The organism is Campylobacter sp. US33a (assembly GCF_004378855.1).
Lineage (GTDB): Bacteria > Campylobacterota > Campylobacteria > Campylobacterales > Campylobacteraceae > Campylobacter_D.
Window position 1 is genome coordinate 1 of sequence record NZ_RYYL01000012.1, and the last position, 43,162, is coordinate 43,162.

The 43,162-nt window shown below is 30.5% G+C and carries 49 protein-coding genes and 7 tRNA genes; 34 read left to right on the forward strand and 22 right to left on the reverse strand.

Annotated elements, in window-relative coordinates; genetic code table 11:
- Positions 1 to 469: 469 nt before the first annotated feature.
- The 4 genes from ELQ16_RS10210 to ELQ16_RS08335 all read left to right on the forward strand — a co-directional run bounded on the left by ELQ16_RS10210 (position 470) and on the right by ELQ16_RS08335 (position 1,962).
- On the forward strand, positions 470 to 730 hold the full coding sequence (locus ELQ16_RS10210; RefSeq protein WP_208335089.1) for a hypothetical protein: 261 nt from the start codon (positions 470 to 472) through the stop codon (positions 728 to 730).
- Positions 731 to 1,111: 381 nt separating this feature from the next.
- The gene (locus tag ELQ16_RS08330; protein WP_134239092.1) at positions 1,112 to 1,510 is read left to right on the forward strand and encodes a hypothetical protein; all 399 of its coding nucleotides are present in this window, start codon (positions 1,112 to 1,114) and stop codon (positions 1,508 to 1,510) included.
- Positions 1,510 to 1,650 carry a hypothetical protein gene (locus ELQ16_RS10045; protein WP_166739676.1) on the forward strand — a complete coding sequence of 47 codons (141 nt, stop codon included), beginning with the start codon at positions 1,510 to 1,512 and terminating at the stop codon, positions 1,648 to 1,650. The genes ELQ16_RS08330 and ELQ16_RS10045 overlap by 1 nt, the downstream gene beginning before the upstream one ends.
- Positions 1,651 to 1,728: 78 nt before the next feature.
- Positions 1,729 to 1,962 carry a hypothetical protein gene (locus ELQ16_RS08335; RefSeq protein ID WP_134239093.1) on the forward strand — a complete coding sequence of 78 codons (234 nt, stop codon included), beginning with the start codon at positions 1,729 to 1,731 and terminating at the stop codon, positions 1,960 to 1,962.
- Positions 1,963 to 2,945: 983 nt separating this feature from the next.
- Here the strand turns inward: ELQ16_RS08335 and ELQ16_RS08345 are convergent.
- The 9 genes from ELQ16_RS08345 to ELQ16_RS08385 all read right to left on the reverse strand — a co-directional run bounded on the left by ELQ16_RS08345 (position 2,946) and on the right by ELQ16_RS08385 (position 5,830).
- Positions 2,946 to 3,022 (reverse strand) — tRNA-Asp (locus tag ELQ16_RS08345).
- 20 nt (positions 3,023 to 3,042) lie between these two features.
- Positions 3,043 to 3,118 (reverse strand) — tRNA-Val (locus ELQ16_RS08350).
- 6 nt (positions 3,119 to 3,124) lie between these two features.
- Positions 3,125 to 3,200 (reverse strand) — tRNA-Arg (locus tag ELQ16_RS08355).
- 27 nt (positions 3,201 to 3,227) lie between these two features.
- Positions 3,228 to 3,303: transfer RNA gene (locus ELQ16_RS08360), tRNA-Lys, on the reverse strand.
- 4 nt (positions 3,304 to 3,307) lie between these two features.
- Positions 3,308 to 3,384 (reverse strand) — tRNA-Asp (locus ELQ16_RS08365).
- Between the two features lie 20 nt (positions 3,385 to 3,404).
- Positions 3,405 to 3,480 (reverse strand) — tRNA-Val (locus tag ELQ16_RS08370).
- 2 nt (positions 3,481 to 3,482) lie between these two features.
- Positions 3,483 to 3,558: transfer RNA gene (locus ELQ16_RS08375), tRNA-Lys, on the reverse strand.
- A gap of 60 nt (positions 3,559 to 3,618) precedes the next feature.
- Positions 3,619 to 4,404 carry an amino acid ABC transporter permease gene (locus tag ELQ16_RS08380; RefSeq protein WP_134239094.1) on the reverse strand — a complete coding sequence of 262 codons (786 nt, stop codon included), beginning with the start codon at positions 4,402 to 4,404 and terminating at the stop codon, positions 3,619 to 3,621.
- An 88-nt stretch (positions 4,405 to 4,492) separates the two neighbouring features.
- Entirely contained in the window at positions 4,493 to 5,830 is a 1,338-nt protein-coding gene (locus ELQ16_RS08385) for a sodium:alanine symporter family protein (protein WP_134239095.1), read from the reverse strand.
- A gap of 115 nt (positions 5,831 to 5,945) precedes the next feature.
- Here ELQ16_RS08385 and ELQ16_RS08390 point away from each other — a divergent pair, with 115 nt between their 5' ends.
- Positions 5,946 to 6,683: a transporter substrate-binding domain-containing protein gene (locus tag ELQ16_RS08390; protein ID WP_134239096.1), complete on the forward strand. Its 738-nt coding sequence runs from the start codon at positions 5,946 to 5,948 to the stop codon at positions 6,681 to 6,683.
- A gap of 37 nt (positions 6,684 to 6,720) precedes the next feature.
- Here the strand turns inward: ELQ16_RS08390 and ELQ16_RS08395 are convergent, their stop codons facing one another.
- Positions 6,721 to 7,992 carry an aminotransferase class V-fold PLP-dependent enzyme gene (locus tag ELQ16_RS08395; RefSeq protein WP_134239097.1) on the reverse strand — a complete coding sequence of 424 codons (1,272 nt, stop codon included), beginning with the start codon at positions 7,990 to 7,992 and terminating at the stop codon, positions 6,721 to 6,723.
- A gap of 114 nt (positions 7,993 to 8,106) precedes the next feature.
- Between ELQ16_RS08395 and ELQ16_RS08400 the strand changes: the two genes are divergently transcribed.
- From ELQ16_RS08400 to ilvA, 6 genes are all read left to right on the forward strand, one after another.
- The gene (locus ELQ16_RS08400) at positions 8,107 to 8,904 is read left to right on the forward strand and encodes a DUF234 domain-containing protein (RefSeq protein WP_243832620.1); all 798 of its coding nucleotides are present in this window, start codon (positions 8,107 to 8,109) and stop codon (positions 8,902 to 8,904) included.
- Between the two features lie 2 nt (positions 8,905 to 8,906).
- Complete coding sequence (locus ELQ16_RS08405) at positions 8,907 to 9,926, forward strand: PAS domain-containing sensor histidine kinase (RefSeq protein ID WP_134239098.1); 1,020 nt, start codon at positions 8,907 to 8,909, stop codon at positions 9,924 to 9,926.
- A gap of 50 nt (positions 9,927 to 9,976) precedes the next feature.
- A complete protein-coding gene (locus tag ELQ16_RS08410; RefSeq protein ID WP_134239099.1) occupies positions 9,977 to 11,164 on the forward strand; it encodes a M48 family metallopeptidase in 1,188 nt (395 codons plus the stop codon).
- Positions 11,161 to 11,952, forward strand: coding sequence for a HemK/PrmC family methyltransferase (locus ELQ16_RS08415; protein WP_134239100.1), 792 nt, complete (start codon positions 11,161 to 11,163; stop codon positions 11,950 to 11,952). The genes ELQ16_RS08410 and ELQ16_RS08415 overlap by 4 nt, the downstream gene beginning before the upstream one ends.
- A gap of 71 nt (positions 11,953 to 12,023) precedes the next feature.
- Positions 12,024 to 12,467 carry a CoA-binding protein gene (locus ELQ16_RS08420; RefSeq protein WP_134239101.1) on the forward strand — a complete coding sequence of 148 codons (444 nt, stop codon included), beginning with the start codon at positions 12,024 to 12,026 and terminating at the stop codon, positions 12,465 to 12,467.
- On the forward strand, positions 12,464 to 13,675 hold the full coding sequence (gene ilvA, locus ELQ16_RS08425; protein WP_134239102.1) for a threonine ammonia-lyase: 1,212 nt from the start codon (positions 12,464 to 12,466) through the stop codon (positions 13,673 to 13,675). The genes ELQ16_RS08420 and ilvA overlap by 4 nt, the downstream gene beginning before the upstream one ends.
- A gap of 27 nt (positions 13,676 to 13,702) precedes the next feature.
- On the opposite strand, the gene ELQ16_RS08430 is transcribed toward ilvA, so the two are convergent.
- From ELQ16_RS08430 to ELQ16_RS08440, 3 genes are read right to left on the reverse strand one after another with little or no spacing between them, the layout of a single operon-like run.
- Positions 13,703 to 13,960, reverse strand: coding sequence for an AtpZ/AtpI family protein (locus tag ELQ16_RS08430; protein WP_134239103.1), 258 nt, complete (start codon positions 13,958 to 13,960; stop codon positions 13,703 to 13,705).
- Positions 13,957 to 15,237 (reverse strand): glutamate-1-semialdehyde 2,1-aminomutase, encoded by a 1,281-nt coding sequence (hemL, locus tag ELQ16_RS08435; RefSeq protein ID WP_134239104.1) that lies wholly within the window; start codon positions 15,235 to 15,237, stop codon positions 13,957 to 13,959. Before hemL ends, ELQ16_RS08430 begins: the two co-directional genes overlap by 4 nt.
- Complete coding sequence (locus tag ELQ16_RS08440) at positions 15,234 to 15,584, reverse strand: c-type cytochrome (RefSeq protein WP_134239105.1); 351 nt, start codon at positions 15,582 to 15,584, stop codon at positions 15,234 to 15,236. Before ELQ16_RS08440 ends, hemL begins: the two co-directional genes overlap by 4 nt.
- A gap of 79 nt (positions 15,585 to 15,663) precedes the next feature.
- Here ELQ16_RS08440 and folD point away from each other — a divergent pair, with 79 nt between their 5' ends.
- From folD to ELQ16_RS08450, 3 genes are read left to right on the forward strand one after another with little or no spacing between them, the layout of a single operon-like run.
- Positions 15,664 to 16,518: a bifunctional methylenetetrahydrofolate dehydrogenase/methenyltetrahydrofolate cyclohydrolase FolD gene (gene folD / locus ELQ16_RS08445; protein ID WP_134239106.1), complete on the forward strand. Its 855-nt coding sequence runs from the start codon at positions 15,664 to 15,666 to the stop codon at positions 16,516 to 16,518.
- Positions 16,518 to 16,664 (forward strand): hypothetical protein, encoded by a 147-nt coding sequence (locus tag ELQ16_RS10050; RefSeq protein WP_166739677.1) that lies wholly within the window; start codon positions 16,518 to 16,520, stop codon positions 16,662 to 16,664. The genes folD and ELQ16_RS10050 overlap by 1 nt, the downstream gene beginning before the upstream one ends.
- The gene (locus tag ELQ16_RS08450; protein WP_134239107.1) at positions 16,661 to 17,230 is read left to right on the forward strand and encodes a DJ-1 family glyoxalase III; all 570 of its coding nucleotides are present in this window, start codon (positions 16,661 to 16,663) and stop codon (positions 17,228 to 17,230) included. The genes ELQ16_RS10050 and ELQ16_RS08450 overlap by 4 nt, the downstream gene beginning before the upstream one ends.
- Before the next feature lie 16 nt (positions 17,231 to 17,246).
- Here ELQ16_RS08450 and ELQ16_RS10430 read toward each other — a convergent pair whose 3' ends face one another.
- The gene (locus ELQ16_RS10430) at positions 17,247 to 17,489 is read right to left on the reverse strand and encodes a SelT/SelW/SelH family (seleno)protein (protein WP_279586265.1); all 243 of its coding nucleotides are present in this window, start codon (positions 17,487 to 17,489) and stop codon (positions 17,247 to 17,249) included.
- A gap of 135 nt (positions 17,490 to 17,624) precedes the next feature.
- Between ELQ16_RS10430 and dnaE the strand changes: the two genes are divergently transcribed.
- Complete coding sequence (gene dnaE, locus ELQ16_RS08460; protein ID WP_134239109.1) at positions 17,625 to 21,224, forward strand: DNA polymerase III subunit alpha; 3,600 nt, start codon at positions 17,625 to 17,627, stop codon at positions 21,222 to 21,224.
- A gap of 84 nt (positions 21,225 to 21,308) precedes the next feature.
- Complete coding sequence (locus ELQ16_RS08465) at positions 21,309 to 22,220, forward strand: AEC family transporter (RefSeq protein ID WP_134239110.1); 912 nt, start codon at positions 21,309 to 21,311, stop codon at positions 22,218 to 22,220.
- On the opposite strand, the gene ELQ16_RS08470 is transcribed toward ELQ16_RS08465, so the two are convergent.
- Positions 22,212 to 23,162, reverse strand: a complete 951-nt coding sequence (locus tag ELQ16_RS08470) for an SLAC1 anion channel family protein (RefSeq protein ID WP_134239111.1) — start codon at positions 23,160 to 23,162, stop codon at positions 22,212 to 22,214. The two genes, ELQ16_RS08465 and ELQ16_RS08470, sit on opposite strands and share 9 nt — an antisense overlap.
- 72 nt (positions 23,163 to 23,234) lie before the next feature.
- On the opposite strand from ELQ16_RS08470, the gene ELQ16_RS08475 reads away from it, so the two are divergent.
- Positions 23,235 to 23,861, forward strand: coding sequence for a Crp/Fnr family transcriptional regulator (locus ELQ16_RS08475; protein WP_134239112.1), 627 nt, complete (start codon positions 23,235 to 23,237; stop codon positions 23,859 to 23,861).
- A gap of 1 nt (position 23,862) precedes the next feature.
- Here ELQ16_RS08475 and ychF read toward each other — a convergent pair whose 3' ends face one another.
- The 6 genes from ychF to rpiB are packed head-to-tail and all read right to left on the reverse strand — an operon-like array spanning position 23,863 to position 28,322.
- Positions 23,863 to 24,966 (reverse strand): redox-regulated ATPase YchF, encoded by a 1,104-nt coding sequence (ychF, locus tag ELQ16_RS08480; protein ID WP_134239113.1) that lies wholly within the window; start codon positions 24,964 to 24,966, stop codon positions 23,863 to 23,865.
- Positions 24,963 to 26,417: a leucyl aminopeptidase gene (locus ELQ16_RS08485; RefSeq protein WP_134239114.1), complete on the reverse strand. Its 1,455-nt coding sequence runs from the start codon at positions 26,415 to 26,417 to the stop codon at positions 24,963 to 24,965. The genes ychF and ELQ16_RS08485 overlap by 4 nt, the downstream gene beginning before the upstream one ends.
- Positions 26,407 to 27,006 (reverse strand): DedA family protein, encoded by a 600-nt coding sequence (locus tag ELQ16_RS08490; RefSeq protein ID WP_134239134.1) that lies wholly within the window; start codon positions 27,004 to 27,006, stop codon positions 26,407 to 26,409. Before ELQ16_RS08490 ends, ELQ16_RS08485 begins: the two co-directional genes overlap by 11 nt.
- Positions 27,007 to 27,010: 4 nt before the next feature.
- On the reverse strand, positions 27,011 to 27,559 hold the full coding sequence (gene apt, locus ELQ16_RS08495) for an adenine phosphoribosyltransferase (protein ID WP_134239115.1): 549 nt from the start codon (positions 27,557 to 27,559) through the stop codon (positions 27,011 to 27,013).
- Positions 27,556 to 27,888: a hypothetical protein gene (locus ELQ16_RS08500; protein ID WP_134239116.1), complete on the reverse strand. Its 333-nt coding sequence runs from the start codon at positions 27,886 to 27,888 to the stop codon at positions 27,556 to 27,558. Before ELQ16_RS08500 ends, apt begins: the two co-directional genes overlap by 4 nt.
- Positions 27,888 to 28,322 (reverse strand): ribose 5-phosphate isomerase B, encoded by a 435-nt coding sequence (gene rpiB / locus ELQ16_RS08505; RefSeq protein WP_134239117.1) that lies wholly within the window; start codon positions 28,320 to 28,322, stop codon positions 27,888 to 27,890. Before rpiB ends, ELQ16_RS08500 begins: the two co-directional genes overlap by 1 nt.
- A gap of 141 nt (positions 28,323 to 28,463) precedes the next feature.
- On the opposite strand from rpiB, the gene ELQ16_RS08510 reads away from it, so the two are divergent.
- The 5 genes from ELQ16_RS08510 to rseP all read left to right on the forward strand — a co-directional run bounded on the left by ELQ16_RS08510 (position 28,464) and on the right by rseP (position 32,536).
- On the forward strand, positions 28,464 to 29,018 hold the full coding sequence (locus ELQ16_RS08510; RefSeq protein ID WP_134239118.1) for a CheB methylesterase domain-containing protein: 555 nt from the start codon (positions 28,464 to 28,466) through the stop codon (positions 29,016 to 29,018).
- Between the two features lie 3 nt (positions 29,019 to 29,021).
- Entirely contained in the window at positions 29,022 to 29,804 is a 783-nt protein-coding gene (locus ELQ16_RS08515) for a CheR family methyltransferase (RefSeq protein ID WP_134239119.1), read from the forward strand.
- Between the two features lie 72 nt (positions 29,805 to 29,876).
- The gene (locus ELQ16_RS08520; protein WP_134239120.1) at positions 29,877 to 30,806 is read left to right on the forward strand and encodes a ribose-phosphate pyrophosphokinase; all 930 of its coding nucleotides are present in this window, start codon (positions 29,877 to 29,879) and stop codon (positions 30,804 to 30,806) included.
- A 93-nt stretch (positions 30,807 to 30,899) separates the two neighbouring features.
- Positions 30,900 to 31,433: a CDP-diacylglycerol--glycerol-3-phosphate 3-phosphatidyltransferase gene (gene pgsA, locus ELQ16_RS08525; protein WP_134239121.1), complete on the forward strand. Its 534-nt coding sequence runs from the start codon at positions 30,900 to 30,902 to the stop codon at positions 31,431 to 31,433.
- Complete coding sequence (rseP, locus tag ELQ16_RS08530) at positions 31,430 to 32,536, forward strand: RIP metalloprotease RseP (protein WP_134239122.1); 1,107 nt, start codon at positions 31,430 to 31,432, stop codon at positions 32,534 to 32,536. The genes pgsA and rseP overlap by 4 nt, the downstream gene beginning before the upstream one ends.
- A 62-nt stretch (positions 32,537 to 32,598) precedes the next feature.
- Here rseP and rpsO read toward each other — a convergent pair whose 3' ends face one another.
- Complete coding sequence (gene rpsO, locus ELQ16_RS08535; RefSeq protein WP_134239123.1) at positions 32,599 to 32,871, reverse strand: 30S ribosomal protein S15; 273 nt, start codon at positions 32,869 to 32,871, stop codon at positions 32,599 to 32,601.
- 167 nt (positions 32,872 to 33,038) lie between these two features.
- Here rpsO and ELQ16_RS08540 point away from each other — a divergent pair, with 167 nt between their 5' ends.
- From ELQ16_RS08540 to ELQ16_RS08590, 12 genes are all read left to right on the forward strand, one after another.
- Positions 33,039 to 33,446, forward strand: a complete 408-nt coding sequence (locus ELQ16_RS08540) for an RrF2 family transcriptional regulator (RefSeq protein ID WP_134239124.1) — start codon at positions 33,039 to 33,041, stop codon at positions 33,444 to 33,446.
- Positions 33,433 to 35,592 (forward strand): flagellar biosynthesis protein FlhA, encoded by a 2,160-nt coding sequence (flhA, locus tag ELQ16_RS08545; RefSeq protein WP_134239125.1) that lies wholly within the window; start codon positions 33,433 to 33,435, stop codon positions 35,590 to 35,592. The genes ELQ16_RS08540 and flhA overlap by 14 nt, the downstream gene beginning before the upstream one ends.
- 14 nt (positions 35,593 to 35,606) lie before the next feature.
- A complete protein-coding gene (locus ELQ16_RS08550; RefSeq protein ID WP_134239126.1) occupies positions 35,607 to 36,650 on the forward strand; it encodes a DHH family phosphoesterase in 1,044 nt (347 codons plus the stop codon).
- Positions 36,647 to 36,871 (forward strand): hypothetical protein, encoded by a 225-nt coding sequence (locus ELQ16_RS08555; RefSeq protein WP_134239127.1) that lies wholly within the window; start codon positions 36,647 to 36,649, stop codon positions 36,869 to 36,871. The genes ELQ16_RS08550 and ELQ16_RS08555 overlap by 4 nt, the downstream gene beginning before the upstream one ends.
- Entirely contained in the window at positions 36,859 to 37,491 is a 633-nt protein-coding gene (locus ELQ16_RS08560) for a hypothetical protein (RefSeq protein WP_134239128.1), read from the forward strand. Before ELQ16_RS08555 ends, ELQ16_RS08560 begins: the two co-directional genes overlap by 13 nt.
- A gap of 358 nt (positions 37,492 to 37,849) precedes the next feature.
- The gene (locus ELQ16_RS08565; protein ID WP_134239129.1) at positions 37,850 to 38,641 is read left to right on the forward strand and encodes an HrcA family transcriptional regulator; all 792 of its coding nucleotides are present in this window, start codon (positions 37,850 to 37,852) and stop codon (positions 38,639 to 38,641) included.
- Positions 38,638 to 39,153, forward strand: coding sequence for a nucleotide exchange factor GrpE (grpE, locus tag ELQ16_RS08570; protein WP_134239130.1), 516 nt, complete (start codon positions 38,638 to 38,640; stop codon positions 39,151 to 39,153). Before ELQ16_RS08565 ends, grpE begins: the two co-directional genes overlap by 4 nt.
- A gap of 22 nt (positions 39,154 to 39,175) precedes the next feature.
- Complete coding sequence (dnaK, locus tag ELQ16_RS08575) at positions 39,176 to 41,047, forward strand: molecular chaperone DnaK (protein ID WP_134239131.1); 1,872 nt, start codon at positions 39,176 to 39,178, stop codon at positions 41,045 to 41,047.
- A 451-nt stretch (positions 41,048 to 41,498) separates the two neighbouring features.
- Positions 41,499 to 41,837, forward strand: a complete 339-nt coding sequence (locus ELQ16_RS08580) for a hypothetical protein (protein ID WP_134239132.1) — start codon at positions 41,499 to 41,501, stop codon at positions 41,835 to 41,837.
- Positions 41,838 to 42,010: 173 nt separating this feature from the next.
- Positions 42,011 to 42,154, forward strand: a complete 144-nt coding sequence (locus ELQ16_RS10055; protein WP_166739678.1) for a hypothetical protein — start codon at positions 42,011 to 42,013, stop codon at positions 42,152 to 42,154.
- A 98-nt stretch (positions 42,155 to 42,252) separates the two neighbouring features.
- On the forward strand, positions 42,253 to 42,822 hold the full coding sequence (locus ELQ16_RS08585) for a hypothetical protein (RefSeq protein WP_347876284.1): 570 nt from the start codon (positions 42,253 to 42,255) through the stop codon (positions 42,820 to 42,822).
- Positions 42,815 to 43,162: hypothetical protein (locus ELQ16_RS08590; RefSeq protein ID WP_134239136.1), on the forward strand; the 348-nt coding region annotated here is incomplete at its 3' end. The genes ELQ16_RS08585 and ELQ16_RS08590, both read left to right, overlap by 8 nt.

The following is a 43,162-nucleotide window of genomic DNA, read 5'->3' on the forward strand; positions in this document are numbered from 1 at the left end:
CAACAACTTAAGAGTGTGGATAAGTGATCTTATAAATTAAGATAAGCCATACACAAGAATAATTTAAGTGTGAATTTTGGTAAGAGAAAATAAAAAATTTAATTTTTATTTAAAAATTATATAAATTATTATAAAACAACACACTTTCAATAAAGAATGATTAATGAAAGTCATCTGTTTTTTAAAAGAATAATAATGCTAGAATTCTTTATTAATCTTTTAATATTTATTCTTATATTTTTCTTTTTTGTTTTTATATTTTCTATCATTTTATATTTTAGCACTAAAATCTTTTATAAATTAAAAAATAAAACAAAAACTATAAATTTTAAAACAATATTTAAAAAATTTACTTTATTTCTTTTGCCTGTATATCTTTTATTATTCTTAAGCAGGAGGCTGTTCTTATAAATATATGGATCCACAATATTATGAGTTTAAGAGGTTGTGTTATCTTAATGCGGGAAAAATGTTGATTGAGGATGAATCTATAAAAAATAAAACGAATATAATAGTGACCCCTAAAAGTAAGCAAATAAAAGATAGGATAGTGGAAACTAGATTTGAAAGAAAGAATGAAAACCAAGTAGTGTATTATCGTATTAATACATATTTTTATGATAGTTATGGTATATTCTTGAAAGGTGATGAGGGTGTTGGATTATATTTTAGATATATGGAAGTATTAAGTTGTAAGAATATTGACAAAAAATTTAAGAAAGATGATTGACAAGTTGAAACTTTGGAATAATAAATGAGTAAAAATATTAAAACGTAAGAAGCCAAATTAGACTTAATCACTAAATTTTTAGACTATGCTAATATAACAGATGCTAGTTATGCAATGCTACATTTAATCAATGAGAATAATAAGAATTCAACCCTTACACCCTTTATGGCTTTATGCAGATAGGATAACTAATCTAAAAAATCATAATAAAAGGCAATAAAGTATGAAATATATTACATTGCCTTTTATTGCAGGTTTAATTGTATTTGTTTCGGTAAAAGGTTGTTTTTATCCTACAAGCTATCGTGCTTTTATACCAAAAGTTTAGATTCTGAGTATAAAGAGTTTGAAAGATTATGCAAAGAGGAAGTAGGAAAGGTAGTGTATGCAAGACCTATAAAACATGGTATAAAGTTAGAAGATTTGTTTAACTTACCTTCTACGAGTGCTAGGCGTGTTGCTTTAAGCAGACATATGTATATGTTGATAGAAAATGTTACAACAAGAGAAGACGAAATTTTTTACTTACATATAGCTGGTTTTGAATATTATACAAGAAAAAGTTTTTCTATGCATGATGATTCTAAAAAATATATAAGATGCGAGCCTTTGCTTTATGGTAAAACTTGGAAAGAAAATGCTAAGATAATGGAACAAAAGGCATTTGATAATAAAGAATATATAGGCACAGAAAAATATTTACGATATTCACCTTATCATTATGAGTACAATACACTTTATCGCCAAATAGTTAATTTCAAACAAAAGAAAGAGAATTAATGATATATAATTACAAATACTCTCTTGGAATCTATGTTAATGATTGGGGCTTTATGATGGGCAGTGAGGGAAACCCTCATGTGTTCTTAGGACTTAGCAAAGGCAAAAGTCTTGATGAGCTTGATAAAATAGGGAGGTAAAAATTTTTTAAGAGAATTTAGAATAGAGATTTCATGTTAAAATAAAGTTATTACAAATTTAAAAATCAAGGAATTGAAATGGCGTTTACTCAAAAATGTGAAGAATGTGGCGAAGAGATAGATAAAACTGAAAGTTTGTCGATATTTCAGTCTTTTTTAGAAGGTGGGGTTGTTGAGTGTAAAAAATGCAAAATGCGTTATAAGTCTAAATACAAAACTGCAGTTTTGGATGGAATGATACCTATATTCGCCGTTGTTGTTATTATGATTGTGGTGGTAGATCTTTTACTTTTTTTGTTGGGGTTACATTAGGGAGTATGATAATACCGACTTTGGTACTTTTAGTGCTTTATAAGATTTTGGGGACTTATTTTATGCCATTAAAGAAAATTGATAAAAAAGACGAGCAGTTTTTTGACATTAAAGATAAATTTTAGCATTTTGATAATTTATAATCAGATTTTTTATATGTTTTAGAGCGATAGACATTTTACTATATTTATAGTCACTTATGGTTATGGTTTTTAGGTGGAAAAATATTATAAATTTAAATTTTATAAAGTAAAGATTTTTGTGAAATACTATGTAAGAATTTATATCTATCTAGTGGATTGGAAAGTATCTTTGGATTTTCTTAGAATTTATTAAAAATAAAAGTCCTGATGAATTAGACAAAATAGATGAAGAATCAAAACAAGAATATCTTAAAAACAAAAATTTAAATGAATCAAAAATATTAAGCAAATCAGTTATAATAAAACAATTTATCTGTATTAGGAGTAAATTTGCAAATTCCTATTTATTCTAAACTCAAAACAAAGCTAGAAAATAAAGGAATAGACAATATATCAAGTGGGCAAATTGCTTGGTTTGTGTGTAGTGTAGGGATTTTTATCATTCCTATGATATATCTCTATATTAGTAACAATTACAATCAATTTATTATTTTGTTTTTTATGCTATTTATTTTTATATTGAATATGCTTTATGCTAAAAATTTTTTTGCATTATTGTTGCTTGTGATATTAATATTTATATATATGAAATATCATGAGTTTATCTATAATTTTAAAATTTTATTTTTTATTTTTGTACCTATAATTTTTATCTTTTTAAGAGCTTGGAGAATTTTAATAACTTTTTTATGCGGATATATTTTTTTAGTGGCTATGGTATATATATGAGTTATTAGGAGGATTTTATAAATGAAATATTATGTTACGATTTATATTTGATTTTAAGATTCCTATCTATTAAACAGTTTTACTACAAAAATTCAATTTTAATTTAAGAAGTGGCGCAGCGGACGGGGCTCGAACCCGCGACCTCCGCCGTGACAGGGCGGCATTCTAACCAGCTGAACTACCGCTGCATCCAAAGAAAGATTAAAAATGGTGGTCGCTATAAGACTCGAACTTATGACATCCACCTTGTAAGGGTAGCGCTCTACCAACTGAGCTAAGCGACCAAGTTTTGGCGACCCCTAGAGGATTTGAACCTCTGTTTCCACACAGAGAGAGTGTTGTCCTGGGCCACTAGACGAAAGGGTCTTTACCCTATAATAATATACGAAAAAATGGTGTCCCGTGTTGGATTCGAACCAACGGCCCCCTCCTTAAAAGGGAGATGCTCTACCGGCTGAGCTAACGAGACAAAGTGGCGCAGCGGACGGGGCTCGAACCCGCGACCTCCGCCGTGACAGGGCGGCATTCTAACCAGCTGAACTACCGCTGCATCCAAAGAAAGATTAAAAATGGTGGTCGCTATAAGACTCGAACTTATGACATCCACCTTGTAAGGGTGGCGCTCTACCAACTGAGCTAAGCGACCAATGGTGTCCCGTGTTGGATTCGAACCAACGGCCCCCTCCTTAAAAGGGAGATGCTCTACCGGCTGAGCTAACGAGACAATTTTTAAAATAAAAATGTGATTATGCCAAAATACCACCGCTTTGTCAAGAGTTAAAAGTTATTTTTGACAAAAAGATTCTAAATATCTAGAAAAAATAGCAATTGGTAAAGTTAAAAGCAAATAACAAAAAGCCAAAGGAATATAAGCCTCTAAAGTCGAAAAGGTATATGAGTTAATCTCTTGCGCGCTTTGCGTAAGCTCATTTAGGGCAATAATGCTTAGTAAAGAACTATCTTTGATCAAATTTGCAAACTGCCCACTTAAAGGCGGCAAAACATTTTTAAAGGCTTGAGGAAAGATAACATATAAATAAATTTGGTATTCTTTTAAGCCCAAAGCCTTAGCATTTTCATAAGCCACATTACTTACACTTAAAATTCCAGCTCTAAAAATTTCACTAATATAGGCACAAGAAAACAAAGATAAAATCACAACCCCAGCTATATAGCGATTCTCAAGCCCCAAACTATCTGCAATGATATAATAAAAAATCAAAATTTGAACCAAAAAAGGTGTTCCACGAATAAGCTCAGTATAAAACTTTGCAAACATCCTTAAGATAATAATTTGACTAAAACTAAAACTTGCCAAAATCAAAGAAAAAATAATGCTTAAAATCAAAGAAAAAAAACTGATTAAAATAGTATTTAAAAAACCTTTAAAAAATTTTTCCCTATACTCATAAACCGCAGTAAAATCAAAATTATAAGCACTAAAATTTAAAAAACACAAAACAAAAGTTACAAAAGTCACAAATAAAATAGAAGTATTAAATACCAAGGCACTAAAACTTAAATTTTTGTGTTTTTTACTCCTTTGCAATTTGTCGATAAATAAATTCAATTTTTACCCTTTTAAAAATATTTTATTCTAAAATTTTGATTGATTTTAACGCAATATTTTTAAAATTTGATAAAAAACATTATCAAAATCAAAAATTACACTGTGCCTTCTTTTTGCACTCTTTGTAAATTTTTCTCACAAGAGGTAAAAGCAAGATTAAAGCCAAAGCATTAGGAATAACCATTAAGGTATTAAAAAAGTCTGATAATTCCCAAACCAAGTCTATTTGCAAAATTGCCCCTAAAATAATAAAAAATAATACTAAAATTTTAAAAATTGCTAATATTTTTTCATTAAATAAAAATAAAACATTAATTCTTGCAAAATAATACCAAGCTATTATCGTTGTAAAAGCAAAGAAAAATATACAAAGTGCTAAAATTATACTTCCAAAATTTCCAAAAACCACGCTAAATGCATTTTGCATCATTATATCTGAATTTAAATTCTGTGTATTGGTAAGTAAAATAATCAAAGCCGTTGCAGTGCAAATTAACATGGTAGTGATAAAAACTGAAAGCATAGCACTAAAGGCTAAATTTAGTGGATTACTGTCTTTGGAATTTACATAAGCATGAGGGATAGAACCCATACCTGCTTCATTAGCAATAAGTCCTCTAGATATTCCATAATGCAAAGCTTCTTTTACACCAATACCCAGCAAACCTCCCATCACAGCCTCAGGATTAAAAGCAGAAATAAAAATAAATTCTAAGCAAAATAAAATTTTATCTGAAAATTTAAACAAAACATAAGCCGTACAAAGCAAATACAACACTGCCATAAATGGTGCTAAAAATTCCGAAAATAAAACAATGCGCTTGACTCCACCAAAAATCACAAAAGCACCAAGTAAGGCTACAAATAAACCACTTATAATTTCATTTATACCAAAAGCATCTTTAAAAGATATGGCTATGGCATTGCTTTGAGTCATCTGTCCTATAAAGCCCAAAGCTATGATCAAGGACAAGGCAAAAGTATAAGATAAAATTTTAGCAAACCTTGTACCTAAAATTCCTTTCAAGCCTTCTAGTATATAAAAGGCTGGACCGCCTAAGTATTGGTTATTTTTAAAAATTCTAAATTTTTGCGCCAAAAGAACTTCTGCCATAATACTAGCCATACCCAAAAACGCACCTACCCACATCCAAAAGACCGCACCAGCACCACCAGCTTTAATCGCAGTAGCTACACCTACAACACTTCCTACACCAACTTGTGCACAAATACTAATAGCTAAAGATCTCAATGAAGCAAGTTTATCTGATTGGTTGTTTTTAAAAAAATAAGCAATGCTGTGTTTGAATTTAAAAATTTGTGCGAAATTAAATACAAAGCTATAAACAACACCTAGCAAAAGCAAAGCACCCACTAAAATATAAGTCACAAAAAAATCATTGATATTTAAAAGCAAATCATACATTTTTAAATTCCAAACAATAAATTAAAAACGCAATTATATATATTTATTTTATGAAGTGCAAATATTTAAACAAAATAGTTAAAATAACGAAAAATTTATCTATAAAGGAAAAACCATGAAAAAAATACTCCTAATTTTAGTTGCGGTTTTTGGATTTTTATTTACCGCTTGCTCAAATGCAGATAGCAACGAAGCCATAAGAATTGGTATTGCACCAAATTACAAACCTTTTGATTATAAGGAAAATGCTAAACTCACAGGCTTTGATGTGGATTTAGTTGAAGAGATCGCAAAAAGAGAAAATGTGAAAATCGAATGGGTTGAAATGAGCTTTGATGGTTTAATTTCTGCTTTAAAAACAGGAAAAATCGATATGATTGCCTCAGCTATGAGTCTTACACCTGAAAGAAGTGCAAATATGGATTTTACAGATACTTACTACAACACTAAAAGCTTATATCTTAAAAGAAAAGCCGATGCTAGTTTAAATACCAAAGAAGATCTTATAGGAAAAAGTATCGGGGTGCAACTTGGAACCCTTCAAGAGCCTACAGCAAAAGCCATTCAAGATGCTAAAGTAGAAGCCAATGAAGCTATTGCGGTGGCTATCATTGCTTTAAAAGCTGGAAAAATCGATGCTGTTATTGCCGATAAAGATGTTTCTAAAGGATTTTTGGCAGAAAATGATGATTTAGAAGGATTCTTTGAGGAAAATGATGGAAGTAGCGGATTTAGTTTTGCTTTTGATAAAGGTAAAAATTCTCAAATTTTAGCTAAATTCAATAAAGGCATTAAAGATCTTCAAAATGATGGGACTTATCAAAAACTTCTTGAAAAATACAATTTGCAATAATTTTAAAATTTTCCAAAGCCAATTTGGCTTTGGAAAATTAAGATAATTCTTTTATACTTTTCTTCAAAGCTTCAAAAAAATAATCAATATCCTCTTTTTGATGAGTATAGTGTAAACCAACTCTTAGCCAACCAGGTTTATAAGAAAGCTTTTCATTATCTTTAAGTTTTAGCAAATCATGTCCATAAGGTCCAGCACAAGCACAACCTGCCCTTGTTTCGATATGAAATTTTTTACTCAAATGAAAGGCTAAATCAAAAGGCGAAATTCCTTTGATATTAAAAGAAAAAATTGGAAGTCTGTTTTTTAAATTCCTTGCATAAAGCTCCAAATTTGAAATTTCTTGCATTTTTTTAAAAAAATAATCTCTAAGTTCATTGTCTAATTTTTCAATTTTACTAAGCCCAATTTCATCACGAATTTTAAAAGCCATTGCAGCACGGATAAGTTGCAAAATTCCTGGTGTTCCACCCTCTTCCAAAGCTTCTTCATTGCATAAATAATTTTGTGAATTCCTTGAAACATAAGCTACGGTTCCTCCAGCTGCAAAACTAGGTTTTTTACCACAAAATTGCTTTTTAATCACCAAAATCCCACAACCCCCTACCCCACCTAAAAACTTATGCGAACTGATAAATAAAGCATCATAAAATTCACAAGAAATATTTTTATAAGGCGCAAAAGACGAAGCATCGAAAGCCACAATAGCATTAAAACGGCGTGCCAACAATGAAATACGCTTATAATCGCTTAAAATTCCTGTTACATTTGAAGCTAAAGAAAAACTAACTATGATTTGACGCTGATAATTTTTTTGCAAGAGTTTTTCAAAAACCACAAAATCAATCTCTCCTTTATCATCCAAAGGAACTCTCACACACTCACACAAACCCTCTCTAAAAGACAATTCATTGGAATGATGCTCATAAGGTCCAACGATAACTAAGGGTAATTTTTCCTTAGTTGTATCTTTAAAATATCTTTCTTTAAGCACCGGTGGAATATAAATACCCAAAAGTTCTTGAAATTTTTTTATAGCAGCGCTTGAACCTGTTCCACAAGCAATAAGAGCAAAATTTTCATCTAAAGAAAGGCTTTTTTTAATATCCCTTCTAGCCTCATCAAAATATTTTTGAGTGATAAAAGAATTTAAAGAACTATCAGAATGAGTATTTGCATAGGTTAAAAGAATTTTCTGAATTTTTTTTTCTACACTTTTTAAAGCCAAAGCACTTGCAGTAAAATCAAAATAATAAGTATTTTTTTTTAAAATAATATCTTTTCTTAAGTCGCAAATTTCCAAAATCAAACCTTATAAAATTTGATAGAATTATACTATAAAATTATATTTTATATAAAAGGAAAAAAAATTAAATTTAGTGAATTTGCTAGAGCCTATCCTTGTTTATCAATAGAAAAGCTCATAGATTTATATAGCGTTTTTGATGGTTTTTCTCCTTTAGAAAACACAGATGATAATATTTTTACCCTCATAGAAAGAGAAATTTTAAATAATTATCAAGAAATTCAAACTTGGTTTAAATTTGACCACAAAACAAACCAAGCTTTAAATTTAATCGCTAAAAATAACAGAAAACGCTACTCAATTAACAAAAAAATCAATCATTTCAAAGCAAATTCCATTATTAATGAGCTTTTGCTTTCTCAAATTTTATATCTTGAAAAAAGCAAAGAAAAAAAAATCATCCGCAATAAAAGACAAAAATTAAAAAAACACCTAAGACATTATGTGATCCAAGACAAACTACTTTTCAAAAACCACTTCACACGCTTCTTTTTTTATTTTTTAAAACCCAATGAAAAACTCATTTTAAATAATGATTTTCAAAGTATTTTAGAGCTAATAAAAAAAGACTTTGAGCATTATCAAAGTTTTTGTTTTGAATGCTTAAGTAAAGAATGCCTAGAAAAAACATTTCAAATCACAAATGTAAGTAGCTTTTGGAATAAAGATATCGAGCTTGATTTATTTTATCAAGACGAAAAAAGATGCATTGTAGGAGAAGTTAAATTTAAAAATAAAAAAATTTGCAAAAATATCTTAAATTTACTTAAACACAAGGCTGAAAGCTTGCAACTTAAAATAGACTATTATGTTATTTTTTCAAAAAATGGATTTTCTAGGGAACTTTTAAAAAATCAAGAACAAAATTTGCTTTTATTTGATTTAAAGGACTTTAAAATTTTATTACAAGGATAATAATGGACGAAAATATACTTAAAAGTTTAGATTCCAATGAAAAAGAAATTTTACAACAAGGCTTAAAATCTTTAATTGAGCAAAGTTATGTGATAGAAAACGAATACAAACAACTCAATGAAAGTTATATGTCCTTAATGCAAACATTTAATGAAATCATCGAAGTTTTACCTAGTGCACTTTGGGTGCTTGATCAAAACCGAAATATTCTCTTACAAAATCAAGCCGCATTAAAAAATACTCAACTTTTAAAAACCATTGATTTAACAAAAGATCAAGAACTTGAATTTGGGGGAAGTTTTTATACAGTAAAAATTATTTCTCAAGATAAAAAAACCATTGTTTTAGCCACGGATATTAGCAATGAAAAACGCAAAGAACGCCTTGTAAGTATGGGTAGCGTTGCGGCACATTTAGCTCATGAAATTAGAAATCCCATAGGTTCTATTTCCTTGCTTAGCTCTACTTTGTTTGCAAGAACCGAGCTTAAAAACAAACACATTGTTTTAGAAATGCAAAAAGCCATAGCAAGAGTGGAACGCATTGTAAATTCAACCTTACTTTTTACTAAAGGTGTACATATTAATACCGCGACTTTCAATCTCTTAGAACTCAAAGAAGAATGTGAACAAGCTATTAATACTTATAATTTTTCAAGCGATATTGACTTTGAATTTACTTTCTTAGATTTACAGATTAATGCAGATAAAAATTTACTTAGCCTTGTTTTGCAAAATTTAATTTATAATGCCATTGACGCTATAGAAGAAATTGAAATTAAAGATCCAAAAATACATATTACCACCTCTTTAAAAGAAGATAATTTATATATGCAAATTTATGATAATGGTTGCGAAATTAAAGATGAAAAAATAGTTTTTGAAGCCTTTAAAACAACTAAATTAAAGGGAAATGGCTTAGGACTTTCATTATCTAAAGAAATCATCAAAGCACACAAGGGTAAACTTGGTTTTGAAAAAAATCCTAAAAATTTTTATTTTATCTTGCCTTTAGAGTCTTGATATTTGTGAATTTAAGCTAGAATTGCCAAAAATATTTAAAAAGGAAAAAGATGACTTTAATTGCGATTTTATGTATTTATGCAGCCTTAAATGCCTTTGTTTCCTACGCTCAAATTCGCTTTTTAGAAAAAGAAAGAAAACAAAAGGCACAAATTTTAAGTGAAGAAGAATATCAAAAGGCCGCTAACATTGGCATTGAAAATGAAAAATTTAAAATATTTTCAAATTTTTATAGTCTTATTATAAATATTTCTTGGTTTAGCTTTGGATTTTTATATCTTAAAGAGCTTTTTATTAACGAGAATTCAAGATTAGAAAACACTCTATTTTTACTAGCTTTTTTACTCATTACTAGTATTTTAAATTTGCCTTTAAGCATCTATGAAAGTTTTATTAAAGATAAGGCTCACGGTTTTTCTAATATGAGTGTGGCACTTTTCATTAAAGATACCTTAAAATCTCTTATCCTAATGGTAATTTTTGGTTTTTTAATCATTTATGCTTTATTGTTTTGTTATGATTTTTTTGGTGAATTTTGGTGGATTGGGGCTTTTGCATTCTCTTTTTGTGTTATTTTAATTATCAATCTCATCTACCCTACTTTAATCGCTCCTATATTTAATAAAATGGAAAAATTAAACGATGAAATTCTACTTGATAAAATCACTCATTTAATGCAAAAATGTGGCTTTAGCGCCAATGGAATTTATGTGATGGATGCAAGCAAAAGAGATAAACGCTTAAATGCTTATTTTGGCGGACTTTTTAAGAGCAAAAGAGTAGTGCTTTTTGATACGCTTTTAAAGGCTTTAAACGAAAGGGAACTTTTGGCAGTTTTAGGGCATGAGTTAGGACATTTTGCGCATAAAGACATTATCAAAGCTTTATTTAACGGTGCTTTAATGTTATTTATTTTATTTTTTGTTTTTGCACACTTGCCTGAATTTTTTTACAAAGAAAGCGATTTGGTAGGTGTTAATGCTGGAGTTTTTGCGCTTTTATTTACTTTGGGTAATGTTTTTACTCTTTTATTTTCCCCATTTTTAAATGCTTTGAGCCGAAAAAATGAATTTGCAGCTGATAGGCACGGGGCTAATGTTACAAGCAAAGAAGATATGAAAAATGCACTCATAGCTCTTGCTAAAGAAAATAAAGCTTTTATTAAAACAAGTCAAATTTATACCTTTTTTCACCTTAGTCATCCTAGTATTTATGATAGAATCAAGGCTTTAGCTTGACCATCAAACAAGCCTTAATCTTAGCAAAAGATACACTTTTAGAACATAAAAATGAAGCCTTGTTTATACTTTGCGAGCATTTGCAAAAAGATAGAGCTTGGCTTTTTTTGAATGAAAATTTAGAATTTGATGAAAAACCTTATTTTAAACTAATCAAACGCTTTCAAAATGGAGAGCCTTTTGAATATATCTTTAAAAAAGCTAATTTTTGGGGCTTAGAATTTTATATAGAAAAAGGGGTTTTAATCCCTCGTTATGATAGTGAAATTTTACTCACTCATTTAATTTCAACTTGTCAAAAACACTCTTATAAAAATATTCTTGAGATAGGATTTGGAAGTGGAATTTTAAGCATTGTTTTAGCAAAAACCCTTCATCTTAAAATACAAGCTTGCGACATTAACCCCCTAGCCTTACAAATTGCAAAAAAAAATGCAAAAATTCATAAAGTGGATCATTTGATTGATTTTACACTCTGTGATTTTAAGGACTTAAAAGGAAATTTTGATCTTATTTTTTCAAATCCTCCTTATATAAAAAACGACTACAAGCTTGATATTTGGGTGCAAAATGAGCCAAAAGAAGCCTTATTTGGCGGAGTTAAAGGTTATGAAATTTTAGAGCAAATCATTCATTTTAGCTCGCGCACTAAAGCAAAAACTCTAGCTTGTGAATTTGGCTACAATCAAAAAGAAATTTTAAGCCAACTTTTGCAGGATAAATTCTCGCATATTAGCTTTTTTCAAGACGAACAAGGTTTTGATAGAGCTTTTATTGCTTCAAAATAAATTTTTAAAATTTTTAAAAGACTTTTGTTGTATGATTATAGTTTTTAATTTTTAAATTTTATGGAAATACAATGCAAAGTTGCGAAATTAAATTTAACGACAAACAAACAACAAAACAAATCAAAAATATTTTAGAGCACACAAAAAATATTGCCATTGTAGGCTTAAGTCCTGATGAAAATAAGGCAAGTCACTTTGTTGCTAAAAATTTACAAAAAGCAGGTTTTAAAATTTATCCTATTTATCCAAGTTGCGATGAAATTTTAGGCGAAAAAGTTTATCGAAATTTAGATGAGATCAGCGATACAATCGATACAGTTGTAATGTTTAGAAAAGCTGAATTTGCACAAATTCTTTTTCCTATCATACTTAAGAAAAATATTAAAAATTTCTGGCTTCAAGTTGGAATCATCAACGATGAAATTAAAACTTTATGTATGCAAAATCATATTAATTTTATGCAAGATCGTTGCATTTGGGTTGAATTTGAGAAACTAAACAAGGACAAACAATGATAGAATTAAACAAAATTTACCAAGCCAAACAAAAAATTGCTGATTTTGCAATAAAAACTCCTTTTACTCACTCTTCATTTTTAAGTGAGCTCTGTCAAGCTAGCGTCTATCTTAAAAATGAAAATTTACAAATTACTGGAGCTTATAAAATCCGCGGAGCTTACAACAAAATCGCCAATCTTAATTTAGAGCAAAAAAAGGCAGGGGTTATAGCTGCAAGTGCTGGAAATCACGCACAAGGCGTTGCTATAAGTGCTAAAAAATTTGACATAGAAGCTATCATTGTGATGCCTGAATCCACACCTTTATTAAAAGTAAGTGCGACTAAAAATTTAGGTGCAAAAGTTATTCTTAAAGGGGATAATTTTGATGAGGCTTATATTTTTGCCACTAATTACGCAAAAGAACATGGTTTGGTGTTTATTCATCCTTTTGAAGATGAATTTGTTATGGCAGGACAAGGGACTTTAATGCTTGAAATGCTAGATGATGTCAGCGATCTTGATACCATTATTATTCCTGTTGGTGGCGGGGGACTCATCAGTGGGGTAGCAAGTGCCGCAAAACAAATTAATCCAAATATAAAAATCATCGGAGTAAGTGCTAAAGGTGCTCCTGCGATGTATGAAAGCTTTCACTCTAAAAAAGCAAAAAATTCCAAATCAGTACGCACTATAGCTGATGGTATCGCTGTTAGAGATGTAAATTCTGTCAATTTAAATATTATCTTAGAAAGCGTAGATGAATTTGTCCAAGTTGATGATAAAGAAATTGCAAATGCTGTTCTTTTTCTATTAGAAAAACATAAAATCATTGTCGAAGGCGCTGGAGCTTCTGCTGTGGCAGCTTTATTACACCATAAAATAAATCTTAAGGATTCAAAAAAAATCGGAGTAATTTTAAGTGGTGGAAACATCGATGTGCAAATGCTAAATATCATCATAGAAAAAGGTTTAAGTAAGGCGCATCGAAAAATGAAAATCAATGTTACACTCATTGATAAACCAGGAGCTTTACTTGAGCTTACAGATAGTTTAAAAAGTGCAAATGCTAATATCATTAAAATTGATTACGATCGCTTCTCTACCCAACTTGATTACGGCGATGCTATGATTTCTATCACTCTTGAGACAAAGGGTAGAGAACATCAAGAAGAAGTAAGAAAAATCTTAAATGATAAGGGTTTTAATTTTACTGAAAGTATTTAAATTTCAAAGGTTTGAAAGCCTTTGAAATTATTTATATCGGTTTTCTTTTTTAAATTCCTCATAACTTTTTACTTGTGCCTTGTAAGCCTTATAAACATTTAAAATCGCTCCCGCAATACCCCAAAAAACCCCCAACCAGAAAAGTGGAGCATAATTAAAAAATTTTTCCATCAAATACCCAAGTCCTACGCCAATCAAAACCGCTACAACCATAGAAATTCCAAGACTTAGTCCATCGGCAGCTTCTATGGTTTTTTTAATAATTTTTTGTTTTTTATTACTCATAGGTTTTTAAAACTTTCATAAGCAGCTTCTATGGTGAAGTCAATAATTTTTTCATTCATTTTATCACAAATAAAACCTGTTTCAAATTGAGACGGAGCAAGATAAACGCCTCTTTTTAACATATTTTGATGAAATTTGGAAAATAATTTCAGATCAGATTTTAAAGCATCTTGATAATTTAAAATCTCATTGTCATTAAAGAAATATCCAAACATAGAACCAACATAAATACTTTGAAAAGGAATCTGATTAATTTTAGCAGCTTCACTAAAACCTAAAGTTAATCTACGAGCTAATTTTCCAAGCCTTTCAAATAAATTTTTATCCTCTTTTGCTTTTTTAATACTCGCAATTCCAGCAGCCATTGCTAAAGGATTACCACTTAAAGTTCCTGCTTGATATACCCCACCCAAAGGACTTAAAAAATTCATAATTTCATCCCTTGATGCAAAAGCAGCCGCAGGCATACCACCACCTATTACCTTGCCAAAAGTCACGATATCTGCTTCAATATGATTAATACCATAAGAACCCAAAAAAGAAGCCCTAAAACCACTCATAACCTCATCAAAAATAAGCAAAGTTCCATTTTCCTTACATAATTCACTTAATTCTTCCAAAAATTCTTGTTTAGCAGGCACTAAGCCCATATTTCCAGCAATAGGCTCAATAATAACGCAAGAAATATCCCTGTGCTCATCAAATAAAGCTTTAACACTTTGTATATCATTATAAGTTGCTACTAAAGTTTTTTGCGCAAGTTCATTTAAAACTCCCAAAGAACTTGGAGTATTAAAAGTCGCAGCCCCACTTCCTGCACTCACTAGCAAAGAATCAGAATGCCCATGATAACAACCTTCAAATTTCATAATCTTTTCTCTACCCGTAAAACCTCTTGCAAGACGAATAGCACTCATAGTCGCTTCAGTGCCACTATTTACAAAACGAATTTTACTAAGATGAGGAAAATCTTGCAACACAAGCTTTGCAAGCTTTGTTTCAGCCAAGGTTGGCGCACCAAAACTTGAGCCTTTTTTTAAGGCTTTTTTACAAGCCTTCATTATATCCTTATCACAATGCCCAAAAAGCAAAGGTCCCCAACTTTGAACATAATCAATATAGCTTTTTCCTTCAATATCCACAAGCAAAGCATCTTTTCCATGATCAATGAAAATCGGCTCACTTTCCACATTTAAAAAGGCACGCACAGGTGAATTAACTCCACCAACTATGTATTCACAGGCTTGCTTAAAAGCATTTGTGTTTGTTTTTTTCATTTTTTCTTTTCCTTATTAAGTTGTTTGATGTAATTATATAAAGCTAAAATTTCATTTTCAGTTAAAGAATAAGTTGGCATTATGCTTTTACCTTCCTTGTCTTCACTTAAAGAATTTTTAAATTTTTCATAATCTAAATTTTGAATACTTGGAACTACAAAAGGAATTTTTTGCCTCTTTTTCTCATAATATCCCAAAATTTGCTCTCTACCATCTTCCCCATGACAATGCTTACAACTTATGCCACGAGGATTTTCATAAAGCATTTTAGCATACTCTTGAAAAGTAATAAAATCTTCGCAAAAAAGTTTTACCGCACTTAAAATACAAAAAAATATTATTTTCAAATTCTAACCTTAAATAAAAAAGAAGTTCTAGTATGATACAATTTTTATTTTAAAACAATATAAATATCTAAGGAAAATTATGGTTTTATTGGATGGCAAAAAACTTAGCATCAAAGTAAAAAACGAACTGAGTAAAAAGGCTGAAAATTTAAAATCACAAGGGATTGAGCCTTGTTTGGCTGTAATTTTAGTTGGTGATGATGAGGCAAGCAAAACCTATGTTAATAGTAAAGCAAAAGCCTGCGAAGCTTGCGGTATCAAGTCTTTAGTCTATAAACTTGAAGCTAACACTTCACAAAATGAGCTCTTAGCACTTATTAATACTCTTAACTACGACAATAGCGTGGATGGAATTTTAGTCCAATTACCCCTACCAAGTCACATCAATAAAAATCTTATTTTAGAAAACATTAGCGCCCTTAAAGATGTTGATGGTTTTCATCCTAATAATGTCGGTTATTTAAATTTAGGATTTGAAAACGGATTTTTGCCTTGCACACCTTTTGGAATTATGCGTTTATTAAATGAATATAATATCAACCTTGAAGGCTTAGATACTGTAGTGATTGGAGCGTCAAATATCGTAGGAAAACCTATGTCTGCTTTATTATTAAATGCAGGTGCGAGTGTAAGCATTTGCCATATTAAAACAAAAGATTTGAAAATGTATACCAAAAATGCTGATTTAATAGTCGTTGCAGCTGGATGTCCTGATCTACTAAAAGCAGATATGGTTAAAGATGGAGTAATTGTTGTTGATGTAGGTATTAATAGAGTGGATGGCAAAATAGTTGGTGATGTAGATTTTGAAAATGTAAGCAAAAAAGCAAGTTTTATCACTCCCGTGCCTGGTGGTGTTGGTCCTATGACTATAGCTATACTACTTGAAAATACAATCAAATCAGCACAAAACCGTCTTAAGGTTAAAAAATAATGCAAGAAATTTTAGATTTTATTATCACTGCTTTATTTGTTGCTTTTATGGTTTTTTTGATTTTGGGCTTTAATTATCAAATGAGAATTAAAGCAAAAGAAAAAGAAGAAAAATATAAACAATTTAACAAAAAGGAGAAAAAATGAGTAAAAAAATTCTAATTCCTCTAGCACAAGGCTTTGAAGAAGCTGAATTTATAGGTATAGCCGATGTTTTAAAAAGAGCAAGCGAGATGGATAAAAATTTAGAAGTTATCATTGCGGCTTTAAATCAAGAGCTTTTAGTCAAAGGGGCTAATGGTATTGTAATAAAAGCAGATTGCTCCTTAGAAGCTATAGAAGCAAAGGAACTTGATGCTATAGCACTTGCAGGTGGATTTGAAGGAATGAATAATTTAAAAAATAATTCTCAAATTCTAAACATTATCAAAAAATTACACGCTGATGAAAAAATCGTTGCCGCAATTTGTGCCTCACCTATAGTTTTAAATGCCGCAGGAGTTCTGGAAGGAAATTTCACTTGCTACCCAGGTTGTGAAGTGGGACTTAAAGGAACAAGATTAAACAAAGCCGTTGTTGTAAATAAAAATATCATCACAGCAGCCGGTCCAGCAACTGCCATTCTTTTTGGTTTAGAACTTGCCAAAATACTTTGCGGAGAAGAAATTTATAAGGCTCTTTATGAGGGTATGTTAGTTCCGCTAACTAAGTGATAATTAAAGCAAGGGTTTATTTCCTTGCTTTAATTAATTTTGTGATTTCACCAACTTCAGGAAATCTTTCGCTTTCACAAGCTATCAAGCCTCTTTTTGAAAAAAGCACCTCAGTATCCACCTCAACAATGAAATCACCTCTACCACCGATTTCAAATTCCACTTCAATGTCTTTGAAATCATTTTGTAATTCTTCTGCAACCCTTGCAGCTTGTGGTTGATAATTTCAAAGATTGCAATAAGCAATTTTTACTTTCATCACTAAATCCTTTAAAAAAATTAAGTTTCCATTTTAAAACAAAAGTAAGAAATTTTAGCTTAATTTTAGTTATAAATTCTTTCAAATTCAGCGACAAAATTTTATAATTTCTTCCAAAAAAATACAAGGATAAAAATGAGCCAATTTACCCATCTTCATTTACACACAGAATATTCTTTGCTCGATGGAGCTAATAAACTTAAAGAATTAGCCAAAACCTTAAAAGAACAAGGCGCAACCAGTGTAGCAATGACTGATCATGGAAATATGTTTGGAGCGATTGACTTTTATCAAACCATGAAAGCACAAGGTATAAAGCCCATCATTGGCATAGAAGCTTATTTGCACAATGGCGAAGAATTAAACGATAAAAGCTCAAGACAACGCTTTCATCTTTGTCTTTATGCTAAAAATGAAATTGGATATCAAAATTTAATGTATCTAAGCTCCCAAAGCTACATTCATGGACTTTATTATTATCCGCGTATCAATAAAAAGCTTTTAAAAAAACACAGCGAAGGCTTAATCTGTTCTTCAGCTTGCTTGCAAGGTGAAGTAAATTGGCATCTTAATACAAAAAGTGAAAAAAATCAAAAATTTGGTGCTAAAGGCTATGAAGCTGCAAAAGAAGTTGCGTTGTGGTATAAAGAAGTTTTTGGGGATGATTTTTATCTTGAAATAATGCGTCATGGCATAGGAGATCAACTTTTTATTGATAATCAAATCATTAAATTATCTAAAGAATTAGGCATTAAAATCATTGCCACAAATGATACACATTACACTTTTAAGGAAAGAGCAAGCGCACATGAAGTTTTTATGTGTATAGCAATGGGCGTAAAATTAGACGATCCAAACCGCCTAAGACACAGTGTTCATGAATTTTATGTTAAATCCCCAGCACAAATGAGCGAACTCTTTGCAGATATTCCAGAAGCGATTGAGAACACTCAAGAAATTGCCAATAAATGCAATTTAGAATTAAAATTAGGCAATCCCACTCCACCAAATTTTAAATTTACACGCCAATATGCTAAAGAATACGACATTAACTTGCCTCAAGAAGAAGTCGAATTTAGTTTTGATAATGACGATGTGGTTTTTGAGTTTTTATGCAAGAAAGGCTTAGAAGAAAGATTAAAATTCATTGATGCAAGCAAACACGAAGAATATAAAAAAAGACTTGAAGTTGAAATCAATATTATAAAAAATATGAAATTTTCAGGCTATATGCTTATAGTTCATGATTTTATAAAAGTTGCCAAGGATAAGGATATCCCAGTGGGTCCTGGAAGGGGCTCTGCGGCAGGAAGTTTAGTTTCTTATTGTCTAAAAATTACAGATTTAGATCCTCTTCCTTATAACCTACTTTTTGAGCGTTTTTTAAATCCAGAAAGGGTGTCAATGCCCGATATTGATGTGGATTTTTGCCAAGATAGGCGTGCTGAAGTGATTGATTATGTGATCGATAAATACGGAGCTGATAAAGTAGCGCAAGTTATTACTTTTGGTAAGCTTTTAGCCAAAGGTGTGATTCGCGATGTTGCAAGGGTTTGCGATATGAGTATTCCTGATGCAGATGAACTTGCTAAACTTATCCCTGAAGAATTAAAAATTACCCTAGACGATGCCTTTGAAAAAGAACCGAAAATTAAAGAATTTATCGATCGTCATCCCAAGGGTCATCAAGTTTGGGAGTATGCAAAAGCACTTGAAGGGCTTAATAGAAACGCTGGTATGCACGCTGCTGGAGTTGTGATTTCTAATGAAAGCTTATGGAAAAAAACTCCGCTTTTTAGACAAAGCAAAAACGATGAAAGACATTTGGTTACTCAATATTCTAAAGATCATTTAGAAGATGTAGATTTAATTAAATTTGACTTTTTGGGCTTAAAAACCCTTACAGTTATTGACAATGCCATTAAGCTCATAAAAAAACGATACAACAAAGATATTGTCTGGGAGGCTATTGATGTAAATGACCCTAAAGTTTATAAAACCATACAAAGTGGTAATACTTTAGGGATATTTCAAATAGAATCGGGCGGTATGCAAAGTCTAAATTCTAGATTAAAACCAGAGCGTTTCGAAGATATCATCGCGGTTTTGGCACTTTATCGTCCGGGCCCTATGGAATCAGGAATGCTTGATGATTTTATCGACAGAAAACACGGACTTAAGAAGATAGAATACCCATTTGATGTTTTAGAAAGTGTATTAGAACCTACTTATGGGGTTATTGTCTATCAAGAACAAGTTATGCAAATCGTTCAAATTATAGGTGGATTTTCATTAGGTGGAGCGGATGTGGTGCGTCGTGCCATGGGTAAAAAAGATCCAGAAAAAATGAAAAAACTAAAAAGTGAATTTGCTGATGGAGCAGAAAAACAAGGCTATAATAGATCAAAAGCGGAAGATCTTTGGGAATTAATCGTTAAATTTGCAGGATATGGTTTTAATAAATCTCATTCCGCAGCTTATGCACTTATCACTTTTCAAACAGCATATTTAAAGACTTACTATCCTAGTGAATTTATGGCTGCTTTGCTTACTAGCGAAGAAAACAAAGTTGAAAAAGTTGCAGTTTATATCGAAGAGATGAAAAGAATGGATATTAAACTACTTCCGCCAAATATTAACAAAGCTCAAAGGGAATTTAGTGCTATTGAGTTAGAAAATGGTAAAGATGGTATTATCTATGGCTTAGGTGCAATTAAAAGTGTTGGAATTCCTGCAGTTACAAATATTATGGAAATAAGACCAAAAGAAGGATTTAAAGATCTTGATGATTTTCTTAACAAAATTAATCCGGCAAAAATCAACAAAAAAACCTTAGAAAATTTAATCAAAGTAGGTGCTTTTGATGAATTTGGCTATACAAGAAAATGTTTATTTGACAATCTTGAAATATTAGCCGAAACAAGTAGAAAAATTGCTGAAGTAAGAAGAGATGCACAAGATTCACTTTTTGGAGAAGAAGAAATCTCAAAAGACATTAAAATCAGCATCAATATCAATAATAGCGAATTTGAGCTCATGGAAAAATTAGGCTATGAAAAAGAAATTTTAGGCATTTATCTCTCAGGCCATCCTTTGGATAAATTCAATAAAGATATTGAAGGAATTGATTATTATAAAAGTATAGATTTTGAAAATTTAAATGGAAATGGTGAAATTTTAAGTATAGGTCGCATTGAAGATTTTAAATCTTTAATGAGTAAAAGTGGCAAAAGATACGCAAAAATGCAGTTGCTTGATTTTTATTCAAATTTTGATGTCATTGTTTTTGAAAGCTTTGTTAATGATTTAGAAGAAATTTTTAAAGACGAAGAGAAAAAACAAAAAGCTTACGCATTTTTACTAGGCTATGATCACAAAGAAGGTTCTTTAAATTTTAGATTGAGTAATTTTTTTGAATTAGAAGAAGTAAAAGATAAAGATTTTAAAGCACAAAAAAGCTTCAAAAAATACAATGAGAAAAAACGCGATAATGATTTTGTAAAAGAGCCTAAAGAATTTGAAAAAAATATTATCGAGCTTGATTTAAGTCGTTTAAATAGAGAATTAATCTATGAAATCCACGAATTAGCAAGGAATGCGCATAATCCAAATGAAGCAGGCAACAAAAAACTTGTATTAAAAGTCATAAGTGCTGGATCTTGTCTGCTTTATCACACAGATTTTGTGATTTCAGATTCTATTAGCGAAAAAATTCTAAGCAAAACAGCCATATAAAAGCAAAGATAAATCTTTGCTTAAGATTTTTTTTAAATTTCAAGTATTATAATTGCGTCGTTTTTTAAATCTCAAGGAAAAACGATGTTTATTTTTACTCCTTTATTTACCGTATTTACTCTACTAAGTGGTGGTTATCTCGCAAAACGCTTTAAAATTTTAAAGCAAAAACAATCAAGAACTTTTCTAGACTTTGCCATTATTTTTTCTTTACCTTGCTTAATCTTTGAAAAAGTGTATCATTTAACGCTCGATTTTACACTCATTTTAATAATTTTACTTGGACTTAGTTCCTGTATTTTAGCGGGTTTAATCAGTGTTTTATTGGGTAAAATTTTTCATTTTTCAAAAACCACTCTAGTGAGTATGTTTTTATTATCAAGCTTTGGAAATACACTTTTTGTAGGTATTCCCATCATTTCTGGTATTTATCCTGATCCAAAATTTATAGGAGAAATCATACTTTATGATGCACTAGCAACAACCTTGCCTATTTCGCTTTTTGGACCACTCGTTTTATCTTTAGCAAGCGAGCAAAAAGTGAATTTATTGCAAAATATTAAAAAAATTATCACTTTTCCACCTTTTATAGCACTTGTTGGTGGTATATTTTGCAAAATGTTTTATATCTCAGAATTTATTTTTGAACCCATTAAAATGTTTGGCTCTTGCGCTACCGCAGTAGCTTTATTTGCCATAGGTTTAAGTCTTGGTTTTTCAGCCATTGTAAGTTCATATAAAAGCACATTGATTGTTATTGGAGCAAAAATGCTACTTGCTCCTTTGATTTTTATTGTATTGGCAAAAATTTTTCATCTTAATTTTAGTTCTAGTTTAAATGTTGCAATACTAGAATCAGCTATGCCAACAATGACTCTAGCAGGTGCAATGATAATGAAAGCTAAGCTTGACACTAATCTAGCCGTTAGTGCAGTTGCATTTGGAATTTTGTTTGCTTTTATTTCCATGCCTTTACTCACTTGGATTTTACTTTAAAACAGGCTCTTCTTCAAATATACTCTGATTGATGATATTTTTCAGAGTATAAAAACCCACCAAAAGCATCATAATACATAAAATCACAAACAAAAACACCCCAAAATATAAAAAGATACTCTCATGAGAAAATTCATAAAATTTCAAAATTGCTAAAATTACTGCTGCACTTGGAAAAGTAAAAGCCCACCACGAGAGAAAAAATTTAAGTTTAAAAAAACTTTTAAACATAAAAAACAATAAAAAACTAAAAAACAAAGTTAAGCTAAAAAGACTTTGCGCAAACAAATCATAGCCCACAATTTTTACATAAGATAAGAAGCCAACTGCAGGAGGTGCAAGCATAATAAACATTGTTGGGATAAATTTCATTGCCAATTGATCGTGAAATAAAATTCTATAAAAAATAATACTAAATAATATCCCATAAAAAAACATCGCTATGCTAAAATAATACCAAAGCCAAGCCCACTCTTTTTCACCTGCAATTACGACGATTAAATTTCCAACCACAGGTATAAACCAAGCTGGATTGGAGTGTTTGATCTCTAAATTATTCTTAATCCAAAAAGAAATCACATAAAAAGTAATAAAGGTTTGAAAAACAAGACCTATATAAAAAAGACTTTGATAAAACACAGGAAAATCTTTCCAAAGCATTGCTAAAATAAGCAAAGAAATAGAAAAAGTAGCAGTAAAATTAATCTTAATGGGATGATTAATTTCGGCTTTAAAAGCATTAAAATACAAAATGATTTTCATAAGATAAAACACAACTATAACCATAAAAAGCGAAGTGCTTATCACTCTGAAAATATCAAAAAACACTAAAGAAAATTTAAATTTTTCGCTCAAAGCAAAAACAACAAGCGAAAATCCACCCATACCCATAATCACAGCAAAAAACATTATGGGAAAATTCTTAATTTTATGCATACTCATATCCTTTTTTTGTGGAATTATCCTATAATATAAAAAAATGTTTTGTGATTTTGCTACAAAAAAGGTAATTTTATGACTAAAGAAGAATTAATTGATAATTTTTTTAAAAAATTTAAACTTGCAAACGAAGACTTAGAAGAAATTAAATCAAATGCATATTTTAAAAATTTAAGCAAAGGAACTCAGCTTGCAAGTGCTGATGATTGTTTGGGTTTTGTTATCATGGCGTATGGAACTTTAAGAGCCTATATCATCTCTTCAAATGCAAAAGAGATTACTATTTTTAAACTTATTAAAAACGAAGAATGCGTTATTTGTTCAAACTGTGCTTTAAATTCTATTAATTATAATATCATCTTAGAAAGCAACGAAGATTCTCAAATTTTAATTATTCCTACAAAAATTTATACCAAAATAAGAAATAAATATCAAAGCATCAATGACTATACTCTAAACATTATTTCTAAACGCTTTTCAGATCTCATTAGTGTTTTAGAACACGCCTTATTTACACCACTCATTGAAAGAATTCGTATCTTTTTAAAAGAAAATTCACAAAATAATAAAATCACACTTACCCATGAAGAAATAGCTAATCATCTAGGAAGCGCAAGGGAGGCCATTTCAAGAATACTAAAAGAAATGGAAAAGCAAGGAGAAATTTCACTGGGTCGTAAAGAAATTACCTTGCTAAAATAAATCAAACATTAAATCTAAAATGCATCACATCGCCATCTGCGACGATATAATCTTTTCCTTCCAAACGAAGTTTTCCAGCTTCTTTGGCGCCACTTTCGCCTTTATAAGCAATAAAATCATCAAAGCTAATCACCTCAGCCTTAATAAAACCTTTTTCAAAATCATTATGTATCACACTTGCCGCTTTTGGCGCTTTCCAACCCTTATGGATAGTCCAAGATCTAACTTCTATTTCGCCAGCTGTAAAATAGCTGATTAAATTCAATTTTGCAAAAGCTGTGCGAATGATTTGCTCTAAGCCACTATTTTCAACACCTAAAGATTGCAATAACTCATTACTCTCTTCTTCGCTTAAGCCTACCATTTCTTCTTCAATTTTCGCACAAAGTTTAATAACTTCATGATTATGCTCTTTGGCATAATTTTTCAAAGCTTTTACATAATCATTATCTTCTAAAATTCCATCTTCATCAACATTTGCACCATAAATCACTTCCTTAGCAGAAAGCAATCTTAACTCTTTAATTAAATTCTTATAAATCTCACTATCACGCTCACTATAAGAACTAGCACTCAAACCTTTATTTAAATGCTCCAATAAAGAATTTGCAAGCTCCAAACTCTCCTTAGCACCCTTAGCATTTGCCTTAGCTTCTTTATTTAATTTTTCTATTTTTTTACCAAGTTGTTCGATATCGGCTAAGATAAGCTCTGTGTTGATAATCTCTATATCGCGAATAGGATCTACTTTACCTTCAACATGGGTGATATTTTCATCATCAAAACAACGCACAATATGTAAAATCACTTCCGTTTCGCGTATATTAGAAAGGAATTTATTGCCAAGTCCCTCGCCCTTACTTGCGCCCTTAACAAGTCCTGCAATATCAACGAATTCAATAACAGAATGTAGAATTTTTTGCGGATTTACAATCTGTGCGAGTTTCAAAAGACGAGAATCAGGAACAGGCACCATAGCCTTATTAGGCTCTATGGTGCAAAAAGGATAATTCGCACTTTGAGCATTTTGAGCTCTTGTTAAAGCATTAAAAGTCGTGGATTTCCCAACATTAGGCAAGCCAACAATTCCAACCGATAAACTCATTTCATAACCTTTGAAGAAAGTTTTAATAAATACGCAATGCACATTCTAACCCCTGCTCCACTTGCTCCAAAAGCATTATAGCCCCAACTTTTTTCCAAATACGCAGGTCCTGCTATATCAAGATGCAACCACTTATCTTTATATTCTTTACGAATAAATTTATCTAAAAAAAGCCCAGCGGTAATCGCTCCACCATAACGACTTGATGCAGTATTGCTTACATCGGCAATATTAGATTTTATCAGCTCTCTTAAATGAGGATTAAAATGCAATACCGTGGTATATTCTCCACTTTTTTTGCTTGTTTGATAAAAATCATTTTGTAAATCTTCATTATTTCCCATAATGGCACTTGTAAATTCTCCAAGTCCCACAACACAAGCTCCTGTAAGGGTTGCCATATCAATGAGTAAATCAGGCTTTAAATCTTGAGCAAAAGATAAACAATCAGCCAATACTAAACGCCCTTCCGCATCAGTATTTCTAACCTCTATACTTACACCTTCTCTAGAAATTAAAACATCATCAGGTTTATAAGCATCTCCTCCGATCATATTTTCCGTTGCACCAAGCACAGAATGCACTTCAATATCCAATTTCAACTCGGCCACCGCTTTAATGATGCCCATTGCAGCTGCAGCACCACTTTTATCTGCTTTCATCGTAAGCATATAATCAGCAGGTTTAAGACTCAAGCCCCCACTATCATAAGTAAGTCCTTTACCAACAAAAACCACTTTTTGCTTTGCATTTTTTGGCTTATAACTTAAATGAATCAAACGTGGTGGGTGTATAGAAGCTTTATTAACCGCTAAGAAAGCATTCATTTTTTCTTTGCTTAGGAATTTTTCATCATAAACTTTGCATGTGATATCTTTATTTTCTTTAGCAAGACTTAAAGCATCTTCTGCCATTTTTAAAGGGGTGTAAATTTGTGGAATTTCATTGACAATATCTTTAGTAAAATTAGTAGCATTTGCCAAAATCTCTCCCATATTAATACCAATTTGCGCCTCTTTTTTATCAAATTCCTTGCCATTAATTTCCTCATAGGAAATAATGATTTTTTCAAGACTTGAGATTTTTTTCTCGCTTTTATATTTATTAAATTCATAAACGCCAAATTTAAAACCTTGCACCAAAGATGAAAAACTCATCACAACGCATTTTCCTAGTATGCTTGGAATTTTTATACTTTTAATATTTAATTTTGATAAAGTTTTATAGATATTAAAACAAGCCATTCTAATATCTTCATATTCTAAACTCTTGAGCTCAATATAAAGAATTTTATTTGCTAAATCAAGACAAGCTCCCTCGCCTTTATAATCATTGATTTTAAATAAATCTTTAGCTTTAGAAAAATTCTTTAAATTTTTATCCTGTATAAAAACAACTTCAAAATCTGCTTTTATTTGTGTGATTTTTTTTACACTCAATTCAAAATTCATTTTTTTTCCTTTTACTTAAAATCGCTCTCTCCATTTGCTTAAATCCAAAAAGCAAAAGAGAAATAAAACTAATGATAATCAAAGCCGCGTAATACCAATGCTGCTCAGCCCAAGTCACTGCCTGCCAAATTTGCCCTCCAAAATACCAAGCAAGCAATATTGTAATAGCCGCCCAAACCCAAGCGCTTAAAAGATTGATAAAGGCAAATTTTTTCGAACTATATCTGGTTATACCTATACTCATAGGAATAACCGTCCTAAATCCATACATATAGCGTTGCACGAAAATTATAGGCCAACCAAATCGTTGCAAAAGTAAGTGTGCAACTGCAAATTTACGCCTTTGTGTTTTAAGCTTTTTTTGAATGTATTTTTTATTATATCTTCCTATGTAAAAATAAATTTGATCACCCACAAAACCACCAAGTCCAGCGACAAAAACAATCATTGCCAAATTCACATGGCCTTCATGGGCAAAAATTCCACCTAAAATCAAAGCCATCTCACCTTCTAAAATGCACCACAAAAATATAATTAAGTAAGCCCAATCTTTGTATTGGAGCAATAATTCTTTCAAATTTTCTTCTATCATTTTACAACTCTAAAACATTATAAACAGGAGTTAATTTTGCCAGCTCATTAGCTCCATTTAAATCCTTAAGATTGATCAAAAAACAAGCCTCTACACATTTCGCTCCTGCTTTTTGTATCAACTCCCAAGATGCCAAAGCCGTTCCACCAGTAGCAATTAAATCATCGACCAACAAAACCTTAGCTTCATTAACTCCACTAAAAGCATCTTGATGAATTTCTATACTATCACTTCCATATTCTAAAGTATAATGACAAGTGAAAGTTTTATAAGGCAATTTTCCTGGCTTTCTAATAGGAACAAAAGGGATACTTAATTTCGCACAAAGCATGGAGGCAAAAATGAAACCCCTACTTTCAATTCCAGTAATAAAATCTAGGTTCATATATTTATAACGCTCCGCCAAATGTGAAAGTAAAAATTCTAAAGCTTTTTTGTTGCTCAAAAGTGTTGTAATATCCCTAAAAATAATTCCTTCTTTTGGAAAATTTGGAACAATCCTAATAGAATCAAGTAAATATTTTTTTTCTTCTTGCGTTAAAGTTATCATAACAATGCCTCTATTTTTGCTTCTAATTCTTTAATTCTTTGTCTTAATTTATCATTTTCTAAACGATACTGAGAATTTCTAGTCCTTAAAGAAGTCAAGTCGCTTTTGATTTTATTTAATTCTTCGGTTAAAATATCAATATTTCCTAAACTTCTTTGAAGTTGCACCTGAAGTTTGCGTATGACAATTTCAGTATCATCAAGATTGTTTTTAATGGAATCTTTAGAAATTTTTTCTTTATGAAGTAAGGTTTTGTAGTAAAACAACATTACAATCAAATAAATACTAATACAAATTAATACAGTTAAAATCAACCAATTTGAAAACATCACCACACCTCTATTTTTTCAATTCGTCTTAAATGTCTGCCTGCTAGAAATTTTGTATTAATAAATTTATCAATGATATCAAATGCCAAATCAAACCCTGTCAATCTTCCACCTAATGCCAAAACATTAGCATCATTGTGCTCCCTAGCAAGTCTAGCACTCAAAGGCTCATTACATAAAGCACAACGAATACCTTTGTGACGATTTGCGGCGATTGAAATTCCAATACCTGTGCCACAAATTAAAATTCCAAAACTATTTTCATCCATATGATTTGCAAGCAAATGTGCATAATCAGGATAATCACAACTTTGTGTATCCTTTGTGCCTAAATCCACAAAAACAATATTTTTTTCTTGAAAAAATGCACAAATTTTGCTTTTTAACTCAAAACCCGCATGATCGCTAGCAATATAAATTTTTTCTTTAAGCATTAAAAATTCCATTAAAATTTTCAAAATAAGCATTAATTTTAACATAATTAAACATAAAAAAAGCTTTCTTTTGTCATTATCCTAAAAACAATTTTATTTTTTCAAAAATTACAATAAAAACCAAAGCAAAAGGTTATATTTATGAAAATCATTCTCATTGGTTCATCTACAGGCGGACCCAATCAGCTTAAATTTTTGCTAAAAGACCTTGATATTAAAAATACTTGTATTGTTATTGCTCAACATATGAGTTTAGACTTTATTCCTTCTTTTGCAAAACAATTTAACAAAGAAGCCTTAAGTGAAGTTACAACGCTTCAAGATAAAGAATTGCTAACTCATAAAATTTACATTTGTCAAAAAAACACTGTATTGAACGGAAATTTAAATTTAAGTGCCACTCATAGTCAAAAAACAACCAATTTTAAACCAAGTGTTGATTTGCTTTTTCATTCAGCTATTTCACTAGCAAAAACCAATAAAATTCTAGCCATTATTCTCACTGGAATGGGAGATGATGGTGCTAAAGCGATGCTTGAACTTTACAAGGCTGGTGCTAAATGTATTTGCGAAAGCGAAGAAGATAGTATTGTGTATGGAATGCCAAAAAAAGCCAAAGAGTTAAATCCGCATTTAAAACAAATGAGTCTTAATGAAATAAAAAGAGAAATTATCCATTTTGTAGAACAGGAATAGGCGATGAACAATTTTCATATCAATGAACAAGAACTTTATGAATTTATAAAAATTATTAATGAAATCAGCGGAATTGATTTAAGTGATAAAAAAGATATTTTACCCCTCAAACTTAGCACTTTTTTTAAACGCTTTAATATTACTGATTTTAAAGAATTTGTTGCTAAATTAAAATTCAACACAGAATTAAGACAAAATACACTTGACTTCATTACCATCAATGAAACCTATTTCCACAGAGAACTCACTCAACTTAAAGAAATTATTTTTTATGCCAAAAGTTTAGACAGAACAGTCAATATCCTTAGCGCACCCTGTTCTAGTGGTGAAGAAGTATATTCTTTAGCTATACTTGGGGCACAAAATTTCGTTAAAAATTTACAAATTACTGGCATAGATATTAATAATGAAATGATAAATAAAGCCAAAATTGGAAAATATACAGGACGCACCTTGCAAAGATTAAGTGAAATAGAAAAAAAGAAATTTTTTACCCAAAATGATGAATTTTACACTATAAATAAGAAAGAAATTTGCAATTGTCGTTTTGAGCTTTATAATGTTTTTGATCCCAAATTTCCTCAATTTAGCAAATTTGATATCATTGTTTCAAGAAATATGATGATTTATTTCGATTATGATTCTAAAATAAAATTGCTAGAAAATTTCTACAAACTTCTTAGCACTACAGGAAGACTTTATATAGGAAATGCTGATTTAGTACCTGAAAATATTTACTTTAAAAAAGTCTTTAGCTCAAAAGGTGTTTATTATGAAAAGCTTTAAAAAAATTTTTATTTTTTTAAGCCTTAATGTTATAAAATACTGCTTTTAATTTTCTTTATTAAGGTTGAATTAATGCGAGGTTATAAGATTTTTTCTGGTTCTGCAAATATAGAATTTGCTAAAAAAATTTCAAAATATCTTTCTTTACCCTTAAGCGAATCAGGCATAAAGCGTTTTAGCGATGGCGAAATTAGCGTTCAAATAGACGAAAGCGTGCGCGGAAAAGATGTTTTTATCATACAAAGTACTTGTGCGCCAACAAATGATAATTTAATGGAACTTCTTATTTTAACCGATGCCTTGCGTCGTTCGAGTGCAAATTCCATCACAGCAATTGTGCCTTATTTTGGCTATGCAAGACAAGATAGAAAAGCGACTCCAAGGGTACCTATTACAGCGAAACTTGTGGCAAATTTAATGCAAGCTGCTGGAATTAATCGTGTAGCAACTATAGATTTACATGCAGGACAAATTCAAGGATTTTTCGATATACCTGTTGATAATCTTTATGGAAGTATAGTTTTTAATGACTATATTAAAGCAAAAAATTTTAAAAACCCTATCATAGCAAGTCCAGATATTGGCGGAGTAGCAAGAGCTAGAAGTGTGGCTAAAAATTTAGGACTTGATATTGTTATTGTCGATAAACGAAGAGAAAGAGCCAATGAAAGCGAAGTGATGAATGTAATTGGCGATGTAAAAGATAAAGAAGTGATTTTAGTCGATGATATTATCGATACAGCTGGAAGTATAGTCAAAGCCGCAGAAGTCTTTAAATCAAAAGGCGCAAAATCAGTTATGGCTTGTTGTACTCACGCGGTTTTAAGTGGTATTGCATACGAAAGAATTGCCAGCGATGCTTTAGATGAGCTGGCAGTTACCGACACTATAGCTTTAAAACAAGAAAATAGCAAAATTAAAGTTTTAAGCGTTGCCCCAATTTTCGGAGAAGTTATTCGCAGAGTTTATCATAATGAAAGCGTAAATTCTTTATTTATTTAAAAAATAAAGATTTTTGATTATAAATATCAAAAATCTTTAAATATTTATTATTTTTGATTAAAATTTAGATATTTTATTTTTTTGAGGTTTATAATGAATTTACCTAATATACTTGCTAGTCTAAGGATTTTTTTAGCTCCTTTATTATTTTTTTTACTCACTTATCATTTTGAAAATATCCATCAAAGCTGGATTAATTATTTTGCTTGTTTGACTTTTGGGATCGCTGCTTTGACAGATTTTTTTGACGGCTATATTGCTAGAACTTGGAATCAGACTACAAAACTTGGCGCCATCTTAGATCCCTTGGCAGACAAAATGCTTATCTTGGCTGCATTTATAGGAATTTTAGTGCTTAAAAGAGCTGATGTTTGGGTTATATATCTTATTTTAGTACGCGAGTTTTTTATTACAGGATTTAGAGTGGTGATGCTAAGCGAAAACTTAAGCGTCAGTGCCTCTTTTTTTGGAAAGCTTAAAACCGCTTTTCAAATGGTTGCAATTATTTTTTTAATTATGCAATGGCCTTTTGCGCAATTTTTGCTTTATATAGCTCTTTTTCTTACTTTGTACTCTGGTTTTGAATATGTTTATACTTACATTAAACACATCAAAGGAAAACAATGAAAACTTTGTTATTTTTATTAATTATTTTAATCATTGGCTTTAAATTTTATTCTTTTGAATTTCTTATCACGCTTTTAGTGATATCTTTTTTAATTTTCTTTCATGAGCTTGGTCATTTCCTAGCTGCAAAATCGCTAGGTGTAAAGGTTGAAGTTTTTAGCATAGGTTTTGGCAAAACCTTGATAAAAAAAACTTATAAAAATACAGAATACAGGCTCTCAGCCTTACCACTTGGTGGCTATGTTAAGCTTAAGGGTCAAGATGATTTAAATCCCACGGAAGAAAATTACGACAAAGATAGTTATAGTATTTTAAGCCCCTTAAAGAAAATTTACATTTTGGTTGCTGGACCTTTTTTTAATATTTTTCTAGCTTTTTTACTTTATATTGCCATAGGAAATTTAGGACTCATCAAACCGGCCGCACAAATTGGAAAAATTATGCCAGATTCTGCAGCACAAATAGCAAATTTACAGGTAGGAGATAAAATCTTGGCCATTGATGGAAAAGCTATTCAAAGTTTTGATGAAATTTCTAAATTTTTAAGCCCAAAAGAAACAACGCTATTGATACAAAGAGGCGATCAAAAACTTAATGTCACCCTAAGGCCAAAAATCGGAACAGGTTATAATGAATTTTTACAACCCATACAAAAACCTTTATTAGGTATCACTCAAAGCACCAATACTACTAAAATTTATCATACCGGCTTAGACTCTGTATACTTTGCTTTTGATGAAAGTATTAATGCTTCATTGCTTATTGTCAAAGGACTTGTAAAGCTCGTCGCAGGTCAGATAGATCCTCAAAATTTAGGGGGTATCATCACTATGGTTGATGTGACTTCAAAAGCTGCAAATAGTGGTTTAGTGGTGTTATTTTTCATTACAGCTTTGATTTCGATTAATCTTGGAATTTTAAATCTACTTCCTATACCTATGCTTGATGGTGGGCATATTGTATTTAATATCTATGAAATGCTTTTTGGAAAAAAAGTACATCCTAAAGTATTTGAGTATTTAAGTTATGGAGGAATGGTTTTGCTTCTAAGCTTAATGCTTTTTGCAACCTATAATGATATTGCAAGATTATTAAAACTTTAAGAAAATATGAAGATTATATCAAGTTGAAGAAAAATCACCTTCTAATTAAAGAAGGCAAAAAATTACTTGTCTCTAAGATTAAGCTCACTAATTAATTTTGTGTAACTAGCATAATTTGTTCTCTTAAGATAAGCCAAGAGTCTTTTTCTTTGACCTACTAATTTTAACAAACCTAAACGAGACGAAAAATCTTTTTTATAGATTTTTAAATGTTCTGTAAGTTCTGAAATTCTAGCACTTAAAAGTGCAACTTGAACTTCTGTAGAACCAGTATCTCCTGCTTTTCTAGCGAATTTCGCAACTATTTCTGCTTTTTTAGCCGAATCCAAAGCCATCATGACCTCCTGATTGGTAGATTTTTTTATAAAAATTAGAATTATACTCTGAGAAAACAAAAATAAAACTGAAATTATATTTTATTGCGAAAAAATAATAAATTTAAGCCATTAAGCAGAAAAAATTAAATATAATACAAATTTTCAATAAAAAAGAAGGAGTAAAAGTGCTTTTTACAAAAGCCAGCGAATATGCTTTGTTTTCCATGATATATATTTCACAAAAAGAAAATCCTCAAGATGTTGATACTATGGCTCTAGAATTAAATATTCCAAAAAGTTTTTTGGCAAAAATTTTGCAAACTTTAGCTAAAGATGGTCTGCTTAAATCTTTTAAAGGTGCCAAAGGTGGTTTTGCTCTTATTAAGGAACCTCACGAATACACCATAAAAGAAATTATTAATAGTGCAGAAAAAAAAGATATTAATGTTTTTGAATGTAGCAATGGCGTATGCCCAAATCACAAAGAAGAATGCACCCTACTTTCTATGCTGGTAAATTTACAACAAAAAGTAGATGAATTCTTAGAATCCATAAGCTTAGCTGATATCATAAAATCTAATGGCAAAAAATAAAATTTTTGATCTCGTTTTTCCTTTTTTGGGACCTCTAATTGGTCCTGTTGTTAAAGCTAAAAGCTTAACTATTGTCGCTTTTATAGTTTGTATTTTAGCCATTATAATTGTCCCTTTACCTTCGGCAATTTTGGACTTTTTCTTGGCTTTAAGTATAGCTTTATCAGTTTTAATTATTTTAATTTCAATTTACATACCAAAACCCACAGATCTTACCACTTTTCCTACCTTAATTCTCATCATTACTTTATTTAGACTTGCTTTAAATATAGCAACAACAAGAATGATTTTAAGTGAAGGACAAAATGGACCTGTTGCTGTAAGTGAAATCATTGCTTCTTTTGGCGAATTTGTTGTTGGAGGAAATTATGTCATTGGAATCATTGTTTTTTGCATCTTAGTTTTAATCAATTTTATGGTTGTAACAAAAGGTAGTACAAGGGTTTCAGAAGTTCAAGCAAGATTTACTCTCGACGCTATGCCAGGAAAACAAATGGCTATTGATGCAGATTTAAATGCGGGACTTATTGACGAGCAAACAGCAAGGACAAGACGCCAAGAAATAATAGCTGAAGCAAATTTTTATGGCGCTATGGATGGTTCGAGCAAATTCATCAAAGGAGATGCTGTTGCTGGAATCATCATTACTATAATCAATCTCATTGGCGGGTTTTTAATTGGTTATTTACAACATGATATGGAGCTTAGTGCTTGTGCTTCTACTTATACCATTTTAACTATTGGTGATGGTCTTGTTTCACAAATTCCGGGTCTTATTACCTCTACTGCAACCGCCATTATCATTACGCGTGCTAGCAAAGATGAGAATAATTTCGCAGAAGGCACACTTAATCAACTCTTAAGTGAGTATCGTACACTTTTAATCGTAGGCTTTATACTCTTTATTTTTGCCTTAGTTCCCGGTTTACCACAACTTTCTTTGGGCTTTATGGCTTTGGTCTTTTTAAGCCTTGGTTATTTAACTAAACAAGTTAAAGAAGGTAAAATTGACATTAACATAAAAAAAGCAAAACCAAATCAAGCAGCTCAAGCTCAAAATCAAGCAACTCAAACCCCTAAAAAAACAGAAGAAGATATACTCAAAGAAGAAGAAAGAAAAATTACTGATATTTTAAAAATTGAAATTTTGGAATTAGAACTTGGCTATGGTCTTATAAGACTTGCCGAAAATGAACTTACAGAAAGAATTCGCTCCATGAGACGTACTATTGCACAAAGCCTAGGGTTTTTAATGCCAAAAATTCGTATCCGTGATAATTTGCAATTAAAGCCCAATGAATACAATTTCAAACTCAAGGGCGTTGTCATCGCTAGTGCTGAAATATATCCTGATAAATACCTAGCAATGGATAGTGGATTTATCACTGAAGAAATAGAAGGTATAGCCACTAAAGAACCTGCTTTTAATTCTGATGCGATTTGGATTGATGCAAATTTAAAAGATGAAGCTACCCTAAATGGCTATATAGTCATTGATCCTGCGAGTGTGATTTCAACCCATATGAGTGAACTTATCAAAGCTCATGCAGCAGAGCTTTTAACGCGACAAGAAGTGCAAAATCTTTTAGAAAAAGTGAAAGCTGATTATCCTATTATCGTAGAAGGTGCTTTAAATGTCGCTTCAGTAAGCTTAATTCAAAAAGTATTAAAAGACTTGCTCAAGCATCACATACCTATTAAAGATATGCTTACTATTTTAGAGTCCATTAGCGATATAGCAGAGGTAAGCAAAAGTTTTGATATGATTATAGAGCATGTTAGAGCCTCTTTAGCACGAATGATTACCAATATGTATTTAGATGAAAAAGGAAATTTAGGAATTTATATTTTAGATTCTGCTAGTTCTTCCATTTTAATGGATCACTTACAATTTAAAGACGGAAGCTATCATTTGATGATTAATGTAGCACAAACCGGTGCTTTAGTTGATGCCTTAAAAAATGAACTTGCTTCGGTTGCTTCAACACGGATTAAACCTTTTATTCTTTGCGTCGAACCACAACTTAGAAAATTCATTGCAGATATTTGCTTGAATTTTAATATTAATATCGTTGTTTTAAGTTTCGCTGAAATTGCTGAAAATACGCAATTTGAAACCGAAGGTGTTATAAAAGTCAATTTATAATAAAAAGGAAAAATATGAAAATTTACCATCTCTCACATACTGATCTTGACGGATACGCTTGTCAATATGTGGTGAATTTTTATTTCAAAAACTGTGTTTTTTTTAACTCAAACTATGGTAAAGAAATTAATGATAATTTCACTGTTATTTTAAATCAAATTGAACAAGATTTACAAAAAAATCCTAATGGGCAATTTTGTATCTTAATTACTGATTTAAATTTAACTCCTACTCAATGTGAAGAATTTGAGCTAATTTGCAAAGAAAAAAATATTAAAATTCTTTTACTAGATCATCATCAAAGTGGTTTTGAGTGTATGCAAAAATATTCTTGGTATTTACTTGATAATTCAAGATGTGCCACAAAAATTGTTTATGATTTTTTCTCTAAAATTTGCTTTAAAGATGAAAATTTAGCACACTTTGTCAAAGTGGTAAATGCAATAGATATTTGGTTAAAAGACGATAAATATTTTGAATTAGGTAAAATTTTTCTAGGAATGATAGCCAATGCTAAAGAAATCAATCGGACAATGTTTGCAAAACAAAACATAGAATATATGTTTTTTTTACTCGAACAAGCAAGACATTTTATAGACAAAGAAAATGCCCCTATTCTCTTAGAAGATTCTATACATTTTTTAAAAAAAGATTTTTTCAAACAAAATCACAATGATACTTTAGCGAATCTGATTTCTGCTTATATAGTCAATTATTTAAATTTTTATAAAGATAAATTTAGTATTTATTATGAAAATTTTAAAGGTTTATTAACTTATAATATAGGAAATACCTCTGTTATAGGAAATGATTTTTTAGTAAAAAATCCTGAATTTGATTTTTTTATCGATGTAAGTTCTAGAAAGACTTTAAGTTTCCGTGCTAATGGCAAAGTGGATGTTAGCTTAATGGCTAAAAAACTAGTTGGTGGCGGCGGACATAAAAACGCTAGCGGTGGATTATTTAACGGCTTTAAAGATAATGCAAGTTATACTAATATCAAAGCGCAGATTAATGATTTGATCAAACAAAAAACCCTTAAAGAAGGCTTATCATGAAAAAAGAAATTGAAGCATTGCAATACGAACTCAATATAGTTTTAGAAGCAGCACTATTTTATGCTGGAGTCAAAAAAGAGCGTTTGGAGGATGCCGTAGATGCTTACATCGAATGTATTGATAATGTTTTAGAGAACTCAAATGCTCAAGGTATGGACGAGGTTATAGAGGTAATTGAATATCTTAGAAAAAATCACGGAGATTTATTTTGCCAAAATTAATCCTTGTATTAATATTAGCAAAAACATTTATTTTAGCTAATATCTTTGAAACGCTTAATGATTTTGCATACAGCAAAAGCTCAAATACACAAATTCAAAGTCAAGATGTAAAGCTACTCACGCTTTATGATAAGGGTCAAAAATGTGCGCAAATTTTAGTTTCAAAGAATGAAATTATCCCTTTTATTTTTTTTGATGCTTGCAAGAAATTTGAAAAAAGTGATAGTTTCGAACAATTTTTAAATTCAGATTTTAAGGAATTATACTTTAGCGATAATAAAGAAATTTCAAACGCCATTAAACAAATTCAAGCCACAATGCAAGATATTATGCTATCTTATAAACTTAATCGCGATATTAAAGGCACAATGAGTAAAAATCCAAATTTAACTTTCTTAGAACCTTTTGATTTTGAAAAAGGAGGAACGCTTTTATATAAAGTTGATAATCAAGCTTGCGTTTTATTTAAAATCTTCAATAATATCAATGGCAAGAAAATACTGCAAATTCAAGGAATGGAAAATCTCAACAAATCATGCAAATTGATTATAAATTCTCCACAATTTAAAAGCTTATCTTATAATTTTAGGGATTTTAATTCTTATATTTTAGAGCAATAAATTCTTTAATTTTAATTAATATTTTATTTATTAAAACTACAATTTTATTTTTTTTGCTTTCTTTAAGAGGAATAAAAACACAAGATTCTAAATCATTTTTTTCTTCAACACTAAGATTTTTCATTTTTGGTATAACCTTCTTTAAATATACTGCTACGAAATTATAACACAAAAAATAAAAATATGCTCAAGATAACTAAAAATAAAGCATTTTTATATAATTTTATATATATACACTAATATAACTTTATATATATAGACTAAATTAAATTAAATATTTTTATTAAAATAATACTTGACATTATAACACTAAAAGTTGTATAATCACTTCAGCAATTTAAAAATCAGAGTGCTAATAATGAAAAATATAAAAAAGAAAGACCTTATACTTGAATCCATCATTGAAGCTTATCTTTTAGATAATGTGCCTATAGGCTCAAATGAGCTAAATCTCAAAATGAGTCTTTGCATTCCATCATCCACTATTCGCGTGTATTTTAAAAAGTTAAGTGATGAGGGTTTGCTAACAAAATTACATATTAGCGGCGGACGTATACCAACCATCTCTACAATGCAAAATTATTGGCAAGAACATATTAATACAAAAGAAAAAATCAGCATTAAAGATATTGCTTTGCTTGACTTTTTAAGTAAAGAGAATAAAATTTATTGCCTTGTATATGGGGGTAAAAATTTAATTTTAAAGGCAATAGAACGTATTGCACAAAAATATCTGATTTTAGATTTTGAAGAAGAGCAAGTGATTTTAAGCTTTGATTTAGCAAGTTATGAATTTACAAAACGCTTTTTAGGGCTTGAGCTTTTTCATATTGAAAATTATGCTTTAAATGTAGGTTTTATCAAGCTTGCGGATAAATTAAAATTCTTAAGAGCAAGTTTGATTTATCACAGAAGTAACGAACAAAGGGCTTATCAAATTTATCAAAACGATGATTTTAATAAGCTCTTAGATGGAACCATTCATATGGATTTTAAACAAAATTTAGAATTTGATCCTTTATTTAAGGAAGGTTTTATGGGGCTTAAATTAGATGCGGATTTTCTCGGAAAAGACGTTAATATTATTTTTGCAGGTAGCGTTTATACTAACTACAAAAAAATTTTAAAACAACTTAAGGAGGTAGCGTGAGTGAAATAAACGAAGAACAAAATAAAGAGCTTTGTGACAAACAAGAGCAAAGTCAAACAAACGAAGAAAATGAAATCGAAAAACTCCAAAATGAGTTAAACGAATTAAAAGACAAATATATGCGTGCAAACGCTGAATTTGAAAATATCAAAAAAAGAATGGAAAAAGAAAAGCTAAGTGCTATGGCATATGCTAATGAAGGCTTTGCTAAAGATTTGCTTGATGTTTTAGATGCTTTAGAGGCAGCTGTAAATGTCGAGTGTCAAGATGAAATCAGTTTAAAAATCAAAGAAGGAGTGCAAAATACTTTAGATTTATTTATGAAAAAACTTGAAAAACATGGGATCAAACTCATCGGCGAAACTCTTGAATTTGATCCAAATTTACATGAAGCAATGTTTCATGTAGATAGCGAAAATCACAAAAGTGGTGAAGTGGTTAGCGTGCTTCAAAAAGGCTATCAAATAGCTGATCGTGTGATCCGCCCAACCAAAGTTAGCGTAGCAAAATAAAAATTTAATAAAAGGATAAAAAATGAGTAAAGTTATAGGTATAGATTTAGGAACAACCAATTCTTGTGTTGCTGTGTATGAACGCGGCGAGAGTAAAGTAATCCCAAACAAAGAAGGAAAAAACACAACTCCTTCCGTAGTAGCTTTTACAGATAAAGGCGAAGTTTTAGTAGGTGACAGCGCAAAACGCCAAGCAGTAACCAATCCTGAAAAAACCATTTATTCTATCAAAAGAATCATGGGTTTGATGATCAATGAAGATGCAGCTAAAGAAGCTAAAAATAGACTTCCTTATCACATCACTGAAAGAAATGGTGCTTGTGCGATTGAAATTGCAGGTAAAATTTACACTCCGCAAGAAATTTCAGCAAAAGTATTAATGAAATTAAAAGAAGACGCTGAAGCTTTCTTGGGTGAAAGTGTTACTGATGCAGTTATTACCGTGCCAGCTTATTTTAACGATGCACAAAGAAAAGCGACAAAAGAAGCAGGAACGATTGCAGGGCTTAATGTATTAAGAATCATTAATGAGCCTACTTCAGCAGCCCTAGCTTACGGACTTGATAAAAAAGATAGCGAAAAAATCGTAGTTTATGATCTAGGTGGTGGAACTTTTGATGTTACCGTGCTTGAAACTGGCGATAATGTGGTAGAGGTTTTAGCAACAGGCGGAAACGCGTTTTTAGGTGGGGATGATTTTGATAATAAACTTATAGATTTTCTAGCAAGCGAATTTAAAGATGAAACAGGTATTGATCTTAAAAATGATGTTATGGCTTTACAACGCTTAAAAGAAGCTGCAGAAAATGCTAAAAAAGAACTAAGTTCAGCTAATGAAACAGAGATTAATTTACCATTTATCACAGCTGATGCAAGTGGTCCAAAACACTTGGTTAAAAAATTAACTAGAGCTAAATTTGAAGGTATGATTGATTCACTTGTAGCTGAAACCATTAGTAAAATCAACGAAGTGGTAAAAGATGCAGGGCTTGATAAAAACGAAGTAAAAGAAATCGTTATGGTAGGTGGATCTACCCGTGTGCCTTTAGTACAAGAAGAAGTTAAAAAAGCTTTTGGAAAAGATTTAAACAAATCTGTAAATCCAGATGAAGTTGTAGCTATTGGTGCGGCAATTCAAGGTGCGGTTATAAAAGGTGATGTTAAAGATGTGCTTTTGCTTGATGTAACTCCACTTTCACTAGGTATTGAAACTCTAGGTGGCGTGATGACTAAAATCATCGAAAAAGGTACAACAATACCAACCAAAAAAGAGCAAGTTTTCTCAACTGCAGAAGACAATCAAAGTGCTGTTACTATCAATGTTTTACAAGGTGAGAGAGAATTTAGTCGTGATAATAAATCTTTAGGAAATTTCAATCTTGAAGGAATTCCACCAGCACCACGCGGAATGCCACAAATTGAAGTAACTTTTGACATTGACGCAAATGGTATTTTAACCGTTTCAGCAAAAGACAAAGCAACAGGCAAAGCACAAGAGATTAAAATCACAGGTTCAAGCGGACTTAGCGAAGAAGAAATTAATAATATGGTAAAAGATGCTGAGCTTCATAAAGAAGAAGATAGAAAACGCAAAGAAGCTGTAGATGCTAGAAATGCAGCCGATAGCTTGGCGCATCAGGTGGAAAAATCTTTAAGCGAGCTTGGAGAAAAAGTAGCTGATAGCGATAAAGAAAATATCCAAAAAGCACTTGATGATTTGCGTGAGACTTTGAAAAATCAAAATGCAAGCAAAGAAGAAATCGAAGCTAAAATGAAAACTTTAAGTGAAGTTTCTCATAAGTTAGCTGAAAATATGTATAAAAAAGATGAGCCAAATGCAGCTAATGATAAAAAGAAAAAAGATGATGATGTAATCGACGCTGAAGTCGAATAAAACTCTCCAAACTCCTTAATCAAGCCCTAAATTTGGGCTTGATTTTTTAATTTCAAGAAATTACTTTAGAAATCAAAGATTCTATGCTACGTTTAATTGATGAGAATGATAAGAATTCAACCCTTGCACCCTTTATGGCTTTATGCAGATAGGATAACTAATCTAAAAAATCATAGCAAAAGGCAATAAAGTATGAAATATATTACATTGCCTTTTATTGCAGGTTTAATTGTATTTGTTTCGGTAAAAGGTTGTTTTTATCCTACAAACTATCGTGCTTTTATACCAAAAGTTTAGATTCTGAGTATAAAGAGTTTGAAAGATTTTCACAACAAGAATTGGGCAGAGTACTTTATGCTAGACCTTTAACAGAAATAGAAAAAATAGTCTCAATAAAAATGATTTTTATATCAAAACAAATCAATATGGCATTAAGAGCAAAGATATAGATATGTTTGTGGGTATTGATTTTATATATTCAGCAGAAAGACTTGTATATGTCTATATAAAAGAATTGGGCTATTATGGTGGTTGGAATAAATGGACATTTAATTTATTTATTCTTTCAAATACAACGCAAAGAAATTACAATTCAATAGAGAGTATTACAATAAACAACTCCCAAATAATGCAAAACAAAGAGATAATAGGCAATCTAAAAATAGGTGATAAATTAGATAGATCTTATACTTATGATTATCTGAATATTATTGTGTTAGAAAATTTATTAGACAAACCAAGCTATCTTAATCATTTCGAAGAAAACTATGATTGTTTTGAGGACTTATAATGACTTTTAATTACAAATACTCTTGGAATCTATGTTAATGATTGGGGTTTTATAATGGGCAGTGAGGGAAACCCTCATGTGTTCTTATAGCTTTTTATTACATGTTTTATTATCATAATAGTTTTTATGTTACATTATATATTTTTTTATCATTGTTTAAATAAAGGATAATTTTGAAAGAAAAAATCAATAAGCTAAGAGATTATACAGAACTTACACAAGCTAGGAATTTCTCTCAAAGATATGAGATTAAATTTCGCCAGCCTAATACTTTAAGTAGTTTTTCTGCTACTTTATTTGGAGAAAAAAGAAAATAAATTTATAGCAAAATAAAAGAAAAGGTTATACTGCTAAATATAACTTATAAACCATATCTTAATTTTAATAAAATAGAGAAACTAAAGGAAATAGCTTAATGATGACATACATATTACTTCTTATTATAATTTCTACTATTCTTTCTTATCTTATATTAAAATTTATTTATAGAATTATCTTTAAATCTAAAAAAAGTGTTTCAAAGTTTTTAGTCTTTCTTGGAAGTATAGGCTTAATTATCTTTTATTATACTCCTTATTCTTATTATTTAGAGCCTAGTTTTTATAAGTTTAAAGAAATATGTAAGCTAGACCCAGAGATTTATCAAGCCAATGGTGGTAAATTAGATGAGGAATATTATAATAAAGTGCTAAGGTATTTTGATACGGATTTGGATAATATGTCAAAGATAAAAACATTAAGAATAAGTGATGATAAAAAGCACTTTTCATATTGGTTTGAAAAATGGGTTGAAGATAGAATCTCTTTTGATTTTGTTATTTGGTTTAAAAATGAAAACGCTACAAAAGACAACATTAAGAAAGTTAGCGTTTATGTTTGGTGGCGTGATTTACGCCCATTTCCATCAAGTAATGAGGGGACAGGATTCTATCTTTCGGGAGATAGAGAAAATTGTGATTATTTTAAAAAGGAGTCAAATGAATAACAAAGAACAAATAAAGAAACTAAGAGATAATGCTGAATTAGCAATGGCAAGTTATGGTTACTTTCATCTAATAGATAAAACCTATAAACATAATAATAAAGATGAAAAGCGATTAAAGGAATTTAGAGAACTTAAAGCAAAAGCATTAGGAAAAGAAATTGATGAAAGTATTTACCCCACCTACGCAGATATACTTGATATTACCTATAAATACTATCTTGATGATAATGGCAAACCCAAAGATGGCTTCTTTGATGATGAGTTATTTGATGGCGAATTCTCCCCACTCCAAGCTAAACAATTCTTTTCTCGCTATGATTTATTAAAACATTGTCCTAAT

What these genes read in the sequence shown, in the direction of transcription:
- ELQ16_RS10210 (WP_208335089.1), top strand. Translation starts at nt 470, where the DNA reads ATGTTGATTGAGGATGAATCTATAAAAAATAAAACGAATATAATAGTG.
- ELQ16_RS10045 (WP_166739676.1), top strand. Translation starts at nt 1,510, where the DNA reads ATGATATATAATTACAAATACTCTCTTGGAATCTATGTTAATGATTGG.
- ELQ16_RS08335 (WP_134239093.1), top strand. Translation starts at nt 1,729, where the DNA reads ATGGCGTTTACTCAAAAATGTGAAGAATGTGGCGAAGAGATAGATAAA.
- ELQ16_RS08385 (WP_134239095.1), bottom strand. Translation starts at nt 5,830, where the DNA reads ATGTATGATTTGCTTTTAAATATCAATGATTTTTTTGTGACTTATATT.
- ELQ16_RS08390 (WP_134239096.1), top strand. Translation starts at nt 5,946, where the DNA reads ATGAAAAAAATACTCCTAATTTTAGTTGCGGTTTTTGGATTTTTATTT.
- ELQ16_RS08405 (WP_134239098.1), top strand. Translation starts at nt 8,907, where the DNA reads ATGGACGAAAATATACTTAAAAGTTTAGATTCCAATGAAAAAGAAATT.
- ELQ16_RS08410 (WP_134239099.1), top strand. Translation starts at nt 9,977, where the DNA reads ATGACTTTAATTGCGATTTTATGTATTTATGCAGCCTTAAATGCCTTT.
- ELQ16_RS08420 (WP_134239101.1), top strand. Translation starts at nt 12,024, where the DNA reads ATGCAAAGTTGCGAAATTAAATTTAACGACAAACAAACAACAAAACAA.
- ilvA (WP_134239102.1), top strand. Translation starts at nt 12,464, where the DNA reads ATGATAGAATTAAACAAAATTTACCAAGCCAAACAAAAAATTGCTGAT.
- ELQ16_RS08430 (WP_134239103.1), bottom strand. Translation starts at nt 13,960, where the DNA reads ATGAGTAATAAAAAACAAAAAATTATTAAAAAAACCATAGAAGCTGCC.
- hemL (WP_134239104.1), bottom strand. Translation starts at nt 15,237, where the DNA reads ATGAAAAAAACAAACACAAATGCTTTTAAGCAAGCCTGTGAATACATA.
- folD (WP_134239106.1), top strand. Translation starts at nt 15,664, where the DNA reads ATGGTTTTATTGGATGGCAAAAAACTTAGCATCAAAGTAAAAAACGAA.
- ELQ16_RS10050 (WP_166739677.1), top strand. Translation starts at nt 16,518, where the DNA reads ATGCAAGAAATTTTAGATTTTATTATCACTGCTTTATTTGTTGCTTTT.
- ELQ16_RS08450 (WP_134239107.1), top strand. Translation starts at nt 16,661, where the DNA reads ATGAGTAAAAAAATTCTAATTCCTCTAGCACAAGGCTTTGAAGAAGCT.
- dnaE (WP_134239109.1), top strand. Translation starts at nt 17,625, where the DNA reads ATGAGCCAATTTACCCATCTTCATTTACACACAGAATATTCTTTGCTC.
- ELQ16_RS08465 (WP_134239110.1), top strand. Translation starts at nt 21,309, where the DNA reads ATGTTTATTTTTACTCCTTTATTTACCGTATTTACTCTACTAAGTGGT.
- ELQ16_RS08470 (WP_134239111.1), bottom strand. Translation starts at nt 23,162, where the DNA reads ATGAGTATGCATAAAATTAAGAATTTTCCCATAATGTTTTTTGCTGTG.
- ELQ16_RS08475 (WP_134239112.1), top strand. Translation starts at nt 23,235, where the DNA reads ATGACTAAAGAAGAATTAATTGATAATTTTTTTAAAAAATTTAAACTT.
- ychF (WP_134239113.1), bottom strand. Translation starts at nt 24,966, where the DNA reads ATGAGTTTATCGGTTGGAATTGTTGGCTTGCCTAATGTTGGGAAATCC.
- ELQ16_RS08485 (WP_134239114.1), bottom strand. Translation starts at nt 26,417, where the DNA reads ATGAATTTTGAATTGAGTGTAAAAAAAATCACACAAATAAAAGCAGAT.
- apt (WP_134239115.1), bottom strand. Translation starts at nt 27,559, where the DNA reads ATGATAACTTTAACGCAAGAAGAAAAAAAATATTTACTTGATTCTATT.
- ELQ16_RS08500 (WP_134239116.1), bottom strand. Translation starts at nt 27,888, where the DNA reads ATGTTTTCAAATTGGTTGATTTTAACTGTATTAATTTGTATTAGTATT.
- rpiB (WP_134239117.1), bottom strand. Translation starts at nt 28,322, where the DNA reads ATGCTTAAAGAAAAAATTTATATTGCTAGCGATCATGCGGGTTTTGAG.
- ELQ16_RS08510 (WP_134239118.1), top strand. Translation starts at nt 28,464, where the DNA reads ATGAAAATCATTCTCATTGGTTCATCTACAGGCGGACCCAATCAGCTT.
- ELQ16_RS08515 (WP_134239119.1), top strand. Translation starts at nt 29,022, where the DNA reads ATGAACAATTTTCATATCAATGAACAAGAACTTTATGAATTTATAAAA.
- ELQ16_RS08520 (WP_134239120.1), top strand. Translation starts at nt 29,877, where the DNA reads ATGCGAGGTTATAAGATTTTTTCTGGTTCTGCAAATATAGAATTTGCT.
- pgsA (WP_134239121.1), top strand. Translation starts at nt 30,900, where the DNA reads ATGAATTTACCTAATATACTTGCTAGTCTAAGGATTTTTTTAGCTCCT.
- rseP (WP_134239122.1), top strand. Translation starts at nt 31,430, where the DNA reads ATGAAAACTTTGTTATTTTTATTAATTATTTTAATCATTGGCTTTAAA.
- rpsO (WP_134239123.1), bottom strand. Translation starts at nt 32,871, where the DNA reads ATGGCTTTGGATTCGGCTAAAAAAGCAGAAATAGTTGCGAAATTCGCT.
- flhA (WP_134239125.1), top strand. Translation starts at nt 33,433, where the DNA reads ATGGCAAAAAATAAAATTTTTGATCTCGTTTTTCCTTTTTTGGGACCT.
- ELQ16_RS08550 (WP_134239126.1), top strand. Translation starts at nt 35,607, where the DNA reads ATGAAAATTTACCATCTCTCACATACTGATCTTGACGGATACGCTTGT.
- ELQ16_RS08555 (WP_134239127.1), top strand. Translation starts at nt 36,647, where the DNA reads ATGAAAAAAGAAATTGAAGCATTGCAATACGAACTCAATATAGTTTTA.
- ELQ16_RS08565 (WP_134239129.1), top strand. Translation starts at nt 37,850, where the DNA reads ATGAAAAATATAAAAAAGAAAGACCTTATACTTGAATCCATCATTGAA.
- dnaK (WP_134239131.1), top strand. Translation starts at nt 39,176, where the DNA reads ATGAGTAAAGTTATAGGTATAGATTTAGGAACAACCAATTCTTGTGTT.
- ELQ16_RS08580 (WP_134239132.1), top strand. Translation starts at nt 41,499, where the DNA reads ATGTTTGTGGGTATTGATTTTATATATTCAGCAGAAAGACTTGTATAT.
- ELQ16_RS08585 (WP_347876284.1), top strand. Translation starts at nt 42,253, where the DNA reads ATGATGACATACATATTACTTCTTATTATAATTTCTACTATTCTTTCT.